The sequence below is a fragment of the Mesorhizobium sp. B2-8-3 genome (assembly GCF_006440815.1).
GTDB lineage: Bacteria > Pseudomonadota > Alphaproteobacteria > Rhizobiales > Rhizobiaceae > Mesorhizobium.
Genome location: NZ_VFTW01000006.1, coordinates 222205 through 277630 on the forward strand (window position 1 = coordinate 222205; position 55426 = coordinate 277630).

At 64.9% G+C, this 55426-nt stretch carries 55 protein-coding genes, 1 tRNA gene and 1 pseudogene (2 of these 57 running past the window's edge); 43 read left to right on the plus strand and 14 right to left on the minus strand.

Features of this window, described 5'->3' with window-relative positions; all coding sequences use genetic code 11:
- The 3 genes from FJ418_RS12725 to FJ418_RS12735 all read left to right on the plus strand — a co-directional run.
- Window positions 1-565: the 3' portion of a F0F1 ATP synthase subunit gamma gene (locus tag FJ418_RS12725; RefSeq protein WP_140865833.1), read on the plus strand. Its footprint begins 320 nt before the window's first position; only the last 565 of its 885 coding nucleotides appear in the window; its start codon lies off the left edge, out of view; the stop codon is at window positions 563-565.
- Between the two features lie 65 nt (window positions 566-630).
- Window positions 631-2211: a F0F1 ATP synthase subunit beta gene (gene atpD, locus FJ418_RS12730; RefSeq protein ID WP_140865835.1), complete on the plus strand. Its 1581-nt coding sequence runs from the start codon at window positions 631-633 to the stop codon at window positions 2209-2211.
- 109 nt (window positions 2212-2320) lie between these two features.
- Entirely contained in the window at window positions 2321-2728 is a 408-nt protein-coding gene (locus FJ418_RS12735; protein ID WP_095769727.1) for a F0F1 ATP synthase subunit epsilon, read from the plus strand.
- A gap of 186 nt (window positions 2729-2914) precedes the next feature.
- Here the strand turns inward: FJ418_RS12735 and FJ418_RS12740 are convergent, their stop codons facing one another.
- Entirely contained in the window at window positions 2915-4453 is a 1539-nt protein-coding gene (locus FJ418_RS12740) for a mannitol dehydrogenase family protein (protein ID WP_140865837.1), read from the minus strand.
- A 164-nt stretch (window positions 4454-4617) separates the two neighbouring features.
- Between FJ418_RS12740 and uxaC the strand changes: the two genes are divergently transcribed.
- From uxaC to FJ418_RS12780, 8 genes are read left to right on the plus strand one after another with little or no spacing between them, the layout of a single operon-like run.
- Window positions 4618-6021 (plus strand): glucuronate isomerase, encoded by a 1404-nt coding sequence (uxaC, locus tag FJ418_RS12745; protein ID WP_140865839.1) that lies wholly within the window; start codon window positions 4618-4620, stop codon window positions 6019-6021.
- A 37-nt stretch (window positions 6022-6058) separates the two neighbouring features.
- Window positions 6059-7036 (plus strand): TRAP transporter substrate-binding protein, encoded by a 978-nt coding sequence (locus FJ418_RS12750; protein WP_140865841.1) that lies wholly within the window; start codon window positions 6059-6061, stop codon window positions 7034-7036.
- 5 nt (window positions 7037-7041) lie between these two features.
- The gene (locus FJ418_RS12755; RefSeq protein ID WP_140865940.1) at window positions 7042-7623 is read left to right on the plus strand and encodes a TRAP transporter small permease; all 582 of its coding nucleotides are present in this window, start codon (window positions 7042-7044) and stop codon (window positions 7621-7623) included.
- Between the two features lie 3 nt (window positions 7624-7626).
- Entirely contained in the window at window positions 7627-8907 is a 1281-nt protein-coding gene (locus FJ418_RS12760) for a TRAP transporter large permease (protein ID WP_140646490.1), read from the plus strand.
- 11 nt (window positions 8908-8918) lie between these two features.
- Window positions 8919-9692 carry a FadR/GntR family transcriptional regulator gene (locus FJ418_RS12765; RefSeq protein WP_140658985.1) on the plus strand — a complete coding sequence of 258 codons (774 nt, stop codon included), beginning with the start codon at window positions 8919-8921 and terminating at the stop codon, window positions 9690-9692.
- Window positions 9693-9730: 38 nt separating this feature from the next.
- Complete coding sequence (kduI, locus tag FJ418_RS12770; RefSeq protein ID WP_140865843.1) at window positions 9731-10582, plus strand: 5-dehydro-4-deoxy-D-glucuronate isomerase; 852 nt, start codon at window positions 9731-9733, stop codon at window positions 10580-10582.
- Window positions 10579-11346 (plus strand): 2-dehydro-3-deoxy-D-gluconate 5-dehydrogenase KduD, encoded by a 768-nt coding sequence (kduD, locus tag FJ418_RS12775; RefSeq protein WP_140865845.1) that lies wholly within the window; start codon window positions 10579-10581, stop codon window positions 11344-11346. Before kduI ends, kduD begins: the two co-directional genes overlap by 4 nt.
- Window positions 11347-11380: 34 nt before the next feature.
- Window positions 11381-11713 carry a cupin domain-containing protein gene (locus tag FJ418_RS12780; protein ID WP_181166918.1) on the plus strand — a complete coding sequence of 111 codons (333 nt, stop codon included), beginning with the start codon at window positions 11381-11383 and terminating at the stop codon, window positions 11711-11713.
- 108 nt (window positions 11714-11821) lie between these two features.
- Here the strand turns inward: FJ418_RS12780 and FJ418_RS12785 are convergent, their stop codons facing one another.
- A complete protein-coding gene (locus tag FJ418_RS12785; protein ID WP_181166919.1) occupies window positions 11822-12910 on the minus strand; it encodes a glycosyltransferase family 9 protein in 1089 nt (362 codons plus the stop codon).
- Between the two features lie 254 nt (window positions 12911-13164).
- On the opposite strand from FJ418_RS12785, the gene FJ418_RS12790 reads away from it, so the two are divergent.
- Entirely contained in the window at window positions 13165-13911 is a 747-nt protein-coding gene (locus tag FJ418_RS12790; RefSeq protein WP_181166920.1) for a sulfotransferase, read from the plus strand.
- A 6-nt stretch (window positions 13912-13917) separates the two neighbouring features.
- On the opposite strand, the pseudogene FJ418_RS32700 reads toward FJ418_RS12790, so the two are convergent.
- Window positions 13918-14019 (minus strand): annotated as a pseudogene (locus FJ418_RS32700) (LysE family translocator); the annotation flags it as partial.
- Between the two features lie 240 nt (window positions 14020-14259).
- Between FJ418_RS32700 and FJ418_RS32365 the strand changes: the two are divergent.
- Window positions 14260-15906, plus strand: a complete 1647-nt coding sequence (locus tag FJ418_RS32365) for a sulfotransferase (RefSeq protein WP_246683031.1) — start codon at window positions 14260-14262, stop codon at window positions 15904-15906.
- Window positions 15906-17744, plus strand: a complete 1839-nt coding sequence (recQ, locus tag FJ418_RS12805; RefSeq protein ID WP_140865851.1) for a DNA helicase RecQ — start codon at window positions 15906-15908, stop codon at window positions 17742-17744. Before FJ418_RS32365 ends, recQ begins: the two co-directional genes overlap by 1 nt.
- A 41-nt stretch (window positions 17745-17785) precedes the next feature.
- Here the strand turns inward: recQ and FJ418_RS12810 are convergent, their stop codons facing one another.
- Window positions 17786-18358, minus strand: a complete 573-nt coding sequence (locus FJ418_RS12810) for a TetR/AcrR family transcriptional regulator (protein WP_140782936.1) — start codon at window positions 18356-18358, stop codon at window positions 17786-17788.
- Between the two features lie 142 nt (window positions 18359-18500).
- Between FJ418_RS12810 and FJ418_RS12815 the strand changes: the two genes are divergently transcribed.
- On the plus strand, window positions 18501-19256 hold the full coding sequence (locus FJ418_RS12815; protein WP_140865852.1) for an MBL fold metallo-hydrolase: 756 nt from the start codon (window positions 18501-18503) through the stop codon (window positions 19254-19256).
- A gap of 215 nt (window positions 19257-19471) precedes the next feature.
- Here the strand turns inward: FJ418_RS12815 and FJ418_RS12820 are convergent, their stop codons facing one another.
- Entirely contained in the window at window positions 19472-20476 is a 1005-nt protein-coding gene (locus FJ418_RS12820) for a DUF1186 domain-containing protein (RefSeq protein ID WP_140865854.1), read from the minus strand.
- Between the two features lie 564 nt (window positions 20477-21040).
- Window positions 21041-21496: a MarR family transcriptional regulator gene (locus FJ418_RS12825; protein WP_140865856.1), complete on the minus strand. Its 456-nt coding sequence runs from the start codon at window positions 21494-21496 to the stop codon at window positions 21041-21043.
- 152 nt (window positions 21497-21648) lie between these two features.
- On the opposite strand from FJ418_RS12825, the gene FJ418_RS12830 reads away from it, so the two are divergent.
- Genes FJ418_RS12830 through FJ418_RS12845 form a run of 4 tightly spaced genes read left to right on the plus strand, consistent with a single transcriptional unit; the run spans window position 21649 to window position 26220 of the window.
- The gene (locus tag FJ418_RS12830; protein ID WP_140865858.1) at window positions 21649-22995 is read left to right on the plus strand and encodes an MFS transporter; all 1347 of its coding nucleotides are present in this window, start codon (window positions 21649-21651) and stop codon (window positions 22993-22995) included.
- Window positions 22996-23043: 48 nt separating this feature from the next.
- Complete coding sequence (locus FJ418_RS12835; RefSeq protein ID WP_140865861.1) at window positions 23044-25089, plus strand: FUSC family protein; 2046 nt, start codon at window positions 23044-23046, stop codon at window positions 25087-25089.
- Window positions 25090-25093: 4 nt separating this feature from the next.
- Window positions 25094-25303 carry a DUF1656 domain-containing protein gene (locus FJ418_RS12840; protein WP_140865864.1) on the plus strand — a complete coding sequence of 70 codons (210 nt, stop codon included), beginning with the start codon at window positions 25094-25096 and terminating at the stop codon, window positions 25301-25303.
- Window positions 25300-26220 (plus strand): HlyD family secretion protein, encoded by a 921-nt coding sequence (locus FJ418_RS12845; protein ID WP_140865867.1) that lies wholly within the window; start codon window positions 25300-25302, stop codon window positions 26218-26220. Before FJ418_RS12840 ends, FJ418_RS12845 begins: the two co-directional genes overlap by 4 nt.
- A gap of 9 nt (window positions 26221-26229) precedes the next feature.
- Here the strand turns inward: FJ418_RS12845 and FJ418_RS12850 are convergent, their stop codons facing one another.
- Window positions 26230-26670, minus strand: coding sequence for a hypothetical protein (locus tag FJ418_RS12850; protein WP_140865869.1), 441 nt, complete (start codon window positions 26668-26670; stop codon window positions 26230-26232).
- A 263-nt stretch (window positions 26671-26933) separates the two neighbouring features.
- Window positions 26934-27023, minus strand: a tRNA-Ser gene (locus FJ418_RS12855).
- Between the two features lie 325 nt (window positions 27024-27348).
- Here FJ418_RS12855 and FJ418_RS12860 point away from each other — a divergent pair.
- The 3 genes from FJ418_RS12860 (at window position 27349) to FJ418_RS12870 (ending at window position 29150) form a co-directional block, all read left to right on the plus strand.
- Window positions 27349-28068, plus strand: coding sequence for a 50S ribosomal protein L21 (locus FJ418_RS12860; RefSeq protein ID WP_140865872.1), 720 nt, complete (start codon window positions 27349-27351; stop codon window positions 28066-28068).
- A 100-nt stretch (window positions 28069-28168) separates the two neighbouring features.
- On the plus strand, window positions 28169-28438 hold the full coding sequence (gene rpmA / locus FJ418_RS12865) for a 50S ribosomal protein L27 (protein WP_140646513.1): 270 nt from the start codon (window positions 28169-28171) through the stop codon (window positions 28436-28438).
- Window positions 28439-28562: 124 nt separating this feature from the next.
- On the plus strand, window positions 28563-29150 hold the full coding sequence (locus FJ418_RS12870) for a GNAT family protein (protein ID WP_140646514.1): 588 nt from the start codon (window positions 28563-28565) through the stop codon (window positions 29148-29150).
- 163 nt (window positions 29151-29313) lie between these two features.
- Here the strand turns inward: FJ418_RS12870 and FJ418_RS12875 are convergent, their stop codons facing one another.
- Window positions 29314-30177, minus strand: a complete 864-nt coding sequence (locus FJ418_RS12875; RefSeq protein WP_140782941.1) for an endonuclease/exonuclease/phosphatase family protein — start codon at window positions 30175-30177, stop codon at window positions 29314-29316.
- Window positions 30178-30329: 152 nt separating this feature from the next.
- Between FJ418_RS12875 and obgE the strand changes: the two genes are divergently transcribed.
- From obgE to FJ418_RS12910, 6 genes are all read left to right on the plus strand, one after another.
- The gene (gene obgE / locus FJ418_RS12880; protein ID WP_140659737.1) at window positions 30330-31358 is read left to right on the plus strand and encodes a GTPase ObgE; all 1029 of its coding nucleotides are present in this window, start codon (window positions 30330-30332) and stop codon (window positions 31356-31358) included.
- A 5-nt stretch (window positions 31359-31363) separates the two neighbouring features.
- Window positions 31364-32503 carry a glutamate 5-kinase gene (gene proB, locus FJ418_RS12885; RefSeq protein WP_140865875.1) on the plus strand — a complete coding sequence of 380 codons (1140 nt, stop codon included), beginning with the start codon at window positions 31364-31366 and terminating at the stop codon, window positions 32501-32503.
- Window positions 32504-32537: 34 nt separating this feature from the next.
- Window positions 32538-33824: a glutamate-5-semialdehyde dehydrogenase gene (locus FJ418_RS12890; RefSeq protein WP_140865878.1), complete on the plus strand. Its 1287-nt coding sequence runs from the start codon at window positions 32538-32540 to the stop codon at window positions 33822-33824.
- A 247-nt stretch (window positions 33825-34071) separates the two neighbouring features.
- Complete coding sequence (locus tag FJ418_RS12900; protein ID WP_140865946.1) at window positions 34072-34659, plus strand: nicotinate-nucleotide adenylyltransferase; 588 nt, start codon at window positions 34072-34074, stop codon at window positions 34657-34659.
- 94 nt (window positions 34660-34753) lie between these two features.
- The gene (locus FJ418_RS12905; protein ID WP_140865949.1) at window positions 34754-36046 is read left to right on the plus strand and encodes an MFS transporter; all 1293 of its coding nucleotides are present in this window, start codon (window positions 34754-34756) and stop codon (window positions 36044-36046) included.
- Window positions 36047-36097: 51 nt separating this feature from the next.
- The gene (locus FJ418_RS12910) at window positions 36098-36514 is read left to right on the plus strand and encodes a RidA family protein (protein WP_140865881.1); all 417 of its coding nucleotides are present in this window, start codon (window positions 36098-36100) and stop codon (window positions 36512-36514) included.
- A gap of 17 nt (window positions 36515-36531) precedes the next feature.
- Here FJ418_RS12910 and FJ418_RS12915 read toward each other — a convergent pair whose 3' ends face one another.
- Entirely contained in the window at window positions 36532-37383 is an 852-nt protein-coding gene (locus FJ418_RS12915; RefSeq protein WP_140659733.1) for a mechanosensitive ion channel domain-containing protein, read from the minus strand.
- A gap of 240 nt (window positions 37384-37623) precedes the next feature.
- On the opposite strand from FJ418_RS12915, the gene rsfS reads away from it, so the two are divergent.
- The 10 genes from rsfS (at window position 37624) to FJ418_RS12965 (ending at window position 47019) form a co-directional block, all read left to right on the plus strand.
- On the plus strand, window positions 37624-38001 hold the full coding sequence (gene rsfS, locus FJ418_RS12920) for a ribosome silencing factor (RefSeq protein WP_140646523.1): 378 nt from the start codon (window positions 37624-37626) through the stop codon (window positions 37999-38001).
- A 62-nt stretch (window positions 38002-38063) separates the two neighbouring features.
- On the plus strand, window positions 38064-38546 hold the full coding sequence (gene rlmH, locus FJ418_RS12925; protein ID WP_140865884.1) for a 23S rRNA (pseudouridine(1915)-N(3))-methyltransferase RlmH: 483 nt from the start codon (window positions 38064-38066) through the stop codon (window positions 38544-38546).
- A gap of 139 nt (window positions 38547-38685) precedes the next feature.
- A complete protein-coding gene (locus tag FJ418_RS12930) occupies window positions 38686-40020 on the plus strand; it encodes a murein hydrolase activator EnvC (protein WP_140782945.1) in 1335 nt (444 codons plus the stop codon).
- Window position 40021: 1 nt separating this feature from the next.
- Window positions 40022-41353 (plus strand): S41 family peptidase, encoded by a 1332-nt coding sequence (locus tag FJ418_RS12935; protein ID WP_181166921.1) that lies wholly within the window; start codon window positions 40022-40024, stop codon window positions 41351-41353.
- 184 nt (window positions 41354-41537) lie between these two features.
- Window positions 41538-42731, plus strand: a complete 1194-nt coding sequence (locus FJ418_RS12940) for a divergent polysaccharide deacetylase family protein (RefSeq protein ID WP_140782946.1) — start codon at window positions 41538-41540, stop codon at window positions 42729-42731.
- Between the two features lie 52 nt (window positions 42732-42783).
- Window positions 42784-43299, plus strand: coding sequence for an RNA pyrophosphohydrolase (locus FJ418_RS12945; RefSeq protein WP_140659729.1), 516 nt, complete (start codon window positions 42784-42786; stop codon window positions 43297-43299).
- 73 nt (window positions 43300-43372) lie between these two features.
- On the plus strand, window positions 43373-44524 hold the full coding sequence (alr, locus tag FJ418_RS12950) for an alanine racemase (protein ID WP_140865886.1): 1152 nt from the start codon (window positions 43373-43375) through the stop codon (window positions 44522-44524).
- Between the two features lie 269 nt (window positions 44525-44793).
- Window positions 44794-45201, plus strand: coding sequence for a nucleoside diphosphate kinase regulator (gene rnk / locus FJ418_RS12955; RefSeq protein ID WP_246683032.1), 408 nt, complete (start codon window positions 44794-44796; stop codon window positions 45199-45201).
- Window positions 45198-45734, plus strand: a complete 537-nt coding sequence (locus FJ418_RS12960; protein WP_140865891.1) for a nucleoside-diphosphate kinase — start codon at window positions 45198-45200, stop codon at window positions 45732-45734. The genes rnk and FJ418_RS12960 overlap by 4 nt, the downstream gene beginning before the upstream one ends.
- On the plus strand, window positions 45661-47019 hold the full coding sequence (locus FJ418_RS12965) for a D-amino acid dehydrogenase (RefSeq protein ID WP_348643104.1): 1359 nt from the start codon (window positions 45661-45663) through the stop codon (window positions 47017-47019). Before FJ418_RS12960 ends, FJ418_RS12965 begins: the two co-directional genes overlap by 74 nt.
- 32 nt (window positions 47020-47051) lie before the next feature.
- Here FJ418_RS12965 and FJ418_RS12970 read toward each other — a convergent pair whose 3' ends face one another.
- Window positions 47052-49211 (minus strand): phosphatidylserine/phosphatidylglycerophosphate/cardiolipin synthase family protein, encoded by a 2160-nt coding sequence (locus tag FJ418_RS12970; protein ID WP_140865894.1) that lies wholly within the window; start codon window positions 49209-49211, stop codon window positions 47052-47054.
- Window positions 49208-49648: a hypothetical protein gene (locus FJ418_RS12975; protein WP_140865897.1), complete on the minus strand. Its 441-nt coding sequence runs from the start codon at window positions 49646-49648 to the stop codon at window positions 49208-49210. The genes FJ418_RS12970 and FJ418_RS12975 overlap by 4 nt, the downstream gene beginning before the upstream one ends.
- 152 nt (window positions 49649-49800) lie before the next feature.
- Here FJ418_RS12975 and FJ418_RS12980 point away from each other — a divergent pair, with 152 nt between their 5' ends.
- Entirely contained in the window at window positions 49801-50376 is a 576-nt protein-coding gene (locus FJ418_RS12980; protein WP_140832845.1) for a hypothetical protein, read from the plus strand.
- Here the strand turns inward: FJ418_RS12980 and FJ418_RS12985 are convergent.
- On the minus strand, window positions 50373-51254 hold the full coding sequence (locus FJ418_RS12985) for a LysR family transcriptional regulator (protein ID WP_140865899.1): 882 nt from the start codon (window positions 51252-51254) through the stop codon (window positions 50373-50375). The two genes, FJ418_RS12980 and FJ418_RS12985, sit on opposite strands and share 4 nt — an antisense overlap.
- Window positions 51255-51412: 158 nt before the next feature.
- Between FJ418_RS12985 and FJ418_RS12990 the strand changes: the two genes are divergently transcribed.
- The 3 genes from FJ418_RS12990 (at window position 51413) to FJ418_RS13000 (ending at window position 54202) form a co-directional block, all read left to right on the plus strand.
- Complete coding sequence (locus tag FJ418_RS12990) at window positions 51413-52909, plus strand: CoA-acylating methylmalonate-semialdehyde dehydrogenase (RefSeq protein ID WP_140659720.1); 1497 nt, start codon at window positions 51413-51415, stop codon at window positions 52907-52909.
- A 423-nt stretch (window positions 52910-53332) separates the two neighbouring features.
- The gene (locus FJ418_RS12995; RefSeq protein ID WP_140646536.1) at window positions 53333-53635 is read left to right on the plus strand and encodes a hypothetical protein; all 303 of its coding nucleotides are present in this window, start codon (window positions 53333-53335) and stop codon (window positions 53633-53635) included.
- A gap of 249 nt (window positions 53636-53884) precedes the next feature.
- A complete protein-coding gene (locus FJ418_RS13000; RefSeq protein ID WP_140654806.1) occupies window positions 53885-54202 on the plus strand; it encodes a hypothetical protein in 318 nt (105 codons plus the stop codon).
- 28 nt (window positions 54203-54230) lie between these two features.
- Here FJ418_RS13000 and FJ418_RS13005 read toward each other — a convergent pair whose 3' ends face one another.
- Window positions 54231-54935: a GntR family transcriptional regulator gene (locus tag FJ418_RS13005; RefSeq protein WP_226892092.1), complete on the minus strand. Its 705-nt coding sequence runs from the start codon at window positions 54933-54935 to the stop codon at window positions 54231-54233.
- A 70-nt stretch (window positions 54936-55005) separates the two neighbouring features.
- Between FJ418_RS13005 and FJ418_RS13010 the strand changes: the two genes are divergently transcribed.
- A protein-coding gene (locus FJ418_RS13010) for a dihydrodipicolinate synthase family protein (RefSeq protein ID WP_140865902.1) crosses the window boundary here: on the plus strand, window positions 55006-55426 show its 5' end (the start). It continues 515 nt past the right edge of the window; only the first 421 of its 936 coding nucleotides appear in the window; it begins with the start codon at window positions 55006-55008; its stop codon lies beyond the right edge, outside the window.

Consider the following 55426-nt stretch of genomic DNA (forward strand, 5'->3'; position numbering starts at 1 on the left):
CCGGCTGCTGGCCGACGGCAAGCAGGTGAAGATCATCTGCGTCGGCAAAAAGGGCTATGACATCCTGCGGCGCGACTACGCTTCGATGATCCTCGAACGCGTCGACCTGCGCGAGGTCAAGACGCTCGGCTTCGTCAATGCCGATGCGATCGCGCGCAAGATCATCCACCTCTTCAACGAGGGCGGCTTCGACATCTGCACGCTGTTCTATTCGCAGTTCAAATCGGTGATCAGCCAGATCCCGACGGCGCAGCAGATCATCCCGGCGGCACAGGCTTCAGCCGTCGCCGAAACGGACAACGGCGCCACCGCTGTCTACGAATACGAGCCGGAGCCGGGCGAGATCCTCTCCGACCTCATCCCGCGCAACATCGCCGTGCAGATCTTCCGCGCGCTTTTGGAAAACGCGGCCGGCGAGATGGGCGCCAAGATGAGCGCGATGGACAATGCGACGCGCAACGCCGGCGACATGATCAACAGGCTGTCGATCACCTACAACCGCCAGCGGCAGGCGCAGATCACCAAGGAACTGATCGAGATCATTTCGGGCGCCGAGGCGCTCTAATCACGCGCCGCGCGGGACACCCGGCGGACGACGTGAACAACGGATAGACGAAAAGGGCAAAGACGATGGCGAAAGCAGCTACCCCGAAGACCGCCGCCAAGGCGGCAGAGGCCCCCAAAGCGGCGGCGAAGGCCGCTCCGGCCAAGAAGGCGGCCGTTCCGGCCAAGGCAGCAGCCCCCGCCAAGGCGGCAGCGACCGCCAACGCGCCGGCCTTTGCGGCCAAGCGCGTCGGTGCCGCCGGCAAGGTCCGCCAGGTCATCGGCGCCGTCGTCGACGTGCAGTTCGAAGATCACCTGCCGGCCATTCTGAACGCGCTGGAAACCGACAATGTCGGCAATCGCCTGGTGCTCGAGGTTGCCCAGCATCTCGGCGAGAACACCGTGCGCTGCATCGCCATGGACTCGACCGAAGGCCTGGTCCGCGGCCAGGACGTCTTCGACACCGGCGCGCCGATCTCGGTCCCGGTCGGCCCGGGCATGCTCGGCCGCATCATTAACGTCATCGGCGAGCCGGTCGACGAGGAAGGCCCGGTCGACGGCGTCGAACTGCGCTCCATCCATCAGCCGGCTCCGGCCTATGTCGACCAGTCGACGGAAGCGCAGATCCTGGTCACCGGCATCAAGGTTCTCGACCTGCTGGCGCCTTACGCCCGCGGCGGCAAGATCGGCCTGTTCGGCGGCGCCGGCGTCGGCAAGACCGTGCTGATCCAGGAGCTGATCAACAACGTCGCCAAGGCGCATGGCGGCTTCTCGGTGTTCGCCGGCGTCGGCGAGCGCACCCGTGAAGGCAACGACCTCTATCACGAGTTCATCGAATCGGGCGTCAACAAGAAGGGCGGCGGCCAGGGCTCAAAGGCAGCACTTGTCTACGGCCAGATGAACGAGCCGCCGGGCGCGCGCGCCCGCGTCGGCCTGACCGGCCTCACCGTCGCCGAGTACTTCCGCGACCAGGGCCAGGACGTGCTGTTCTTCGTCGACAACATCTTCCGCTTCACCCAGGCTGGCTCGGAAGTGTCGGCGCTGCTTGGCCGTATTCCTTCCGCTGTGGGTTATCAGCCGACGCTGGCCACCGACATGGGCGCGCTGCAGGAACGCATCACGACGACGACCAAGGGCTCGATCACCTCGGTGCAGGCCATCTACGTTCCGGCTGACGACTTGACCGACCCGGCGCCGGCCACCTCCTTCGCCCACTTGGACGCCACCACCGTGCTCAACCGCGCGATCTCGGAAAAGGGCATCTATCCGGCCGTCGATCCGCTGGATTCCACCTCGCGCATGCTCGACCCGATGGTCGTCGGCGAGGAGCACTACCAGGTCGCCCGCCAGGTGCAGTCGATCCTGCAGCGCTACAAGTCGCTGCAGGACATCATCGCCATCCTGGGCATGGACGAGCTGTCGGAAGAGGACAAGCAGACGGTTGCCCGCGCCCGCAAGATCGAGCGCTTCCTGTCGCAGCCGTTCTTCGTCGCCGAAGTGTTCACCGGTTCGCCGGGCAAGCTGGTCGACCTCGCCGACACCATCAAGGGCTTCAAGGGCCTTTGCGCCGGCGACTACGATCACCTGCCCGAAGCCGCCTTCTACATGGTCGGCGGCATCGATGAGGCGGTCGAGAAGGCACAGCGCCTCGCGGCTGAAGCGGCATAAGAAAGCGAATAGGGAGTAGTGAGTAGTGAGTAGAGAATAGCGGTGTGATCCGGGCGGTTGCGTCCCTTCACTACTGACTACTCACTATTCCCTACCTGCTAAGTTTTACATGGCTGAAGCTTTCAAGTTCGAACTGGTCTCGCCGGAGCGGCTGCTCGTTTCCGAGCAGGTGGAGTCCGTGGTCATTCCGGGCGCCGAAGGCGAGATGACCGTGATGGCGCAGCACGCGCCGGTCATGACCACGATCAAGCCTGGCGTCGTCACGATAAAGACCGCGGGCGGCAAGGAAGAACGCTTCGTCGTGTTCGGCGGTTTCGCCGACATCCTGCCTTCCGGCTGCACGCTGCTTGCCGAATCGGCGACGCATGTGAACGACATCGATCGCGCCGATCTGGCTCGCCGCATCCAGGAAGCCAAGGAAGACGCCGCCGACGCCAAGGACGACGAGAGCCGCAGCAAGGCCGAGCAGTTCCTCAGCCAGCTCACCACGCTGGAAGGCGCGCTGCTGCCGGCCTGAATTCGGCTGCCGACAAGCGATTGGGAAAGCGGGGCCTGCCCCGCTTTTTTGTTGCCCGTTTTTCGTTTGCGAAACAGTCCGAATGCGAACGGGGTCGACTATGCCCGCGCTGCAGGTAACGGGTAGGCCGGCAAACAAGTGTGAAGCCGTCCCGGCTCACCGTCCAGCCAATACCGGGCACAAACGCTATCCGGCCGTTCCGCTCTTGCCATTAATGCCGAGCGCAGCGAGAGCCAGCTTCGGGTTGCCGTGCTTGAAATGGACGAGATGCGTGGCGACAAATTCGATCAATTTCCGCCGTTCCGGATGACCCTTGGCAAAGCCAGCGAGATCGAACACCGCCGCCGCCATCTCCGCCGTCGGCAGATTGCGGCCGAACAGGTCGCCGAGGGCGGCATCGAGCGGATCGGTGAAATGGCTTTCCGGCAATGTCTTGCCGCGCGCGGCGCAGGCGGCGATCCAGGCGGCGACAACCAGCGACAAATGTTCCGGCAACAGACCCGCTTCCAGCCGGGCAAGGGCCGAGGCGACGATGCGTTGCGGCAGCTTCTGGCTGCCGTCATTGGCGATCTGCGCGGTGCGGTGGGCGAGCGCGGTGTTGGAAAAGCGTTCGGCAAGCTCGGCCGTGTAGGGAATTGGGTCGAGCCCGGCCTTCTGCGGCAGGGTTGGAATGGCCTCGGCCCAGAGCCAGTCCACGAACTGCCGGATCGACGGATCGGCAAAGGCGCGGTCGACGGTGGCGTGGCCGCTGAGCAGGCCGAGATAGGCGATGCCCGAATGCGCGCCGTTGAGCAGCCTCAGCTTCATGTCCTCGAACGGGCCGACATCCTCGACCATGGCGACGCCGAACTTCTCCCAGGCCGGCCGCCCGGCCGGAAAGTTGTCCTCGATCACCCATTGCCGGAACGGCTCGGTCATCACGGGCCACGCGTCCTCAAGGCCAAGTTGTTGCGCAACACGCGCCCGGTCGGCGTCCGTCGTCGCCGGCACGATGCGGTCGACCATGCTTGACGGGAAGGCCACGTCGTCGGCGACATGGCGCGCGAGGTCGGCATCGCGCTGACGGGCGGCCTCGGCATCGCCCTGACGGGCGAGCCGTAGATCCCGGAGCTTCACATATTCGATCAACAGCCGGTGCAGCGTGGCGCCGTTGGCCGGCAGGTTGTCGCAGCAGAGCACGGTGAAGGGGGGTATGCCGGCGGCGCGCCTGCGCGCGAGCGACTCGGCGAGAAAACCATGCGCCGTCTTCGGCGATCCGGGGTTGGCGAGGTCGTGGACAATATCGGGATGCGCGCTGTCGAGCGTGCCGTCAGCCGCCCTGAGATAGGCCTTTTCGGTGATGGTGAGCGTGACGATGCGGGTGCGCGGATCGGTCAGCGCGGCGAGCACCGCGCCTGGGTCTTCCGGGGCGACGAGCAAGGACTGGAGCGAGCCGACGACCTGCAGCCGTTCGCCGGCGCTGTCCCTGATTGCCAGCGTGTAGAGCCCGTCCTGCGGCTTGAGCGCATCGCGCGTGTCGGGACTGCGCAGCGAGACGCCGATGATGCCCCAATCGCTCTCGCCATGCGCCAGGCAGGCATCGACATAGGCGGCCTGGTGGGCACGATGAAAAGCGCCGACGCCAAGATGGACGATGCCGGGCGCGACGGACTTGCGGTCGTAGCGAGGCACCAGAACTTCGGCCGGCAGCTCCGCAAAGGTAGCGTTTGACAGGCGGCCGCTCATGGAAGCCAGTCTCCGATCGGAAAACGACGGCAGCGACGTAACACCCGCTGTCACCATACACAATGGCCGTACTCATTTGGAAAGTCATCATACAACTGCATAATATTTGTATGTTGACATTATCTCTGACCGATCTACCAATAGCGAAGCCTGGGAGGAGCCGCGTGGCCGCATTGACCGATCCGGACCTGCTGTTCGCGCCGGAAACGCGATCATTGGCGCGCGACCTTTACGCCGGTGTGAAGGACCTGCCGATCGTCAGTCCGCACGGCCACACCGACCCGCGCTGGTACGCGCTCAACGAACCGTTTCCCGATCCGGCGCAGCTCTTGATCGTGCCGGACCATTACATTTTCCGCATGCTGTTCAGCCAAGGCGTGCGGCTGGAGGAACTCAGCGTGCCGACGCTCGACGGTTCGCCGGTCGAGACCGACGGCCGGGCGATCTGGCGGCGGTTCGCCGAACATTATTATCTCTTCCGCGGCACGCCGACACGGCTCTGGCTCGACCATGTGTTCGAACATCTGTTCGGCATCGAGGAGCCGCTCACCGCGACCAGCGCCGACCGCATCTACGATACGATAGCCACGCTGCTGCAGCGCGACGACTATCGGCCGCGCGCGCTGTTCGAACGCTTCAACATCGAGGTGATCGCGACGACCGAAGGCGCGCTCGACGATCTCAAATGGCACCGGATGATCCGCGACAGCGGCTGGAACGGCCGTGTCGTCACCGCCTACCGGCCGGACGCCGTGGTCGATCCCGATTTCGAAGGGTTTGCTTCCAATCTCGATCGCCTCGGCGAGATTACCGGATGCAACACCGGAAGGTGGTCCGGCTATCTCGATGCGCATCGAAAGCGCCGCGCCTATTTCAAGAAATTCGGCGCGACCTCGTCCGATCACGGCCATCCGACGGCCGAGACCGCCAATCTTTCCGACGCGGCGGCCGAAGATCTGTTCAACCGTATCCGGAGCGGCTCCGAGGATGAGCGCGAGCGAAAACTGTTCCGAGCCCAGATGCTGACCGAGATGGCCAAGATGAGCCGCGACGACGCCCTGGCGATGCAGATCCATCCTGGATCATGGCGCAATCATTCGCCTTCCGTTTTCCAGAGATTCGGCCGCGACAAGGGCTTCGATATCCCGACCCGGACCGATTATGTGACGGCGCTGAAGCCGCTGCTCGACTGCGTCGGGCTGGAGCGCGACCTCACAATCATCCTGTTCACGCTCGACGAGACGAGCTATGCGCGCGAGCTTGCGCCGCTCGCCGGCGTCTATCCGGCGCTCAAGCTCGGGCCGGCCTGGTGGTTCCACGACAGCCCGGAAGGCATGCGCCGCTTCCGCGAGATGACCACCGAGACGGCCGGCTTCTACAACACCGTCGGCTTCAACGACGACACGCGCGCCTTTCCGTCGATCCCGGCGCGCCACGACGTCGCGCGGCGTGTCGACTGCGCCTTTCTGGCGCGGCTGGTCGCAGAGCATCGCCTCCGGGAGGAGGAGGCGCATGAGCTGGCGCGGGAGCTTGCCTACTCGCTTGCCAAGAAAGCGTACCGGCTCTGAGCCAGGGCATCCGTGATTTTTGAAGGGAGGAAAGAACATGTTGCGTATTTCGAGATTGCTGGCGGCGACATTCGCCATCGGGTCCTTGATGATCGGCACCGCGCGGGCCGAAACCGTCCTGCGCTCTTCGGACACGCATCCGGACGGCTATCCGACAGTCGAGGCGGTCAAATATATGGGCGAGCTGATCAAGCAGCGCACCAACGGGCGCTATTCGATCGAGGTCTATCATTCGGCGCAACTCGGCGAGGAAAAGGACACGATCGAGCAGACCCAAGCCGGCGTCATCGACCTCGATCGCGTCTCCATGGGGCCGTTCAACGGCATCGTGCCGGAAACCGCCGTGCCGTCGTTGCCCTACATCTTCCGCTCGGTCGAGCATATGCGCCATGTCATGGACGGGCCGATCGGCGACGAGATCCTGAAGGCCTTCGAAGCGCATGACCTTGTCGGACTCGCCTTCTACGATTCAGGTGCGCGCTCCTTCTACAACACGAAGAAGGATGTCACCTCGATGGCAGACATGAAGGGCATGAAGTTCCGCGTCATCCAGTCGGACGTCTTTGTCGACATGGTGAACGCGCTTGGCGCCAACGCCACGCCGATGGCCTATGGCGAGGTCTATTCGGCGTTGCAGACCGGCGTCATCGACGGCGCCGAGAACAACTGGCCGAGCTTCGAATCCGCCAAGCATTACGAGGTCGCCAAGCACTACACGCTGGATCAGCACCAGATCGTGCCGGAGGTGCTGGTGATGTCGAAGGCAAGCTGGGACAAGCTCGCGCCGGAAGACCAGGCGATCGTGCGCCAGGCGGCCAAGGACAGCGTCGTCAAGATGCGCGAGCTGTGGGACGCGCAGGAAAAGAAGTCGCGCGACATCGTCGAGAAGGCCGGCGTCAAGGTCAGCGAGATCGACAAGCAGCCGCTGATCGACGCCATGAAGCCGGTCTACGACAAATATCTGTCGACGCCCGAGCTCAAGGACCTCGCCGCCCGTATCCAGGCGACGAAATGACCGGGATGGGCAACGGGCCCGGTGGCACGGAGGTTTCCGCGCTGCCATCCAGCCGGTCGGGTCCGAAAGGGTTCTGGCTGCGGGTGGAACGGACCCTTTCCGGGCTTGCGCGGTTGGCGTTATGGGTCAGCGGCACCGGGTTGACGCTGATGACCGTCATCATCTTCTGGCAGGTTTTCTCGCGCTACGTGCTGAACCGCTCGCCGAGTTGGACCGAATCCTCATCCGTGCTGCTGATGGGCTGGTTCATCTTTCTCGGCGCCGCCGTCGGCGTGCGCGAGCGCACGCATCTCGGCTTCGATGTGCTGCTCTATGTCTTGCCTGCCTCGGCCAAGGCGGTGCTGCGCAGCATTTCCGATCTCGTCGTGCTGGCCTTCGGCGCCGGCATGATCGTCTATGGCGTGCAGCTGGCCAGGCTGACCTGGAACACGGTGATGCCGTCGCTCGCCTTGCCTGGCGGCGTCAGCTTCCTGCCGGTCATCCTGGGGGGCGGGCTGGTCTGCCTGTTTTCACTCGAGCGGCTGGCGGGGCGCTTTGCCGGGCTGCCGGTCGATGCCGACATCTACGCAGCCGGCGAGGAGCTTTGAACCATGGCGCTGATCGTGCTTTTCGGCACTTTCGTCTTCCTGCTGGTTATCGGCACGCCGATCGCGTTCTGCCTCGGCGTCGCCAGCTTCGCGACGATCCTCACGATCGGCCTGCCACCCGTCGTGGTGTTCCAGCGGCTCAATTCCGGCGTCAGCGTCTTTTCGCTGATGGCCATCCCGTTCTTCATCTTCGCCGGCGACCTTATGGTTCGCGGCGGCATCGCCGCCCGCCTGGTGGCATTGGCCGGGTCCCTGGTCGGCCATCTGCGCGGCGGTCTGGGCCAAGTCAACATTGCCGCGTCGACCATGTTCGGCGGTATTTCCGGTTCGGCGGTGGCCGATGCCTCAGCCGTCGGCGGGCTGATGATCCCGCAGATGAAGGCGCGCGGCTACGGCGTCGACTATGCCGTCAACATCACCTCAGTCGGCGCCATCATTGCGCTGCTGATCCCGCCGTCGCACAACATGATCATCTATTCGATCTCGGCCGGCGGCCGCATCTCGATCGCGGATCTGTTCACCGCTGGCGTTCTGCCGGGGCTGTTGCTGGCCTTGTCACTGATGGTCACCGCGTATCTGGTGGCAAGCCGGCGCGGCTATCCGACGGAACCGTTTGCCGGTTTCGGCCGGGCCTTGCAGTTGCTTGTCGCCGCCATTCCCGGACTGATCCTGATCGGCATCATCTTTGGCGGCGTCCGCTCCGGTATCTTCACCGCCACCGAAAGCTCGTGCATTGCCATCGTCTATGCTTTCCTGGTGACGTTGATCATCTACCGGTCGATGAGCTGGAACGATTTCGTCACCGCGACCACCGCGGCGGTGCGCACGACAGCGATGGTGCTGATGATTATCGGCTGCGCCGCAGCCTTCGGCTGGCTGCTGGCCTATCTCCGGGTTCCGGCAGCGCTTGTCGCGTTTTTGCAGTCCGTGTCCGACAACAAGCTGGTCATACTGCTTCTGATCAATGTCGTCCTGCTCATCCTCGGCACATTCATGGATATGTCCCCGCTCATCATTATCACCACGCCCATCTTCCTGCCGGTGGTCATGGCCTATGGCGTCGATCCCGTGCATTTCGGCGTCATCCTGATCCTCAATCTCGGCATCGGCCTTTGCACGCCGCCGGTCGGCGCGGTGCTGTTCGTCAGTTGCGCCATCGGTCGCATTCCCATCTGGACGGCAATGCGCTCGATCTGGCCGTTCTATGGCGCGGCCTTCGCGGTGCTGATGCTTGTCACCTACATACCGGAAATCTCATTGTGGCTGCCGAGCCTGTTCCATTAGGAGGGCACCACGTGTCCCAAACAGTTGCCGACCTCAGGGTCGAACGCAAGCCGAAACTGTCGGAGACAGTGGTCGCGGCGATCCGCAAGCAGCTCTTGGCAGGCGAGGTTCCGCCCGGACAGAAGCTGCCAACCGAAGGCCAGCTGACGGAGACTTTCGGCGTCAGCCGCACGGTCATCCGCGAGGCGCTGGCCAAGCTTGCCGCCGATGGCTTGGTCGAAGCGCGGCAAGGCGCCGGCGTCTTCGTCAGCGAGCACATCTCGACGACCTTCGGCGTTTTGGCCGCCGACATGGGAGCCAAGGATTCGGTCGCGCTCAACGTGCTCGAGGTCCGCCTCGCGATCGAGATCGAATCGGCGGGCCTAGCCGCAATCCGACGCAACGCCGCCCAGGAGGCCGCGATCCAGGAGGCCTTCTTCGAGTTCGAGCGGCTGCTGCTCGCCAGTCAGCCGACCGGCCCGGCCGACCTCGCCTTCCACCGCACGATCGCCAGCGCCACCAACAACCCGTTCTATGTCGAGATGCTCGATGTGCTGGGACGCCGCGCCATTCCCTGCGACGTGACCTCGCCCTGGTCGACAGAGATCGTCCAGTCGGACGAGTACCAGCGCGGCCTGCAGCGCGAGCACCTCGTCATCCTCAATGCGATCTCGGCGGGCGATGCCGAGGCCGCGCGCGAGGCGATGCGCACGCATCTGACCCGCAGCCAGCAGCGCTACCGCGAGCGGCTGCAGGCCAGACAGGCCTATTATGCCAATTCGCTGAAAGCGGCATCGACCGAGTGACCGTCAGACAAGGCCTAGAAATGGACCAGAGCCTAGAAATGGACCAGACACACACCGAATTTTCCTCGCGCTTCGCCATCGATCCTATCGCCGCCGCGGCCATGGGGACCGACGAGCTGCGCCACCATTTCCACGTCGAGGGGCTTTTCCAGCCGGGCCTTGTCAGCCTGACCTACACGCATTACGACCGCATGATCGTCGGCGGCGCCATGCCGGTCGACAAAATCCTGCCGCTCGAGGCGATCAAGCCGACCGGAACCAAGGCTTTCCTCGACCGCCGCGAACTGATCGCCGTCAACATCGGCGGCGCCGGGACCGTCATGGCCGACGGCCTGCCTTACGAATTGGCGGCGCGCGACATGGTCTATCTCGGCATGGGCACTGAGCAGGTGTCGTTCGCCTCGGCGGAGCCCGACAAGCCGGCAAAATTCTACCTGCTGAGCGCGCCGGCGCATCGGACCTATCCCAGCCAGTTGATCCGCGTCGGCGACGCCAGGCGGCTCGACCTCGGCAGCCAGGCGACCAGCAACGAACGCTCGATCTTCCAGTTCATCCACGCCGACGGCGTCAAGACCTGCCAGCTCGTCGTCGGCATGACACAATTGGCGCCCGGATCGGTGTGGAACACCATGCCCTGCCATGTGCATGACCGGCGCATGGAAGCCTATCTCTATTTCGATCTGCCGGAAGGGCAGCGCGTCTTCCACTTCATGGGCGAACCGGACGAGACGCGCCACATCGTCATGCGCAGCGAGGAGGCGGTGCTGTCGCCGGGCTGGTCGATCCATTCGGGCGCCGGCACATCCAACTACGCCTTCATCTGGGCGATGGCCGGAGACAATGTCGACTATACCGACGTCGACCAGGTGACGATGGATCAATTGCGGTGAGCGATCCTTCCGCCTTCAGCCTCACGGGCAAGCGCATCCTGGTCACTGGCGCCAACACCGGCATCGGGCAAGGCATCGCCGTGTCGGTCGCGCGCGCCGGCGGCATGGTCGTCGGCGCAGGCCGCTCGGCGATGGACGAGACGGCCGGGAAGGTCGCGGCGGCGGGGGGCAGCTTCGAAGCGGTGAAAGTCGACCTCGGCGATCCAGCCGAGGCAGCCGCGATGCTCGACCGGGTCTGGGGCGAGAGTGGCCCGCTGGACGGCCTCGTCAACAATGCTGGCATCATCCGGCGCGCCGACGCGGTCGACCTCAGCGAAGCCGACTGGGACGAGGTGATGGACGTCAATTTGAAGACGGTCTTTCGCCTCTGCCAGGGTTTCGCGAGGCGCGTGCTTGCGGATCCGGGACGGCGCGGCAAGATCGTCAACATAGGCTCGGTGCTGAGCTTCCAGGGCGGCATCCGCGTTGCCTCCTACACGGCCTCGAAGCACGGCGTGCTCGGCCTCACAAGGCTGCTCGCCTGCGAATGGGCGGCAAAAGGCATCAACGTCAACGGCATCGCGCCGGGCTATATCGAGACCAACAACACCGAAGCCTTGCGCGCCGATCCCGACCGCAGCGCCGCGATCCTCGGGCGCATCCCGGCCGGACGCTGGGGCCAGCCCACGGATATCGGTGACGTGGCGGTGTTCCTGCTCGCACCGGCGTCGGACTACGTGCATGGCACGGTCATGCCTGTCGATGGCGGCTGGCTGGCGCGATGACAGTTTCCCGCCCATTTCGAACGGACGTTGAGTGATGACCGATATCTTTTCCCACGCGGGCGAAAAAGCCTGGGAGCCGACGGCGGACGGCAACAGGCGACGCGTGCTGGTGCACACCGATGAGTTGATGATGGTCGAGTTCGCCTTCGACAAGGGCGGCATCGGCGCGCTGCATTCGCATCCGCACGTCCAGGCAAGCTATGTCGCCGAGGGCCGCTTCGAGGTCACCATCGACGGCCGATCGGAGATCCTCGAAACAGGAGGCAGCTTCATCGTGCCGTCCAATCTCGTGCATGGCGTCAAGGCGCTGGAGGCCGGGCGGCTGGTCGACAGCTTCGCGCCCTGCCGAGCCGATTTCCTGGGCTAGATCGTGATGGCGTTTCGTTGAATCGCCATCACGATCTAACTCTTTGCTGGAGCATGATCTTTCTCTGAAACCCGGTTCCCACTTTTCGGGATCATGCTCTAGAGCGTTTCAGCGTTTCACGGAAACGCCGGACTGCACCGGAGCGGCTTCACGCCTTTCCGGCACCGGCGCGGCCGCCGCGTGGTCGCGGTAACCTGCCGCGAGCAGGCGATGCGCGGCATCGAGTATGGCCTCGACCGGCGTGTCGGCGACATTGGCCGAACGGCCTCGCCTTGGCGCCGTGACGACCTCGACCCTGCTCGAAAGCGGTCGCCAGCGCTCCATATTGGCGCCGTTGTTGACGATCACCGCCGGCGTCATGACGGCGGCCAGAAGATGCGCAAGTCCGCCCTCCATGCCGATATAGGCGACCGCCATCTCACCCAGCGCCAGCAGGAGATCGTCGAAGCCTGCGACGTCCGGCGCGAGTTCCGGGCCGGCCACCTGGAGGCGACTTTCCCTGGCGACGAGAGCCTGCGGCGTCGGTCCGCTGCCGGGCGTCGCCAGATAGAGCACCCGGTAGCCGGCATCGATGAGATTGCCGGCGACGGCCACCACTTGATCTTCGTTCATGCACTTCCTGGCCTGGGCATTGCCGCCAAGCAGGACGAGCGGACGGCCGCAACCGTCCCGCAACCGGCGCGCCCGCGCGCGGGCGGCGTCCGAAACATCGAGTCTGTGATCGAAAGGCAGATGCCGGCCCGCCAGGCGCTCGATGAGCCGGTGATAGCGCCAGGCATTGTGTTCGGGCCGCAGCGTCAATCGCGTGCCCCAGCGCAGCGACAGAAGATGGCCGGCAAAATTCGCTTCGTGGCGGATGCCCCGGCCCGCGAGTTGCAGAGCCGTGAGCATCAGGCCCGGCACGCCGGTCCGCAGATCGACGACGATGGCCCTCCGGCCGCGCGGCGCGAATTCGGCGAGGATGGCGGAAAGCGGCGTCTTCGTCCGGAAATCATCGACGAGATGCGCGACATGCTTGCGCAACGCCTGCGAGAGCGATGAACCGCGCATGGCGCCGTAGACGATATGGCTTTGGGGAAAAGCCGTTCTTGCCGCGCGCAGGGCCGGAACCCGCAGCAGGCCGTCGCCAAGCGCGTCGTTGCGGGCATAGAAGATCAGCACGGGCGCGGACGAATCCATCGTGACGGCGAATTCCATTGATGTGTGATGCCGCAGAAGCTGGATCGCAAGAATTCTTGCAAGAAAAATCAGCACCCGCCGGCTCAAATCCCGCAAGAACATGCCTGGTTTCTTGTATAAGAAAAAGCTTGGCTTTGTCATCCCGCCGGCGGGGACCGGGTTGGCGATGTCAGGCTCGACATGGCCCGGGGGGTTCCGGCTTCGAACAAGGCTATTTCGGCCAATGAACCGAGGGCGGCTGGGGCAAGTCGTTCCACGCGATGGGGGTGGATATGCCAAAACTCGGGGCGGCCGTCGGTTTTCTGATGGCCCGGTCAAGCAGGGAGCTTGATCGCCTTGTGACGGCCGTCAAAATTCGCTGGCGGTCGAGGCCGAATGCGTGGGCCGCGCGGGCCAACAAGATATTCATAGCCGGATGCGCGCGCAGCGGAACGACCTTGACGCAACGCGTCATGAAAAGCTTCGAGGATACTTTCGTCTGGCCGCCCGAGGCGCGGCACACGAAATTCTATCTGCTGGACCGCCGGGAAAACAATCTGGTCGTCAAGCGCGATTCCCGGGCCTTCGCCCACCTGGCAAAATTGCCTGCCGACATCGGTCTCGTCTATTGCGTTCGACATCCTTTGGATGTGCTCACCAGCGTGCATCCGCAGACCATGGGGGAACGTCGATTTCACACCACGGCGGACCGCTGGGTGCTGGAATACGATGCGCTGCTGAGCCTGAGAAAGGCGCAGCCGGCGCGCGATATTCTCTACGTGCGCTACGAAGACACGATCGCCGACCCGGACGCCGTGCAGCAGCGAATCGCAAATCGGTTCGGACTTCGCCCGAGAGTGCCGGTGACCGGGGACGGGCAGCGCCCGATCCACGCACGCTCGCTGCGCAAGTGGGAGCGCAGCGAAGACTATCGCGCCTATCTTCAAGGCCAGCTGTCACCGGCCGTTCTTGGGCCCATGGATGCCTTCTGTCGCGAATTCGGCTACGACATGCCTGCCTGGACCGGCGCTACCGGGTAAAGCATTTCAGCGCTGCTGCAGCGCCAGGCGTATGCCGAGCGCGCAATAGATGCCGCCGACCGCCTTGCCCTGCCATTTCAGCACTGCCGGATTGCGGCGCAGGCCCAGGCATTGGCTTCCGTTTTAACGCACGCCGTTGTATCGAAATGACAAGACCGAACGATGCCGGACCGGCCATCGCCAAGGCGCCTGCCGCGCGCGGCGGCGGCAGGATCAATCCTTGAAGGGGGCTGGCTTGGAAGAGCAAGCGACACGTGAGAGCCGGCGAAACCGGGCTGGAACGTGCAGGCTCCGCAACAGGCTGGCTGGCCGTCGGGATGGAACCGGCGACCGGAAGCAGCCCGCCGCATGATCGCGCAACCCGTTCTCACCGCAAAGCGGCATGGGCTCATCGTGACGCCGGACATGTTGCCCGGCGGCGATGGGATGAACATCAACGGACCGTCGCTGATCGGCATGCCCGACTGGGCGCCGGGGCGGCTCGGCGCCTATTATCTCTATTTCGCCGACCACAACGGCTCCTATATCCGCCTCGCTCACGCGGATTCGATCGAGGGCCCGTGGCGCATCCATCCCGGCGGGGTGCTGTCGCTCGATCAATGCCCCTTCATCGAAGGCCACATCGCGTCTCCCGACGTTCACGTCGATCGGCGCCAGCGTCGCTTCATCATGTATTTTCATGGACCGGCAAAAGGCGGGGAAGGCCAGATGACCTTTGCCGCGACATCCGGTGACGGCCTTCATTTCAATCCGCTTTCCGACCCGCTCGGGCCTTCCTATGCCCGGTTCTTCCACCACGGCCAATGGTGGTACGGTCTTCTCGGGACAGGGGCCGTCACCGTCTTCCGCTCCAGGACCGGCATCTCCGATTTCGAACGGGGCCCGGCCGTTCTTCACGGCATGAAGCGTCTCCCCGTCCCACGGCATCTGGCGCTGCAGAAATCCGGCCGCTGGCTGCGGGTCTATTACACGCGCAGGGGCGACGCGCCGGAACGGATCCTTCACGGCACGATCGATCTCGCCGAGGACTGGCGAAACTGGACGGTGCGGGGCGAGACCGAACTGCTGCGGCCGCGGATGGATTTCGAAGGGGCGGGCTTGCCGGTCCGTCGCAGCCGGGAAGGCCCGGCCAAGCGCAAGGAGAACGCGTTGCGCGACCCCGCCATTTTCGAAGAGGACGGGCGAACCTGGCTGCTCTACGCCGTCGCCGGAGAGAGCGGCATCGCCTTGGCCGAGATCTCGTCGAAGGACGTCCCTGCCAAAGCAGTCCGGACGCCGGCGACCACTCTGCGGCGTGGCGCAAGACGGCTGTTCTGGCGCTTGCGCAAGGCTGCGCCCTGGCTGCCCTCGGCAATGACGTCTCGCAAAAGAATCTTCATTGCCGGCTGCGCCCGCAGCGGAACCACGCTCAGCCGTCGCTTGATGGGGTGCTTCGACGATATCTATGTCCATGCGGACGAAGCGCCTTACCGCGCGCTGCTCGAACTGGATCGGCCCGAATTCAATCTGGTGGTCAAACGCACCTATGAGAGCCATAAGGACATCGAGCATCTGCCGGACTCGATCGGGTTGATCTATTGCGTGCGGCATCCTTTCGACGTGCTCACCAGCTCTCATCCGGAGACTGTGAACGAGCGGCGCTTTCATGTAACGACCGAGCGCTGGGAGGCGGAGTATGACGGATTGATGCGCCTTAGAAAGGCTCAGCCCGAAAGAGCCGTCTTCCATCTGCGCTATGAGGACTTGATCGCTGAACCCGATATCGTCCAGGGCAGGATCGCTCGGTCGTTCGGTCTTTCACCGGTCACGCTGTACAGCCGGGATGCGGACAATCCGATACGGCGGACGTCGCTGAAAAAATGGGAGCGCAATGAAGAATTCCGGACCTATCTGCATGGACTGCCGGCGACGTTCCTCGCCCGCGTGGAAAGCTTCTGCCGCGAATTCGGCTACGACATGCCGGCCGACGCCTTGAACGCGGGAACGGCGCGGTGATGCCGGCACAGGCAGCGGGCCTGCGGGCCGAGGACCACAAGCGGCGCGTCCTGAAGGATGTGTTCGGCTTCGACGATTTTCGCCCGGGGCAGGCGAGCGTGATCGAGGCGTTGCTCTCCGGACGGCATGTGCTGGCGGTCATGCCGACGGGCGCCGGCAAGTCGCTCTGCTATCAGGTTCCGGCGCTGGTCAAGGGCGGGCTCACCATCGTGGTGTCGCCGCTGGTGGCGCTGATGCAGGACCAGGTCGCCGCCTTGCGCCTTGCCGGGGTGGCCGCCGACACAATCAATTCCTCGCTCGACCGCGACGCCAATGTCGCGGCCTGGCGCCGCGTCGCGTCCGGGCAGACGCGGCTGCTCTATATGGCGCCGGAGCGGCTGATGACGGAGCGAATGCTCGAAGCCCTGTCCCGGCTCGATGTCGGCCTGATCGCCATCGACGAGGCGCATTGCATCTCGCAGTGGGGCCCGGCCTTCCGGCGTGAATATGAGGACCTGTCGCGGCTGAGCGGGCTGTTTCCGCAAGCGCCCATCATCGCGCTGACGGCGACGGCGGACGAGGCTACCCGCGCCGACATCGAAGCCCGGCTGTTTGCCGGGCGGGCCGAGACCCTGGTGCTGGGCTTCGACAGACCCAACATCAGGCTGGCGATAGAGCCCAAGCAGGACAGCAAGCGCCAGCTGCTCCGCTTCATCGAGCGCCACCAGGGCAAGAGCGGCATCATCTATTGCCTGTCGCGCCGCAAGACGGAGGAAATGGCGGCCTTCCTGGACAAGAACGGCGTGCGCGCGCTCGCCTACCATGCCGGCATGAGTAAGGACGCGCGGGAGGCGAACCAGAACGCGTTCATGAGCCTCTCCGGCGTCGTCATGGTGGCGACCATCGCTTTCGGCATGGGCATCGACAAGCCCGATGTCGCCTATGTCTTCCACACCGACCTGCCCGGCAGCCTGGAGGCGTATTACCAGGAGATCGGCCGTGCCGGACGCGATGGCCGAGCGGCGGAAGCGCACATGCTCTACGGCGCCGGCGATATCCGCACGCGCCGGATGTTCATCGACGACGAGGATACCTCGCCCGAGCACAAAAGACGGGCGCATCGCCGGCTCGACACGCTGATCGGCTATTGCGAGACGGCGCAGTGCCGGCGCCAGGTGCTGCTCGGCTATTTCGGCGAGGAGGCGCAGGCCTGCGGCAATTGCGACAACTGCCTCGACCAGGCGCCGCGCGCCGATGGCGGGACGGAGGCGCGGATCATCCTCGCGGCGGTCGCGCAGAGCGGCGAGCGCTTCGGCGCCGCCCATATCATCGACATCCTGCTCGGCCATGAGACCGAAAAGGTGTTGGCCAGGGGCCATCAGAAGCTCGCCAGCTTCAAGACCGGCATCATGCACAGGAAGCCGGTCTGGCTGTCGCTCATCCGGCAACTTATCGCCGGCGGCTTCCTGGTGCCGGATCCCGACGGCCATGGCGGCCTCGCCATCTCCGAAAGCGGCCGCGCGCTGGGCCGTGGCGAGGGTGCGTTCGAGTATCGTGTCGAGGGCCGGGACCGTCTTGCGCGCGGCAGGAAGCGTGCCGGGCAGGGTTCCGCCATGGGCGGCGAGGGCGTGGACACTTCCTTGCTGGCCGCGCTCAAGACGCTGCGGCTGCGGTTCGCCAAGGAACGCCAGGTGCCGGCCTATGTGGTGTTTTCCGACCGCACCCTGATCGACATGGCCGAGCGTCGTCCGCGCGACATCGACGATTTCGCCGAGGTGAATGGCGTCGGTGCAGCCAAGCTCAAGGAGTTCGGCGAGGCGTTCTTGAGTGCGATCGCGGCGCACCCGTCAGAAAGCTGACAAGACGTATATCTCAGCCTACTGCCGCCGGAGTCTGCCGCTCAACCCACGCCTTGGACGGCCTGAACCATGGCATTTGCGGCTTCAACGGGCTGGAGGCCAGCTTCGCGCACCAGCGTGCGCCAGGTGAAGAAGCTCAGCGCCACGCGCAGCATCGCTCGCTGGCTGCCGCCAAGGCCTTCGCCGAGCACTGCCTGGCAGGTCGCGAAATACGGGACGATGCTCGCCTCGACAGCCTCCCGGGTTGGCGGGTGATGTTCGGCGTCGCGCAACACGCTGGCCACCACGCTTTCATTGCGCCCGTACCATTCGTAGATCGCCAGCAGCGCGATCCTCATCCGTTCGCCTGGGTCGGCCACAACTCGCCACGGCTCCGGGCTCGGCAGCGGATGCGTCTCCATGTGCGTGCTCGAGCAGGCCTGCAGCAGGCTGCGCTCGTCGGGAAAGTGGGCGTAGAGCGTGTGTCGCTGAACGCCGGCACGCTCGGCGACCAAGCTGAAGGTCGTTGCTGCGGGACCAACGCTACCGTGCAGGTCGATCGCAGCTTCGACGATGCGCCGCCGGGTTTCCGCCTGCTGCTCGGCACGGCGTTTAAGGGTATATTTGCGGGTCATGTATTTAATGCACACGTATGTGCACCCATTGTTGACAGGGCTCTAATATTTCGCTACACACATATGTACTTCGATTTTGATCGAAGTCCAGCCCGGGATCAACCGGGAGAGGGAACGCAACCATTGTTTTGCAGGAGGTTCCATGGAAACGAAAATCGACGAAATCGCCGAGGGCATCTACCGCCTATCGACCTATGTATCGGACATCGCTCCGCCCGTCGGCTTCACCTTCAACCAGTTCCTGGTCATGGGCGATGAGCCGCTCATGTTCCACACCGGTCTGCGGAAGCTGTTCGCGCTCAACCGCGACGCGCTTGCCCGTATCATCCCGCCGGAGCGTCTTCGCTGGATTGGATTTGGCCATTTCGAATCCGACGAATGCGGCGCCATGAACGAGTGGCTCTCCGTTGCGCCGCAAGCAACGGCCGCGCACGGACAGACAGGCGTCTACGTGTCGCTCGACGATTTCGCGGATCGTGCGCCGCGGGTGCTGAAGGATGGCGAGGTGATGGACATCGGCGGCGGCAAGCGCGTGCGCTTCATCGATACACCGCACACGCCGCATGGCTGGGACGCCGGCGTCATGTACGAGGAATCGACCGGCACCCTGCTCTGCGGCGATCTGTTCACCCAACTCGGCAACGACCGCGCGCTGACCGAAGGCGATGTTGTCGGCCCGGCGATCGCCGCCGAGGATCTGTTCAAATACTCGGCACTCAATCCCGGCATGGGCACGACGATCCGCGAGCTTGCCAAGCTCGCGCCACGCACTCTGGCGCTCATGCACGGCCCGTCATTTTCCGGCGACGGGGCTGCGGCCCTGCGGGCGCTTGCCGACGACTACGACCGCCGTGTCTCGGCTCAGATGACCGAAGCCATGCAGAGGCTGGCAGCATGAGCGCGCTCGTAGAGGGTACAAAGACGGACTGCCGGATCACCGGCGTTTGCGGCCGGCAGGGGCGCACCTGCCCGAACGCCGGCTTCGTATGCTGCATCCTGCTTCGGGCTCAGGATGTCAGTCCTGCGAAGGGCACCGCGCGAATGCGTAGCTGAAATGAATGAGCGGCCTCCTTCGCCAAGGCTTCGGAGGCCATCTTCGCGAAGGATCGCCAATCAGCTGGCGAGGCAGCATTTCTTGAATTTCTTGCCGCTTCCGCAAGGGCACGGATCGTTGCGCCCGATGTCGCGCCAAGGGTTGGTGGCTGGTGTGACGCTGGAGAAGGCCCGGTCCAGCCATGAGGCTTGCCCATCCTCGTCCTCGTCAAGATCGAAATCGTCGTCGCCGAACTCGAAGTCGTCGTCGCCAAAATCGAAGTCGTCGTCATCGTCAAGGCCGCGGGTCCAATCCAGCGCCACAAGGACATCCTCGATGTAACTCAGACTGGCGCGATCGAACCGGCCGATGTCGCCGGGCTGCTGCTCGGCTTCCCGCCGGTCGCTTTCGAAATCACCGCGTTCAAGCGCATCTTCCGGGATACGGCCCTCGTCCCAAGCGCTGTAGACAAGCGGAACGAGGTCTCGCAGGTCAAGCATCGCGATGGCTTGCAGCCAGCCGACCCACGCGTAATCCCAGTCGTCGGCAAGCCTCTCCCTGTAGAACCGTTCCACGAAATCCCTTGTCCGGTCGCGCTCGATGCGACCTTCCCAGGTCAAAAAGGTCACCGCGCCAAACGCCGCGTCGCGAATGAATTCGTCGGCGGAGCGGTCGGCAACGATGCCGAACAGCGCTTCGGCGTCGCCGTCGAACACGCCTACGATGATGCGCGACAAGGTTTCGGTTATGGCGTCGCCAAGCAGCCGGTCGGCTTCCTTCCCAGGGCGGCGCAGCAGACGCAGCAAAGGTTGGCATGCCTGGGTGTCACGAGCGCCGCCGAGGATATACACGCCCCTGAAGAGCAGCATCTCTTCATCGTCCGACAAAGGCTGTCCGTTGGCGGCGCGTTCAAGGACGGCGCGCAGCGCAGGCGCTGATTCTTCTATCCTGATCGTGCAGACCGCGATTGCGAGATTCGGCACCTCGCGTTCGGTCGCCACGGTATGGAGATAGCGGTCTATCGGATACAGCTCGAAGTCGCTGCTGTCGTCGGAAAGCAGCTTTTCCAAATCTTCTTTTTTCATCGCGTCCAGTCGCGTCGATGGAGCCCCGGCTAGGCGGCGTGCTATCGATTCCCCAGCCGCACACTTGTGTCAATCATGAGAGCGACGATGAGCGAATACCAATATTATGAATTCCAGGCGATCGACCGTCCCCTTGGCAACACGGATCGCCTGGGGCGTTTCCTCGAACGTTTGACGTTGCCGGGATAGATGGCGCTTCCCTGAGAAAGACGAACGGTCATCAACGCTCTGGGACCCGCAGGACGCACGCCTGCACCGTCGGATTCAGGCTGGGTCACCGGGGGGTGTCCTCCCGGACAGCTGCACAGGCGCGAGCGGACTACCGGCGACGCCCCGAGGCGGGATACCCTTCGGAAGCGTCGTCCGTTCCGATGCCGTCGATATCATCAACAGGCGATTGTGCCGCTCCATGCCCAGACACGCCAGTCGCGCCCCCGATGGCCGGCAGTCTCACGAAAAACGCGGCTGGGGCAATGCGGATCGCTCGGCGGGCGATCGATGGCTGTGGCCTGCGAGCTGCCGTTCCGACGTCTCTGGCGAATAGCCCCGGTGCCCGCGGGCCGCTCAGCCCTCGCCGAGCTTGTTGGCGAGCTCCGTCTGGATCTGGCGCAACACGGCGGAGGCGGTCTCTAGCTCTTCGTCGCCGATCAGCGAGACCAGCTCGTGCCTGAGCTCGGCAAGCACCGCGTTGATGGTTTTCATCCTCGCCTCGCCTTCCTTGGTCAGCGACACGATCTTGGCCCGGCGGTCGCTTGGATCCTCCCGCCTCGCGACAAGGCCCTCCGCCACCAGGAGATCGATAAGACGGACCAGCGAAGGACCTTCGAGGCCGGCCTGTTCGGCAACCGCGCCCTGGCGGGCTTCGCCGCCCAATTGCCACAGCGCCAGAAGGGGCATGGCCATGGCGTGGGACAGGCCGCAGCGATCCAGCCGCTCGTTGGCGGTGCGGCGCCAGAGGCGCGCCACGTTGGTTATGATCTGGCCGATCGTTTCGCGGCTTCTGGACCGTTCATTTTCCATTGCCAATCGTTCGCATACAATCTATTAGGATGCAATCTATATCGGCGAGACAACACGATCGATCCGTTGTATCCGGACAGATCCGTTCTCACCAAGTCTCCGTTCTCAACACGGGGGACCGGCCTCGGCCCGTTCCCCCAAAGGTGTTTTCGATGTCCGTTGCCTTCGACGCAGTGCCAGCAGCTTCCCCCGCCAATCCCCGCTCCAGGGTGATCCTGGCGAGCCTCATAGGCACCACGATCGAGTTCTACGATTTCTATGTCTATGCCACGGCGGCGGTGCTCGTGTTCCCGCATCTGTTCTTCCCCGCCGGCAACGACACGACGGCGCTGCTCGCTTCCTTCGCGGTGTTCGGCGCGGCCATGATCGCGCGGCCGCTGGGCGCGATCTTCTTCGGCCATCTCGGCGACCGGCGCGGCCGCAAGATCACGCTGGTCGGCGCGCTGCTCACCATGGGGCTGGCGACATTCCTGATCGGCCTGCTCCCGACTTATGCGAGCGCCGGATGGCTGGCGCCGGCCCTGCTGGTGGTGCTGCGCCTCGCTCAGGGTTTTGCCCTCGGCGGAGAGTGGAGCGGCGCGGCGCTGGTCGCGACCGAGAACGCGCCGAAGGGCAAGCGCGCCGTCTACGGCACTTTTCCGCAATTGGGCGCGCCGATCGGCTTCATCATCGCCAACGGCCTGTTCCTGATCATCGCCGCCATGCTGCCCTCGGACGACCCCTCGCGGCCGTCCCTGGCCTTTCTGTCCTGGGGTTGGCGCATCCCGTTCCTGTTTTCGCTGATCATGGTGGCCATCGGCCTCTGGGTGCGGCTGAACCTGGTCGAAAGCGCCGCCTTCGACAACACCGTGCGCGCCGGCAAGGTCAGGAAGCTGCCGTTGGCCTCGGTCGTCAACACGCATTGGAAAGAGCTCGTCCTCGGCACGTTCTACATGCTCGCCACCTATGTGCTGTTCTACCTGATGACGACGTTTTCGCTGAGCTACGGCCGGGCCGCGCCCTCGGCCGCCGTGCCCGGCCTCGGCTATGGCTACACGACCTTCGTGCTGATGATGATCATCGGCGTGGTCTTCTTCGGCGTCTTCACCATGGTCTCGGGGCCCTGGGCCGATCGCTGGGGCCGGCGCCGCACGCTGATCTGGATCACCATCGCCATCGCGATCTTCGGGCTGTCATGGGTGCCGATGCTGCATGCCGGCACGGTCGGCGTCATGGCTTGGCTCATCATCGGCTTCAGCCTGATGGGCATGACCTTCGGCCCGATGGGAGCGCTGTTGCCTGAACTTTTCCCGGCCAATGTGCGCTACACCGGCTCGGGCATTTCCTACAACGTGTCGTCCATCCTCGGCGCCGCGGTCGCGCCTTTCATCGCCGTGGCGCTGTGGAGCACGGGCGGCGGGCCTCTCTGGGTCGGCGTCTATCTCTCGGCCATGGCGGTGCTCACGCTGGTCGCCCTGCTGATCGGGCGCGAGACCAAGGATGTTGACATCAACCGCTAGCCAACCGTGGCGCCCGCCAGTGAGCAGGCGGGCGCGAGAGCCAAACCCATGACGCTTCCCTCCTGGCAGGACTGGCTGTTTTCGATCAAGGCGTTCCTCGCCTCGATGCTGGCGCTCTATATAGCGCTTTCGTTCGATCTGCCGCGGCCATACTGGGCCATGGCCGCCGTCTATGTGGTGGCCAATCCGCTTGCCGGCGCGACCTCGTCCAAAGGGCTCTACCGCGCGCTCGGCACGCTGATCGGCGCGGCCGGGGCCGTCCTGCTGTTGCCGACCTTCGTCAATTCGCCGCTCTTGATGAGCATCGCCGTGGCGCTGTGGACAGGGGTTCTGCTCTACATCTCGATGCTCGACCGCACGCCGCGCAGCTATGTCTTCATGCTCGCCGGCTATTCGCTGCCGCTGATCGCGCTGCCGGCCGTCGATGCGCCGCAGACGATCTTCGACATCGCCTCGGCGCGCAGCCAGGAGATCATCCTCGGCATCGTCTGCGCCAGCTTGGTGGCGCAGCTGGTGTTCCCGATCGGGCTGTCTTCCCTGATGTCGTCGCGTATCTCCACTTGGCTGGGCGACGCCGCCCAGTGGGCCGGTGAAATCCTGCGCGGCGAGGGCGCTGCGCGGCCGGCGCCTCCGGTCCGGCAGAAGCTGGCATCCGACATTTCCGGCTTCGACATCCTCATCAGCCAACTCGGATACGATCACCAGACGCACGGGCTTACGCGGCAGGCGCGGCAATTGCGCGGGCGTCTCATGCTGCTGCTTCCCCTGCTTTCCTCGCTCGATGACCGGCTTCATGAACTGAGATCGCAGGACCGGGTGCTGCGCGACGATCTCATCGCCCTGCTCGACGATGTCGGGTGCTGGCTGCAGGCCGTGGCCGATCCGGATCGCGCCGTCGCGCTGCGTTCGCGCATCGCCGATCTGCGTCCGCCTGCCTATGCCGTCGACTGGAAGAGCCTGATCCTCGACAGCGCCTTAGCCAGGCTGCGCGAGATCGTCGATGCCTGGCACGATTGCCTCGTCTTGAAGAAGCAGATCGCGACCGGCGAATCCAGCGGTGAAAAGCTTGCTTTCCGCCGGCGCCGGACCTTCTCGCGCACCCGCCATCACGATTATGGAATGCTGTTCTTCTATGCCGCTTCGGTGATCGTCGCCGTCCTGATTGCCTTCGCCCTGTGGATCTACTCGGGCTGGGCCGAAGGCTCCGGATTCGTGCTGATGGTGGCGGTCGCCTGCTCGTTCTTCGCGGCGACCGACCGGCCCGCGCCGCTTCTCCTGTCGATGTTCATCTGGTGCACGGCGAGCCTTGTGGTCACCGCGGCCTATCAGTTCGCCATCCTGCCCTCGATCCAGAGCTTTCCGTTGCTGGTTCTCGTGCTGGCGCCGCCGTTCCTTGTGCTCGGCACTATCATTCCAAGGCCTCAGCTCAACATGCTGGCGATGCTGCTCACCGTGAACACGGCGTCGTTCATCGCGCTCAGCGACAGGTTTTCCGCCGATTTCACCTCCTTCGCGGGCGGCGGGCTTGCCGCGCTCGCTGGCGTTGGTTTCGCGCTTGTGTGGACGCTGGTGGTCCGGCCTTTCGGCGGCGAGATCGCCGCCCGGCGACTGGTGCATGCCGGCTGGTCCGACCTTGCCCAGCTTGCCGCGGGCGAGCGCGCCGAGGACCAGCGCAGGCTCGCGGGGCGCATGCTCGATCGCCTCGGGCAACTCGTTCCCCGGCTCGCATCCATGGAAAACAAGGAGCTGTCGACGATCGACGGCTATGCGGAAATCAGGCTGGGGCTGAACATCGTGGAGTTGCAGCGGCTGCGCAACCGGCTCACCTCGGACGAAAGGACAGCGGTCGGCGAGGTTCTGTCCGCCATTGCCGTGCTGTTCAAGGAGCGGCTCCGGCTCGGCGAGCCTGTTGCGGCGTCACCGGGGCTGCGCGAACGCATCGACGCCGCGCTTGCCATCGTCGCGGGCCGTCAGGCCGCGCCGGCTCGCCGATCCGTCGACGCGCTGGTCGGGCTGCGGCGCGCGCTGTTCCGAAACGCCGCGCCGCCCGTTCATTCGACAGTGCCGGAGCCGATGCTCCTGGTAGCGGAGTAGATACATGCAGAACGATATCGGCATTGGCGGCGTCTATCTGCCGGGGCTTCTGGTCACGATGCTGGCGGCCTTCATCGTGGCCCGGATCGTCTGGCAGGTGCTGTCGTGGACCGGCCTCTATTCGCTTGTCTGGCACCGGGCGCTTTTCAACCTCGCGCTGTACATCCTCATCCTCGGGGCAATGTCCTCGCTCTCAAATCGGCTGTTCTCATGAAATACCGTCTTCTTCGACTGACCGGCAGGGTCCTCGTCACGGTCGGCGTCGTCGCCGTCGCCTGCGTCGCCGCCTGGAAGCTGTGGGACGACAACATGAACGCGCCATGGACGCGCGACGCGCATGTGCGCGCCGATGTCGTCGGCGTCACGCCGGACGTCTCAGGTCTCGTGGCCGAGGTCCTGGTCAAGGACAACCAGGCGGTCAGGAAGGGCGACGTGCTGTTCCAGGTCGACCGCCAGCGCTTTGCCGTCGCCCTTGCGCAGGCGCAGGCGGTGGTGGAGGGCCGACAGGCGACGCTCGACCAGGCGAGGAGAAACCTGGAACGTCTGAAACGTCTGACAGCCTCGGCGGTCAGCGTCCAGCAGATCGAGGAGGCGCAATCGAGCGTGGCCGAGGCGGAGTCGGAAAGCCTGCAGGCAAGCGCTGCGCGTGACCTAGCGCAGCTCAACCTCGACCGCGCGGAAGTCAGGGCGCCGGTCAACGGCATCATCACCAATCTCAGCCTTCGCCCTGGCGACTATGTCACGACGGGAGGGGCGACGATGGCGCTGGTCGATACCGACACGGTCCGCATCGACGGCTATTTCGAGGAGACGAAACTGCCGCGCATCGAGGTCGGCGCCAGGGCGTCGATCAGGCCGATGGGATGGAAGTCGTCGCTTTCGGGCCACGTCGCAAGCATAGCCGCCGGCATCGAGGACCGCGAGCGCACGTCCGGGACGCTGCTGGCGGACATCAACCCGACCTTCACCTGGGTGCGGCTGGCGCAACGCGTTCCGGTGCATATCGTGCTCGAGGGCGACGCCGCCACCAAGGCGAGGCTGGTCGTCGGAACCTCCGCGACGGTGACCATCGACCGGGCGGCCGCCGACCGAAGGCGAGAGGTCAAATCATCGAACGGATCGAGGGAATAAGGGAGGGGGCTAACGCCAAACGCAGACCTTGACCTCATTTCCAACATAGCAGGCGCCTTCGCGGTGAAGCTCTCCCCAATCTTTTCCGTCGCCGTGCGTGTCGCGAACATCCCCGTTCGCATAGCCTGCCCAGGAATCGCCGTCCTTGTAGACGACGGCCCAGTAATCCTTGGACATTTCGCCCGCCCCGCTATGCGTGTCGGGATAGTCGATGCCGGCAAAGACCTGATGAGGTCCCTGGATGTTGAAATCGCCGCCCTGCTCGATCTGATAGGAGCATTTTCCGGAGATGCGGGTCTGACCATGAACGACAAGCAGGCAGCGGCCCCATTTGTAACCGCTCGGTAGACGATGCTGTGCAGCGTGCGAAGGCGAAACGGAAAATGCAAGTGCCAGCGCAACCGCTATGGTTCGCCCAATCAACAGCCGATCCGAAGAGCGACCGGACACCGTTGGATTCCGCCCAGAGCGCATGTCGAACGATCCTTCGCAGGATGATCCCCTGAGATGATGCTACTATCGACCATGGTCGGATTTCTGTCACGCGACTGTGTGCTGCTTCACGACCCGGGTATGGATCGATCGAAACGCGTTGGTCTGGACTTGAGGCGTTCTTAAGTCGGGCGAGCCCTCCTTCGCTAAAGCTTCGGAGGGCATCCTGCTTCGCGCGGAAGACTGCGCTGATCCCGCGAAGCTCGGAGAGCGAAGCAGGATGGCGGAGAGGGAGGGATTCGAACCCCCGATACCCTTGCGAGTATGCCGCATTTCGAGTGCGGTGCATTCGACCACTCTGCCACCTCTCCGCGAGGTCATGGTCGGCCGTTGCCGGCGCGGCGCACTAGATAACGGCTGACTGCTGGAGTTACAAGGCCTTATTCGACCGATTTCCAGCTTCCGCGAAAAGCGGCGGAGAGGGGACGGGCCGATATTTGCCGGCAACGTCGCTCAATGTATCTCCAGGGGCGGCCCGCTTGCCTTGACTCCGGCGCAACCTTCGGTTAGGGACAGCCCGCATTCGGCGTGGAGGCTCTTCCGCGCCGCTTGTTTTTTGAACCCGCAGACTGACAAAAAGACGGCCGAACCGCCGACGCGGTTCATCGAGGCCGACCGAACAGCGAAAGGCAAAAAATGTTCGCAGTCATCAAAACGGGCGGCAAGCAGTATCGCGTCGCCGCCAACGATCTCCTGAAGATCGAGAAACTCGAAGCCAAGGTCGGCGATATCGTCGAGATCGGCAACGTGCTCGCGCATGGCGAGGGCGAGAATGTCACCTTCGGCGCACCGTTCGTCGATGGCGCTCTGGTCACGGCGGAAGTCGTCGAGCAGGGCAAGAACCGCACCGTCATCGCTTTCAAGAAGCGCCGCCGCCAGAATTCGCGCCGCAAGATCGGCCACCGCCAGCTTCTGACCACCGTCAGGATCGCCGAGATCCTGCTGGGCGGCGCCAAGCCGTCGAAGAAGGCCGCCGCCAAGCCGGAAGCCAAGGCCGAGGCAAAGGCCCCCGAAGCCAAGGCGGAAGTCGCCGCCGAGGCGAAGGCCGAAGCCGCTCCCAAGGAGAAGGCCAAGAAGGAACCCAAGGCAGAGGCCGCTCCGAAGGAGGAGGCTAAGGCCGAGACCGTCGCCGCGCCGCTGTTCAAGGCGCCGAAGGGCGAGCCGGACGACCTGACCGTGATCAAGGGCATCGGCCCGGTCGCGGCGAAGGACCTCGCCGAGCAGGGCATCGTCACCTTCGCGCAGCTCGCCAAGCTCACCGACAAGGATGTTGCCAAGATCGACGAGCACATGCCGTTCAGCGCCGACCAGATCAAGGACTGGCGCGAGCAGGCCAAGGAACTGGCGAAGAAGTAATTCTTCCGGCGACGATCGTCGCCGGTACGGGACTTGAAACGGAACGCGAACGCGTTCATAAGACCATTCAAGCGCCTCAGGGCGCATCGGAGTTAGTCAAATGGCACACAAGAAAGCTGGCGGTTCGTCGCGCAATGGTCGCGATTCGCACTCCAAGCGTCTGGGCGTGAAGAAGTTCGGCGGCGAAGCCGTCGTCGCCGGCAACATCATCATCCGCCAACGCGGCACGACCTGGCATCCGGGCACCAATGTTGGCATGGGCACGGACCACACCCTTTTTGCGCTCGACGCCGGCGCAGTCACCTTCAACAAAAAAGCCAACGGCCGAACCTACGTATCGGTGAACCCGATTACCAAAGCAGCGGAGTAGCCGGTTCCGCACCATAACACCGGCGCCCATCTCGGGAACCGGTGTCTGGCCAGGCCAGGAAAAGGATCAGGAGAGATGGGCTTGCCCTCTCTCTTTTTCATTTTTCTTTGCCCTGGAGGACTAAATGGTTGCCGAAGCGGAAGATACCGAAGACGAAAGTTATGCGATCGATTGCCCGGTGCTGGCCACCGAGCGGCTGGTCATGCGCGCCCCGCGCGAGAGCGATCTCGAGCAACTCGTCACGCTTGCCGACAACCGGCATGTCGCCGAAATGCTGGCCCGCATGCCGCATCCCTACGGCGAAGCCGAGGGCCGCACCTTCCTTGCCATGGCGGCGTCGCGCCGCGCCGGCATCGTCTATGCGCTCACCCTTGCCGGCACCGGCACCTTCGTCGGCTGCGCGGGCTTGAACACCACCGATCGCGGACTGGAGCTCGGCTACTGGATCGGCGAACCCTACTGGAAGCGCGGGTATGCGACGGAGGCCGCGCATGCGCTGGTCGACCTCGCGTTCCAGAACACTTCGATCCAGGTGCTGCATGCCTCGACCCGGGTGATCAATCCGGCCTCGCGCCGGGTCATCCACAAATGCGGCTTCCAGTATGCCGGCCAGGGCATGCTGAACTCGATCGTCGCCGGCCAGGTGCCGGTCGAGCGCTACCGGCTCGACAGGAAGACCTGGACCAGTCTGCGCAACTGGGTCCACTTCTAGGCATATTGAAATTCAGGTGAGGCCGGCCTGCAAATGCCGGCTTCCTGCGCTTCCGGTGCTCACGTACTTTACGTACGCTCCGCTCCGGTTCTCGGTAGCCATCATTTTCGGCTCGGCCTGACCTGAATAGCAACACGCCTAGGCGTCGGCGCTCGAAGGCGACTCAGCCCAGTTCGGCCCAGAGCGGCAAATGATCGGAGCCGACGGCTTCCCGGTCGGACCACAGGCGCTGCAGCGACTTGGCCAACGAGGCGCTGGTGAAGACATAGTCGATGCATTTGTGGCGGCTTTTGTCGCCGGGGCGGTCGGGGTCGACCCAGGTGACGAGGTCGGCGACGGCCAGGCGCTGGGCGACGTCGACGGCGAGATCGGCGGTCAGCGGCATGCCGAACTCATGGTCCGGCCGGCCGGCGAGTTCGATATATTCCGGCGAGCCCGGCAGCATGTTGAAGTCGCCCATGACGATGAAGGCTTCCGGATAGGGCAGGTCCGGCAGGCCGATCTCGGGAATGCCCGACAGGCCGCCGCCTTCCAGCGCATAGTTCAAGAGGCGCTGGCGCAGGAAACGGATCTGGCCCTGGCGCTCGACCGGGCTGCGGTGGTCGAGATGGGTGGAATAGAAACGGATGAAGCCGAGCGGCGTCTCGATCAGCGCCTCGAGCGCGCCGCGCTGGAAGTTCATGGTCTCGAGGCTGCGGCTGCGCGGCAAAAGGAGATTGCGCGACAGATGGATGGGCGTCTTCGACAGCACCATGTTGCCGAGCTGGAAGGACGTCGAGACGGCGCGGCCGTTCTCCAGGCGCGAGCCGATATTGACCTCGAAATTGCTGCCATAGGCGGCAAAATAATCGGGCAGCGCCTCGCCGATCTCGGCCACCATGTCGCGGTCGCCGTTGCGCGGATTGTTGCGGGTCACCTCCTGCAGCGCGATCACGTCGGCACCGCGTACCGCATCGGCGATGCGGCCAAGGTCGTATTTGCCGTCGAGGCCGATGCCGAACTGGATGTTGTAGGTGACGACCTTCATTCGAGCATTTCCCCAACCCTGGCTCGCGAACAGTGCTACTGCGTCCTTTGCAAAAGAGCATCAGGCGCTTTAGTCGCAAAACAGCCTCGCCCTTCGTCCCGCCTTGGTTTAGAGCAATCCCGCAAGGCCACCAGCAGAAACTTGAAACGCAGATGAAATTCCTCGACCAGGCAAAGGTTTACATCCGCTCCGGCGATGGCGGCGCCGGATCGGTGTCGTTCCGGCGTGAGAAATTCATCGAGTTCGGCGGACCGGACGGTGGCGACGGCGGCCGCGGCGGCGATGTCTGGATGGAAGCGGTCGACGGGCTGAACACGCTGATCGACTATCGCTACCAGCAGCATTTCAAGGCCAAGACCGGCATGCACGGCATGGGCCGCAACATGACGGGCGCCAAGGGCGCCGACGTGACGCTGAAAGTGCCGGCGGGCACGCAAGTCTTTGCGGAGGACAATGAAACGCTGATCTGCGACCTGACGATCGTCGGCCAGCGCTTCCTGCTCGCCAAGGGCGGCAATGGCGGCTTCGGCAACCAGCATTTCAAGACCTCGACCAACCAGGCGCCGCGGCGCGCCAATCCCGGCCTGCCCGGAGAGGAGCTGAGCATCTGGCTGCGGCTCAAGCTGATTGCCGACGCCGGCCTGGTGGGCATGCCCAATGCCGGCAAATCGACCTTCCTTGCCGCCGTCACCGCCGCCAAGCCGAAGATCGCCGACTATCCTTTCACCACGCTCTATCCCGGCCTCGGCGTCGCCCGCATCGACGGCCGCGAATTCGTGCTGGCTGATATTCCCGGGTTGATCGAGGGCGCGCATGAAGGGGTCGGCATCGGCGACCGTTTCCTCGGCCATGTCGAGCGCACGCGCGTATTGCTTCACCTGGTCTCGGCGCAGGAGGAAAATCCCGGCAAGGCCTACAAGACCGTGCGCGCGGAGCTCGATGCCTATGGCCATGGGCTGACCGACAAGGTCGAGATCGTCGCGCTCAGCCAGATCGATATCCTCGACGCGGATCAGCGCAAGAAGAAGGCCGCCTCGCTGAAGCGCGCCGCCGGCCGCGCGCCGCTGCTTGTCTCGGCCGTCACCGGCGAAGGCGTCGAGGCGGTGCTGCGCGCGCTGATGGCGGTGGTCGCCGAAGCGCGCGATGCCGTTCCGGCTCCTGTCGACACGCGCTGGCGATAAGACCCATGAAATCGCTGAAATCATACCGGCGCATCACCGTGAAGATCGGTTCGGCGCTGCTCGTCGACCGCGCGACGGGCCTGAAGCGCGACTGGCTGACCTCGCTTGCCGACGACATTGCGGCGCTTGCCAGTACCGGCGCGGAAGTGCTTGTCGTATCCTCAGGAGCCATCGCGCTTGGCCGCACCATTCTCGGCCTCGGTAAACGCGCGCTGAAGCTCGAGGAGAGTCAGGCCGCCGCCGCGGTCGGCCAGATCGCGCTTGCCGGCGCCTGGTCGGACGCGCTCGGCAACGACGGGCTGAAGTCGGGCCAGATCCTCTTGACGCTTGGCGACACTGAAGAACGCCGCCGCTACCTCAACGCGCGCGCGACGATCTCGACCCTGCTCAAGATGAAGGCGGTGCCGGTCATCAACGAGAACGACACGGTGGCGACGTCGGAAATCCGCTACGGCGACAACGACCGGCTGGCGGCCCGAGTGGCGACGATGATGGGCGCCGATCTCTTGGTGCTGCTTTCCGATATCGACGGACTCTACACGGCGCCGCCGGCTAAGGATCCGCAAGCGAAATTCATCCCCGTGGTCGACCGCATCACGCCGGACATCGAGGCGATGGCGGGCGTGGCCGCATCCGAGCTGTCGCGCGGCGGCATGCGCACGAAACTCGACGCCGGCAAGATCGCCAACGCCGCCGGCACCGCCATGATCATCACCTCGGGCACCAGGCTGTCGCCGCTGATGGCGATCGAGCGCGGCGAGCGCGCGACCTTCTTCAAGCCGAGCGCCAATCCGGTGAAGGGTTACAAGACCTGGATCGCCGGGCAGCTCGAGCCGGCAGGCCGGCTCACGGTCGATGCGGGCGCCATCGGCGCGCTCAAATCGGGCAAGTCGCTGCTGCCGGCGGGCGTTAAACTGGTCAGCGGCAACTTCTCGCGCGGCGACACGGTGGCGATCCTGTCGCCCGAGGGCCGCGAGATCGCGCGCGGCCTTGTTGCCTATGATGCCGCCGATGCCGTAAGGATCGCGGGCTTGAAGACGGCCGAGATCGAAAACGTGCTCGGCTACGAGGCGCGCTCGGCGATGATCCATCGCGACGACCTTGTGGTAAGCGTCGGCGGCGACCAAGTATTGGCCGACGACTAGAGCATCGGCCGACGACCGAGCGGAGGGATGAACCATGCTGAAGCTGCATGAAAAATCCGGCGAAGACACCGTGGCGCTGATGGCCGATATCGGCCGCCGCGCCCGCGCCGCCGTGCGACCGTTGGCCGTCGCTTCCACCAAGGCCAAGAATGCCGCGCTCGTCGCCATGGCCGATGCCATCCTGCGCAACGAGCAGGCGATCCTCGACGCCAACGCCATCGACATGTCGAATGGCGAGGAGGCCGGGCTGTCGGGCTCCTTCATGGACCGCCTGAAGCTCACCCCCTCGCGCATCAAGGCGATGGCCGACGGCATAAGCGAGATCGCCGCGCTCAAGGATCCGGTCGGCGACGTCATCGCCGAATGGGATCGGCCGAATGGCCTTCATATCGAGCGCGTGCGCACGCCGCTCGGCGTCATCGGCGTCATCTATGAAAGCCGCCCCAACGTGACGGCGGACGCCGGCGCGCTTTGCCTCAAGGCGGGCAATCCGGTGATCCTGCGCGGCGGCTCGGATTCGAACAATTCGTCGTCGGCGATCCATGCCTGCATGGTCGAAGGGCTGAAGGCTGCCGGCCTGCCGCAGGACGCCATCCAACTGGTGCCGACCACCGACCGCGCCGCCGTCGGCGAGATGCTCAAAGGTCTCGGCGGCAGTCTCGACGTCATCATCCCGCGCGGCGGCAAAAGCCTGGTCGGACGCGTGCAGAACGAGGCGCGGGTGCCGGTCTTCGCGCATCTGGAAGGCATCTGCCATCTTTATGTCGACCGCTCGGCCAAGCTCGACATGGCGGTCAAGATCGCCGTCAACGCCAAGATGCGGCGCACCGGCGTATGCGGCGCCGCCGAGACCTTGCTGGTCGACCGCGCGGTGGCCTCCACGCATCTGGTGCCGATCCTCGAAGCGCTGCGCGCCGCCGGCTGCGAGATCCACGCCGATGCCGAGGTGACGGAAGCGTTCGCCGACGCCAGCCCGGCGACCGATGCGGACTGGGTGACGGAATATCTCGACGCCATCATCGCGGTGAAGCTGGTCGACGATGTCGCCGGCGCGATCGAGCATATCGAGACCTTCTCGTCGCACCACACCGAGGCGATCGTCGCCGAGGATGCGCAGGCGGTCGAGAAATTCTTCAACGAGATCGACTCGGCGATCCTTCTGCACAACGCCTCGACGCAGTTCGCCGATGGCGGCGAGTTCGGCATGGGCGCCGAGATCGGCATCGCCACCGGCAAGATGCACGCGCGCGGGCCGGTCGGCGTCGAGCAGCTCACCTCATTCAAATACCGCGTGCGCGGGTCGGGACAGGTGAGGCCTTGACGCTTGCCGCTAGAGCTTGAGCCTTTGCGCCAAGGCCCCCCCCTCTGGCCTGCCGGCCATCTCCCCCTCAAGTGGGGAGATTGGCAGCTTCGGCGCCGGTGCTCGGCTTGCAACGCCGGCGATTGGCGAAAGCATAGGCAACATCTGATCTCCCCCCTTGAGGGGGAGATGGCCGGCAGGCCAGAGAGGGGGGCCTAGCACCATGCTTTCGTCCCTTCAGCCCATCGTCCCCGCCCGCTACCTCCGCATGCCGCACGCCGCCAAGGGGCTGACCGTCGGTCTGTTCGGCGGTTCGTTCAACCCGCCGCATGCCGGTCACGCGCTGGTCGCCGAGATCGCGCTGAGAAGGCTCGCGCTCGACCAGCTGTGGTGGATGGTGACGCCCGGCAATCCGCTGAAGAGCGCGCGGGAACTGGCGCCGCTCGCCGAGCGCGTCGAGCTGTCCGAAAAGATCGCCAGGAATCCGAGGATCAAGGTCACCGCGTTCGAGGCGGCGCAGCACGTGCGCTACACCGCCGACACGCTTGCGCTGGTCAAGGCGCGCAATCCGGGCGTCGATTTCGTCTGGATCATGGGCGCGGATAGCTTGCGCGACTTCCACCGCTGGCAGCGCTGGCGCGAGATCGTGCTGACCTTCCCGATCGCGGTCATCGATCGCCCGGGCGCCACGCTCTCCTTCCTGTCGTCGGTGGTCGCCAAGACCTTCGACTATGCCCGCGTCGACGAGGGCGACGCGCCGCTGCTTGCCCGCATGCCGGCGCCGGCCTGGACTTTCATCCACGGTCCGCGCTCCTTGCTGTCCTCCACCGCGATCCGCAAGGCGGCGAAGGGGTGAGCGCCCTCCTTCTCCTCCAAGGGGAGAAGGTAAGTCCGGCCATGTCGCTTTTGCGGCGGCTTTTTGCCTGTTCGTAGGCCAAGCTTGCGTGGACATGCTGAAGCAGAATCAATCCACAACCGATCCCAGCCGCGCCGCGCGATCGGCGCCGCTGATCGCCATTGCCAGCGTCATCGTGTCGATGGCGCTGATCGCGATCGGCAACGGGCTGATGTTCGCCTATATCCCGGTGCGGCTCGGCGCCGACGGTTTCGACCCGACCTGGGCCGGGCTGATCGTCACCGGGCTTTCGGCCGGCGGGCTTGCCGGCTGCATCCTGACCGGGCCGCTCGTCAAGCGAGTGGGCCACGCCCGCGCCTTCATGGTGCTTTCGGCGCTGATCGCGCTTTCCAATGCCGCGATCGGCGCCGGGCCGATCCCGTTGCTCTGGATCGCGGCCCGGGCGCTCTACGGCTTCGCCATTTGCGGGCTGTTCATCGTCGCCCAGAGCTGGCTGAACGACGCCTTGCCGAATTCGATCCGCGGCCGGATCATGGCGGTGTTCTACGTCGCCTATATTGGCGGATTGGGCGTTGGCTATGCGACGCTCGCCGCGATCGACATCCATACAGCCGCCGCCGCGCTGATCGGCATCACCTTCACCGCGCTCTCCATCCTGCCGGTCGGCATGACGCGGCTTGCCCAGCCGCCGGCGCCGCAGGCCGCGTCGGTGGCGCTTCGCCGCGCCTGGCGGATCTCCCCGGTCGGCGTCGCCGGCATGCTGGCGGTCGGCGGCTTGTCGATGATCGTTTCCGGTTTTGCGCCGATCCATGCCACCGCCAAGGGCTATAGCCAGGCCGACGTGGCGCTGCTGTTGTCGGCGATGCCGGTCGGCACGCTGATCCTGCAGATCCCGCTCGGCTGGATTTCCGACCGTACCGACCGCCGCTACGTGCTGGCGGGCGCGGCGGCGCTCGCGACCGTCGCCAGCGTGCTCGCCATTGTCTTCGACGGCGGCGCGCTGATGGCGCTGGTGGTGATCTATCTCATCTGGGATGGGGCGTCGGAATCGATCTACGCGCTCTCCAGCGCGCATGCCGCCGATCGCGCCGGCAAAGACGAGCTTCTGGCGCTGTCGAGCTCGATGCTGTTTGCCTGGTCGCTGGCCGGCTTCATCGTGCCGGGCATCGTGACGGCGCTTTCCGCCGTCTTCGGCACCGCGACCTTCATCTATGTCGGCATCGTCATCGCATCGGCCTTCTGCCTGTTCGTGCTGTGGCGCGTGATGGCCGGCCGGCCGACGCCCGCGGCCACAAGCGGCAGTTTCGCGCCGATGTCGGCGCAGACGCCCTTGCCGGTGGAGCTTGCCTTCGCGCCGGACGAACAGCAGCGACACGTCAAAGATTGACAAGCTGCGCATCTTCGCGACTTTTTGGCCCAAATTCGAGCAAGATCAGAGATGTCGAAGAGCTATAATCCCGCAGCGGTGTGGAAGCCTTTTGGCGCGTTCTCCATGGTGAAAATCCATGAGGGCGGGCAACTCGTTCACCTAAAAGGCCAAGTTTCGCTTGACCGTGAAGGGCAGATTGTCGGGAAGGGCGATATGCGGGCTCAGGTCCGGCAAACCCTCGAAAACATCAAGGCCGTGCTCGCGGCCATCGGTGGGGAGATGGCCGATATCGTATCGCTGACCCAGTATACGACCGACATCGAGCGGTTCATGGCGTCGGGAGACATCCGCAAGGAGTTCTTTTCAGAGCCCTATCCCGTAACGACAACCGTCGAGATCGTGCGACTTTATCATCCGGACTTGCAGATCGAAATCACGGCAATAGCCGAGATACCTCGAAATCGGTTCAGAATGCCGGCAGATTGAAAATCGCTGTTGCGAGGCTACTGCTTGCGCGCCTCCGGCGCCGGCATTTCCGGCGGCGGCAGCGGGATCGAGATGCCTTCGCTGTCGAAAGCCTGCTTGGCGCGCTTGGTCATGTCGGTCTGGGTCGAGAAATAGTCGGCGGCCGACGTCCAGTAGCGCAAGGTGAGCGAAACGGTGGTGTCGCCGAGATTTGCCACGAAGGCGATCGGCGCCGGTTCGCGCCGGATGCGCTTTTCGGCGCCGGCGATGGCAAGCAGCGTCTTTTGCGCGCGGTCGATGTCGTTCCAGGAGCCGATGCTCAAGCTCACGTCGGTGCGGCGCACGCCGTTGCGGGTGAAATTGCGCACCGGCTGGTTCCACAGCGTCGAGTTGGGTGCCAGCACATAGACGCCGTCGACGGAGCGCAGCTTGGTGGCGAAGAGGCCGATCTCCTCGATGGTGCCGGCAATCGAGCCGACCTCGACATATTCGCCGATGCGGAAGGGCCGGAGCGCCAGAAGCATGATGCCGGCGGCGATGTTCTGCAGCGTGCCTTGCAGAGCCAGCCCGATGGCCAGGCCGATGGCGCCTATTGCCGCGATGATGGAGGCGGTCTGCACCCCGAATTGGCCGAGCACCATGATGGTGACCAGGATCAGGATGGCGTAGCGGACGATCTTGGAGAAGAAATGACGCAAGGTCGCGTCGAAGCCGTGGATATGGCCGAGGCCGGCCGAGATCGAGCGCTCGGCGACACCAGCGACGAAATAGCCGACAACCAGCAGGATTATGGCGCCGATGGCCGAGAAGGAATAGGAAACGATCAGCGTGCTCAGCTGCGCAAGCCCGGCCTGGATGGTGATGAGGGCGCTTTGCGGGTCGGTTGGCATGGATGAAGTCCCCATTGGTCAGTGAGCCGATAACCTATGCAAAGCGCAAAGGGTTCCGATTTTTCGGAACGACGGAACCTGCCAAGCAGAGCCGCGTTGGCGCGGGCAGGGCGCGCCCGTCTTGAAACTGCAATGGAACTCTGCCTATCTATGTGGTGTCACCTTTTGCATGGTGATTTGGTTGTTCTTGTTGGGAAAGGAAACACACTGAGAACAGCACTGCGGAAGAAGGCTGACATCATGCCTTCGCCGGCAGGGATCAGCGGAAACGACGCCGCGTCCCTCGCCATCGACACAGTCCTTGCCAGTCTGGAAGACTCCAAGGCCGAAAACATCGTCTCAATCGACATCCAGGGAAAATCGAGCCTCGGCGACTACATGGTCATCGCCTCGGGCCGATCGCACCGTCATGTCTCGGCTGTCGCCGATCACCTCCTCAAGGCGCTGAAGGATGCCGGCCTCGGCACGGCGCGCGTCGAGGGGCTGGCCGGCGCCGACTGGGTCCTGATCGATTCGGGCGACATCATCGTCCATGTCTTCCGCCCCGAAGTCCGCGAATTCTACAATCTGGAAAAGATGTGGCAGGCGCCGGATCTCGAGGAAGAGACCCTGCACTGAGCCTTGATCCGTGTGCCGTGAACCGTCACGGTACGCGTTAGGACAAGCTCGCCGGGGCGAGGATGAAGATCACCGTTCATGCCGTGGGCCGGATGAAGACCGGCCCCGAGAGAGAACTCGCCGACCGCTATTTCGAGCGCTTTTCGAAGAGCGGGCCCGTGGTCGGGCTGGAATTTGCCGGCATTGTCGAGGTTCCCGAGAGCCGCGGACAGAGCGCCGACGAGCGCCGCCGCGAGGAAGCCCAGAGGCTGCAGGCCCAGTTGCAGCCGGGCACTGTTCTCATCCTGCTCGACGAACGCGGCAAGTCGCTCTCCTCGGAGGACCTGGCCGCCCGCATCGGCCAGTTGCGCGACGGCGGCCGCAAGGCGCTCGTCGTGGCCATCGGCGGCGCCGACGGCCACGACAGATCCTTGCGCGAGCAGGCGGATCTGGTGCTGTCGTTCGGCGCGCTGACCTGGCCGCACCAGCTGGTGCGCGTCATGCTGGGCGAGCAGCTCTACCGGATCGCCACGATCCTTTCCGGTCATCCGTATCATCGATCGTGAATAACGGCATCGGCCGAAAAGCTGGGGATTGCCGGCCTGCGCCGCGATTTCCGCCTCAATCGCGCGGCAACCGGGTTATTGGGCGCTTCCAACATGGTTGATGGTTCGTTAACGAAGCGGCGGATACAGTCGAGGCCTGATGTCTGAAGGCTGGAATTCCAGAACGCGCGCTTGGCGCAGCCGTTGCGGTTTGACCCTTGTCGCCGCCGTGGTCACGCTCGGGCCGGTCCGGGCGGCCGAAAATTCGCTCGACCTTGCGCCCGATCCGGATCAGAGCCGGGCCGAATACGAGCAGGTTTCCAAGGAGATCACCTTGTCGTCGGAGCGGCTGGGCAAGCTCGCCGCCGACATCGCCTCGGTGCGGAAGGACTATGCCTCGATCACCGCGGCGCTCATCCAGTCGGCGATGACGGAACAGAAGCTCGGCCAGGACATCGAGGATATCGGCGCCAAGCTCGAAGGGCTGAAGGCCGAGCAAGGAAAACTGCGCGCCTCGCTCATGGCGCGGCGCGACGTGCTGGCCGAGGTGTTGGGCGCCCTGCAGCGCATGGGGCTCAATCCGCCGCCGGCGATCCTGGTCAAGCCCGAAGATGCGCTGTCGTCGGTGCGCAGCGCCATCCTGCTCGGCGCCGTGGTGCCGGAATTGCGCCAGCAGACCGACAGGCTGATGGCCGACCTCAAGGAGCAGACCCGCGTCACGGCCTCGATCGAGGCAGAACGGGCGAGACTCACCACCGCCGTCACCGACCAGACGGCCGAGAAGAAGCGGCTCACCATGCTGCTCGAAGCCAAGAAGAAGCTGCAGGCCGATACCCAAACGGCGATGGCGGCCGAACAGCAGCACTCGCAGCAGCTGGCGGCGAAGGCGAGCAGCCTCAAGGACCTGATCGCCTCGCTCGAAGCCGACAAGGCGCGCAAGGGGCAGGACCAGGTCAAGGCGGGCGAGCGGAAATCGACGGACAACGACACGACGGCCTCGACCACCGAGCTCGCCGCGCTGCCGGTGCCGGAGGCCAATCGCCTCACCGGATCGGCGCCGTTCTCGGCATTGCAAGGCCAGATCGCGCTGCCTGTCATCGGCAAGATCAAACTGCGTTTCGGCGCCGACGACGGCAATGGCGAGGCGATGCAGGGCGACATGGTTGCGACACAATCGGGAGCCATCGTCACCGCGCCGGCGGATGGAAACGTGCTTTATGCGGGGCCGTTTCGCTCCTATGGTCAACTCTTGATCCTCAATGCGGGCGACGGTTATCATGTCGTCCTGGCGGGGATGAGCAGAATCAGCGTCGCGACCGGACAGTCGGTGCTCGCAGGAGAGCCGATCGGCGCGATGGGAGAGGCCCGGGTGGCAAGCACCTCGGCCTCGCGAAATGGAAATGCGGCGCTGGAACTCTATGTCGAGTTCCGCAAGGATGGAAAACCCGTCGATCCGGCCCCATGGTGGGCGGACCGATTTTCTGGAAGGACGTGAAATGATGCGGAAACTGTCGCTTCTGTTTGCCGGCGCGCTGATGGGCGCATCGGCAATGAGCCTGGTCTACGGCGCACCGGGTTCGGCGGCGAACGCTGCGGGTTCGGAAACCTACAAGCAGCTGGCGATCTTCGGCGACATCTTCGAGCGCGTGCGCGCCAATTACGTGACGCCGCCGGACGACAAGTCGCTCGTCGAGAACGCCATCAACGGCATGCTGGCCTCGCTCGACCCGCACTCCTCGTACATGAACGCCGAGCAGGCGCAGGACATGCGCGTGCAGACCAAGGGTGAGTTCGGCGGCCTCGGCATCGAGGTCACCATGGAGAACGACCTCGTCAAGGTCATCACGCCGATCGACGACACGCCGGCCGCCAAGGCGGGTGTGCTGTCGGGCGACTACATCGCCAAGATCGACGGCGAAGAGGTGCGCGGCCTCACCCTCAACGACGCGGTCGAGAAGATGCGCGGACCGGTCAACACGCCGATCAAGCTCACCATCCTGCGCCAGGGCGCCGACAAGCCGATCGAAATCACGGTGGTGCGCGACGTCATCAAGGTCAAGGCGGTGAAGTACCGGGTCGAGAACGACATCGGCTACATGAAGATCACCTCCTTCACCGAGAAGACCTATGACGATCTCGAGAACGCCATCGAGAACATCAAGAAGCAGGTGCCGAACGACAAGCTGAAGGGCTATGTGCTCGACCTGCGCCTCAATCCGGGCGGTCTGCTCGACCAAGCGGTCAGCGTGTCGGATGCCTTCCTCAAGCGCGGCGAGATCGTGTCGACCCGCGGCCGCGATCCGAAGGACGTCACCCGCTTCGACGCCAAGCCGAAGCAGGTCGACGACATCAACGGCAAGCCGATGATCGTGCTGGTCAATGGCGGCTCGGCGAGCGCCTCGGAAATCGTCGCCGGCGCGCTGCAGGACCTGCGCCGCGTCACGGTGGTCGGCACGCAGTCCTTCGGCAAGGGCTCGGTGCAGACCATCATCCCGCTCGGCGAGAATGGCGCGCTGCGGCTCACCACGGCGCTCTATTACACGCCGTCGGGCAAGTCGATCCAGGGCAAGGGCATCACGCCCGACATCAAGGTCGACCAGCCGCTGCCGCCGGATCTGCAGGGCCGCGACCTGACCCGCGGCGAATCCGATCTCAAGGGCCACATCAAGGGCGCCGACGAGAGCTCCACCGGTTCGGGCTCGGCTGCCTATGTGCCGCCGGATCCGAAGGACGACCTGCAGCTGATCTATGCCGAGCAGCTTCTGCGCGGCGAAAAGACCGATCCGTCGTTCCCGCCGAACCCGGACAAGGCCGTGCTGAACCAGTAGTGCGGTCCGGCTCTGGCCGGCTGCGCGAAGCAATGCAATGCTGCCGGGGCCGCGAGGTTCCGGCAGTTTGATTCGGGGACCGCGGTTGGGGCGCCACGCGTCTGGGGTATCGCGCCAGCGATTGCGAAGTTTACGCGAGATGTCACGAAAAAGTGACCCTGGCGGGCTTCCGGGGAAACACGACTTGGCTGAGATCGGCAAGGACATCGAACGCCCGCTCGGACAGACGCTCCGGCCTCAGCGCAAGGCCTCGCGCGGCATCGGCTCCGGCACGCTCGTCGCTGTGCTGGCCGTGCTTGGCGTGATCGGGGTTTCCGGCGCTATCGCGCTGCGTGAAAAGCCGTTCCGCAAGCCGGAAGAAGTGGCTGTTTCGACGCCGAAGGTCACCGCTGCGCCTGCCCCTGCGGCGGCAGCGGCGCCCGCGCCGGCTCCGGTAGCCGCGACGACACCACAAGCCAGCACGCCGATGAAGAGCGGCGGCCCGCAGATCATCCATGTCCAGACCGAGGAGGGCGACGGGCCGCCGAAGGCGGCGATCGTGATTCGCGATCCGTCGACGCTCGGCCAGAACCTCAAGGTCGCCCACATCCCGGACAGGGCGCTGATCGAGGCCAGCGACACCGGTCCGCTGCCGATGCGCTCCGCCGACGGCAGGCGGCCTTTCGACGTCTATGCGCGGCCTTGGTCGGGCGCGCGCGGGGCACGGGTGGCGATCGTCATCGGCGGACTCGCCGTCTCGCAGACCGGCACGCAAGCCGCGATCGCCAAGCTGCCGGCAGAAGTGACGCTGGCTTTCGCGCCGCAAGGCAACAGCATCGGCCGCTGGATGCAGGCGGCAAGGCAGAGCGGGCATGAGATCGTCATGCAGGTGCCGCTCGAGCCGTTCGACTATCCGAACGTCAATCCCGGCCGCAACACGCTGACGGTGTCGGCCAGCCCGGACGAGAACCTGAAGAGCCTGCACTGGGCGCTGTCGCGCACGACCAACTATACCGGGGTCATGAACTATATGGGCGCGCGCTTCTCGACCGACGCCTCGGCGATGGAACCGTTCATGGCCGAGCTCGGCAAGCGGGGGCTCGCCTATATCGACGACGGGTCGTCCGCCCGCAGCGTTGCGCCCGATCTTGCGCTCAAGGACGGCGTGCCGTTCGTTGCCGGCGACATGGCGATCGATGCCGTGCAGGACCGCGGCGAAATCCTCAAGAAGCTGGACAGCCTGGAAGCCACGGCGCGGGCCAAGGGCAGCGCCGTCGGCATCGGTTCGGCCTTCGATATCACCGTCGACACGGTGACGTCCTGGATTGCCGAAGCGAAGAAGCGCGGCATCGAGATCGTGCCGATCTCGGCGGTGGCGATCGATCCGCAAAAAGGCTAACCCTACCCGCCTCGCCGAAGTCAATCCTCAAAGACGGCTGGAACGCTGACCCATGGCCAAGAAGATCGATCCTGAAACGCTGCCTTACCGTCCGTGCGTCGGGCTGATGATCCTCAACGGAGCAGGCCTGGTCTGGGTCGGGCACCGCATCGCCGAACCGGACAGCGAGTTCGCCGGCACGACGCAACTCTGGCAGATGCCGCAAGGTGGCATCGACAAGGGCGAAGAGCCGATCGAGGCCGCGGGCCGCGAGCTCTACGAGGAAACCGGCATGCGCAGCGTGTCGCTGCTGGCCGAGGCGCCGCGCTGGATCAATTACGACCTGCCGGAGCATCTGGTCGGCGTCGCCTTCAAGGGCCGCTATCGCGGCCAGACGCAGAAATGGTTCGCCTATCGCTTCGAGGGCGACGAAAGCGAGATCGAGATCAATCCGCCGCCCGGCGGCCACACCGCCGAATTCGACGAATGGGCCTGGCGGCCGATGCGGGATCTGCCGGAGCTGATCGTGCCGTTCAAGCGCAAGGTCTACGAGCAGGTCGTCGCAGCATTCCAGCATCTCGTCCGCTGAGCGGTCATCCGCCCCGGTTGTCGCGCCGGCGCTGCGGCCGTATTGATTGCCGATGCAATGAGCGGGGGTCGCCATGAACGACGACACCGGACGCGTGTTTCCGGCACATGATGCAAGCAGCGGTTCGACGGTGAGCGAGGCGGCCGCCGGCGCGATCCTGACGATCGACCTCGGCGCCATCCGGGAAAACTACCGCCGGCTAAAGGTGCGACTCGACGGCGTTCGCTGCGCGGGCGTGCTCAAGGCCGACGGCTACGGGCTTGGCGCTGCGCAAGTGGCATCGGCGCTGGCGAAGGAGGGCTGCGACATCTTTTTCGTCGCGTTGCTCGGCGAGGGCATCGCGCTGCGCAAGGCGATCGGGCCCGGGCCCGACATCTTCGTGCTGAACGGGCTGCCTCCGGGTTCTGCACCGGAAGCCGCGGCGGCTCGGCTTTGGCCGGTCATCAACAGCGCCATGCAACTGAAGGCCTGGCGCGAGATCGCGCGAGGCATGGGCCAAAGCCTTGCCGCCGCGATCCAGGTCGACAGCGGCATGGCCCGGCTCGGCATGGCGCCGGCGGAAATCGAGGCGGTCGTGGGCGAGGCCGGCGCTTTCGACGGCGTCGACATCCGTTTCGTGATGAGCCATCTCGCCCGCGCCGACGAGCCGCAACAGGCGGCGAACGAGAAGCAGCGACGCGAATTCGAATTGCTGCGCAAGATGCTGCCCGCGGCGCCCGCCTCCCTGGCCAACTCGTCCGGCATCTTTCTCGGACCGGCCTACCACTACGACCTTGCCCGTCCGGGAGCCGCGCTCTACGGCGTCAACCCCACACCCAACGCACCCAACCCGATGCTGCCGGTGATAGGGCTGCAAGCCAAGGTGGCGCAGACGCGGCAGGTCGGCGCGGGCGCGGGCATCGGCTATGGCCACACCCATCAAGCCGAGGGGCCGCTCAGGCTGGCGACCATTTCGCTGGGCTATGGCGACGGCTGGCACCGGCGCGCCGCTTCGGCCGCCTGGTTCGAGGGCGTGCGGTTGCCGTTCATCGGGCGCGTGTCGATGGACTCGATCGTCCTCGACATTTCGGCGCTTCCGGCCGGCCGGCTCAGCGAAGGCGGGCTCGTCGAGCTCATCGGTCCCTCGCAAAGCGTCGACGACGCGGCCGGCCACGCCGGCACCATCGGCTACGAGATATTGACCAGCCTGGGTGCGCGCTTTCACCGCCGCTACCTAGGAGCTTGAGACAGGCGCCTTGCTTGACAAGCCGGGGCTTCTCGGCAAGGTTCGGGGCATGAGCAACCTCGCTTATACCAAAACCTGCTTCAGGGTTTGCCCCATCGCGGGAGCGTAGCCCCGACGTGGCCGCCAATGCCGGCGGCCGCGTGAACCGGGGCGTTTGAATTCCAGACATTTCATCGAGCCGGCGGCCTTTGCGGCCCGGCTTTGTTCGCCGCCTACGTGGCGGCTTGCGCGCATTCGCTTCGCCGATGCGCCCGCATATGAGGTATGCCATGCCCACAGCAACGCAATCGCGTTCCACCCTCCTTGTCAGCGCGGCGGATCACGACCGGCTGAGCAGTCTCGCCAGGGCCTTTCTCAACCGCACGCCCGATATGGCCGAGGACCTGCTTGCCGAAATGGACCGCGCCCGGGTCGCCACCGAGGCGGCAATGCCCGCCGACGTGGTGCGGATGGGCTCGACGGTGACGCTTCAGGATCCGGAAGGAAGCCTTCAGACGGTGACGCTGGTCTATCCGGCGGAGGCCGACATCGCCGAAAGACGCATATCGGTGCTGACGCCGCTTGGAACCGCGCTGATCGGCGCGCGCGCCGGCCGCACGGTCTCCTGGCGGAGCCGCGACAGCCGGGTTCTCTCGGCAACGATCGAAGTCGTCGAGCAAACGCGGAGGGCGCCATGACCAGGACCGTCTACCGGCTGACGGCCAAGGACTTCGCGGTGATCGAGGCGATGCTGATGCGCCGCCGCGCGTTTGCCGATCCGATCGCGCCGATGCTCGAACGCAAGCTTGCCGAAAGCCGCGTCATTGCGACGGGAGCCGTCGAGCCAGACCTGGCCACGCTCAACAGCCGGGTGATCTTCCGCGTTGGCGGCGGTTCACTTCAGACGCGGACGCTGGTGCAGGCCGAAGCATCCGCTCCCGTCGGCTCCGGCCTGCCGGTCGCCACGTGGCGCGGCCTTTGCCTGCTTGGCATGAAAGCGGGCCAATCGGCGCTGGCCGAGCGGCCCGACGGCCCTGCCGAGGAGATCCTTCTCGAGGATGTGGCCTATCAGCCGGAGGCCGCGCGGCGCGCAGCGCAGGATCGCGCCGCCGAGCGACCTCGCCACGGCCTCAAGCTGGTCCACAGCGCATCCGCCGGTGACTGGCCCCTTGGCGGGCGCGGCAAAATCCGGCAGACAGAAGGGGACGATCCGGGCCCTTCCGCGGCATGATCGGCCTTTGAGGGAGCATGGAATGAAAGTCATCGTGCTGGGCGGCGGCGTGATCGGAGTCACCACCGCCTACTTCCTCGCCGAGGCCGGTCATGAAGTGACCGTCTACGATCGCCAGCCGGGGCCGGCGCTCGAAACCAGCTTCGCCAATGCCGGCGAAGTATCGCCGGGCTATGCCTCGCCCTGGGCCGGGCCCGGCATCCCGGTCAAAGCCGTCAAATGGCTATTGATGAAATACGGACCGCTGGTGGTGCGGCCGGCGTTCGACCCGAATATGTGGACGTGGCTCCTCAAGATGCTGCGCAACTGCACGGCCGAGCGCTACGCGCTCAACAAGTCGCGCATGGTGCCGCTTGCCGAATACAGCCGCGACACGCTGAAAGCGCTGCGCGAGGCGACCGGCATCACTTACGACGAACGCAGCAAAGGCACGCTGCAGCTCTTTCGCAAACAGAAGCAGCTCGACGGCACCGGCGGCGACGTCGAGGTGCTGAAGAAATATGGCGTGCCCTATGAAATCCTCGATCGCGACGGCTGTACCGCGGCCGAGCCGGCCCTTGCGGCGGTGCGCGATAAATTCGTCGGCGGCCTCAGGCTTCCGGGTGACGAGACCGGCGACTGCAAGATGTTCACCGACAAGCTCGCAGAACTCTGCGTAGCGCGCGGCGTGACCTTCGAATACGGCTCGACCATCCGGCGCATCGTCAGGAACCGCAATCGCCTCACCAATGTGCTTACCGATCGCGGATGGAGATCCGCGGACGCCTTCGTGATGGCGATGGGCAGCTATTCGGCGCAGTTCATGCGCTCGCTGGGGCGCCCAATTCCGGTCTATCCGGTCAAGGGCTATTCGATCACCGTGCCGATCAGCAATGCCGAGGCAGCACCGGTGTCGACCGTCATGGACGAGACCTACAAGGTGGCGATCACCAGGCTCGGCGACCGCATCCGCGTCGGCGGCACGGCGGAGATTTCGGGCTATGATCTTCGCTTGCAGGAATCGCGCCGCCGCACGCTCGAACACTCGGTCGGCGATCTCTTTCCCGGCAGCGGCGACCTCAAGGCGGCGAGCTTCTGGTGCGGCTTGCGGCCGATGACGCCGGACGGACCGCCCTTGATCGGGCAAAGCGAGGTCGCCAACCTCTTTCTCAACACCGGCCATGGCACGCTCGGCTGGACCATGGCTTGCGGCTCGGCCAAGGTGCTGGCCGACATCATGTCGAACCGGGTGCCGGAGATCAACGCGCGCGACCTTAGCCCGGAACGCTACCTCAAACCTATCTGACGGGCTTTGCAGCTGCTTCGGCGGGGCTCGCGTCAGAATGCCTGCCGGACCCAGGTGTCGCTGAACAGCAGCCGGTAGGCCCAACCGATGGTGACATTGGTGGCGACCGGGCGCGAATGGGCGAGGTAGTCTTCATAGACCGGCTTCATGCGGCGGTAGAAAGCCGGATCGAGCACGACCATGCCGTTCTCCGAGTCATGGAAGAAGCTGCGGTTGTTGAGGTTGACCGAGGAGATGGCGACCAGCCTTTCGTCGATCATCATGATCTTGGAATGCAGCACGACATCCGGCGCCTTGAACTCGCGGATGTCGATGCGGTCGCCATATTTCTCGACGAACAGCTTGTTGAGCGCGGTGAGGAATCGCCCGCCGATGTCGCCCTTGAGGTCGATACGGCCGACGACGTCGATCTTCACGCCCCTGGCCAGCGCCCGGTCGAAGGCCCGGGCGATATCGGGCGTCAGGTTGAGATAGGGATTGACGATCTCGATGCGATGCTCGGCGGTGTCGATCAGTTCGACGAAATAGGCCTCCAGCGCGTGCCCGTCCTCGTAGGGAACGGAAATGAAATGCCGCGCCACGCCGCGCGGGCTTCCACCGGGAACCGGAATGGAAAACGGCCGCGACAGGTTGGTGTCAGCGTCGCGCAGCCAGATTGTCGACAGATGCGCGGCCAGCGTCTCGACGGTCGCCGGGTCGGCGATCTCGATGTCGAAATCGCTCCAGTTGGAATAGTAATTCAGCGAGAAGCCGTCGGTCTTGCCGTATTGCTCCAGGTCCGGATAGCGGGTCAGGTCGACGGGCTTGTGGAACAGGAAGCCGTCATGGATGTTGCGCCCGCCGATGATGACGCGCGAGCGACCGGGCTCTTCGGCCAGCGTCGCCAGCATCTTGATATGGTGAACCTTGTGCAGCTGCGAGATCTGCTCGTCGAACGGCGCGCCGTGGTCCGCCTGCCAGCGATATTCCTGTAATTGGACGTTGGGGAACTCAGCCGCCAGCCGGTGCAGCAGCGCGTCGTCCTTCTCACGCTCCAGCACGTCGGTCACCAGGATGCGCACCTTGGTGCCAAGTGCTGCGTGATGGCGGATCAGCCGCTCCATGATGCGGCCGGAGAAATCCGCCTTGAACTCCAGCGACGACAGATAGATCAGCCTGAGTTTCGGCGCGCTTGAGAAATCGAGCGGCAGTTCGGGGTCGGCCCTGTCGATGGCGCTGTCGGGCAGCGTCCGGCCGAGCAGGGCCTCGACCTTGGCGTTGAAGCCGTCGCGCGATTTGCGCAACAGGGTCGGCGACCCCAGCGCCAGCGCGCAGGTCTGCGACAGCCAGCGGCTGGCATAAAAGACGCGGTCGAGTTCCTCCATCCCCGCCGGGTCGGGCACCGGACAGCGGTCGTAGCGGCTGTCGAGCTTCGCGATCCAGGGATCGGCGGTCTCCTCGCGCAGCAAAGTCAGCGGCGCGCCGGCCGGCGCCAGGGTGGAGCGGACGCGTAGATCGCAGCGCGTCAGCGCCTCGTCCGGAGACAGGCTGACGGAGGTTTCGGCGACGGGCAGGCTCAGATGGAATGGAGAGGCAGCGGCGACGGTGATGGATCGCCCCGACGCGCGGATCGCGAGCGGGCCGTTGCAGGTGCCGCCGATGTCGACTTGCAGTTGCCCCGTCTGGCGCAGCACGATCTCGACCGAGCGCGCCTGCAGGCCGGAGAAGCTGAAGGTTTTGGGCGCCGAGGGCCGCGCGGCGGCATCGAGATAGAGCGTCTGGCGCGACATGCGCCAACGGCCGGTGAACTGGCCTTCGCCCGGCTTGCCTCGCGTCGGCGCCAGCTCGGTGTCGTCGAGCGGTTTGGCGAGCCGTTGCAGCGTCGGATAGGTCGTGTGGAAGCCGCTGTTCTGGACATCTCGCCAGTCGCGGCCGAAACGGCCGGTGCCGTTGGCGCGGTCGAGCGCATCGAGGCGGCTTTGGGCGAGCAGCGCCTGGAACTGCTTGTCATAGGCGCTGTTGCCGTCGCCTGCGAAGTAGTGGGCTCCGGCTATCTCGGCGCCGCTGCTGTCCGCCGAGACCGGCAGGCGGCCGCAGGCGCCGTCGCCCGGAAAGAAGGCGCAGGCCGAATGCCCAGGCACGCCGGCGCAACTGGCAAGCGCTGCCAGCGCCAGTCCCAGCAACGCCCTGGTTATGGCCGACCCGAGCCTCATCCAGTTGCCCCGTTCCTGGCCTTGAGCTGGGCCGGATCACGTGGCGGCATGAAACCTTGCGGAAAGATCCTGCAGACCGGAAACGCGAAGGTGGCGATCAGCAATTCTGCCTCGTTTCGCATTTTGCGCGGCGCCGTCCGGTCGGCGCGGATCTTCCTCGCGGAGGCGACGAGCGCGCCGTCGCAGTCGCAATGATTGTGCCGGGCAATGTAGCAGGCGTCGTGGACCTGGCAGGCGGCGTCGAGACGGTCGACCGGCTTTGCCGACAGATCGCCGGTGCGGGTGCCTGGGCCGCAATAATTGCCGATGACGAAAGGCGAGGGGCGCGCCATGGCATAGCGGACGGGCTTCGGCAGATCCGCTTCCGGAACCTTGGTCCAGGGGTTGGCGCAGTCCGACAGAAAAATCAGCGGCAAAATGGCAAGTACGGCTCGCATTTCTCCGCCGGCGTTCCGAAGATTGTCCCCCTTGCGCCCGGTCATGACATGGCCAGGCGCGCTGGTGCCACAGTCGCTGAATTTGTGGCGGAGGCAAGGCGGCAACGACCAACTGGCTGTGATAGGATCGGCCGCGGCGAGGGGACTTTGGGATGCGTGTTTTTCTTGTTGCGGCGGCGGCCTCATATCTGACCTGCACCCCGGTGGCGTTTGCCGCGGACAAGACCGTTCACGACAAGGAGCACGGCTTTTCGCTGACCTATCCCGAGGAATGGACGAGCGAAACCACCTTTGGCAATACCATGCGGCTCAAGGTCAAATCCGGCGAAGAAGGCCTAACCTGCAGGGTGTCGCAAAATCTCTACGACCCGACCGCCCCGGACAATCCGCCCGATCCCAGGGCATTCATCGAGAAGGACTGGTCGGCGGAAAACTGGCAGACCATGATCGGCGTCGCTTATCAGTCGGCCGGCTTCAGCCAGGACCGGCTGGCGCATTTTCCGGACGGCTATCCGGTGCGGGTCGCCGACATGGATTTCCACTACGCCGACGACAATGTCAGCTTCTACGGCCATTCCCGCATCGCGCTGACGCTGCGCAGCTCGCATTACGGCTTCGTCGATTGCGGGGTCACGGGCGACAGCGCCGACGAGGCGGCGCGCAAATGGGCGCCGCTTGCGGACGAAGCCGGGAAAGTGGTGAGTTCGTTCGTGCTCGACGCGGATTAGACAAAAAGACCGCGCTCGCGTTCCACCACTTTGGTGATGAAATTGGCGACGAGCTGGACGCGGCGCAGCGGCCTCACCGATTCATGATAGACCAGCCAGTAGGCGCGGCGGATGGGCGCGACGATGTCGACGGACACAAGCTCCGGCATCGAACGGGCGACGAAAGTGTGCAGGATGCCGATGCCGGCGCCGGAGCGCACCGCCTCGGCCTGGCCGAGCGCCGAGGAGATGGCGAAGCTGGTGCGCCATTCGGGGCTGAACTCGGCGGCATAGTCGAGCGACGGGCTGACGATGAGGTCCGGCACATAGCCGATCAGCGTGTGCCGGCCGAGTTCGGCCGGCACTTTCGGCAGACCGTTGGCTTCGGCATAGGCGCGGGAGGCGAAGAGGCCCAGCGTATAGTCGACCAGCTTGCCCGCCACCAGCCGCCCTTCGCTCGGCCGCTCGACGGTGATCGCAATATCGGCCTCGCGCCTGGACAGCGAGAAGGAGCGCGGCACCGGCACCAGCTGGATGGTGAGCTCGCGGTGCAGTGCAGTCATCTCGCCCAGCCGCTTTGCCAAGAAGGCGACGCCAAATCCGTCCGGCGCGCCGATGCGCACCGTGCCCGAAACATCGTCGCCCTCGCCGGCAATGGTCGAGCGCGCGGCGATCATGTCGCTCTCCATGCGCTCGGCTATGTCTAGGAAGCGCTCGCCGGCCGGCGTCAGCTCGCTGCCGGTGGTCAGGCGGCGGAAGAGTTTTGTGCGAAGCGCCTCTTCAAGCGCGGCGATGCGGCGCGAGACGGTGGCGTGGTTGAGCTCAAGGCGTTTCGCCGCACCGAGGATCTGGCCGGCGCGGGCGACTGCAAGGAAGATGCGGACGTCATCCCAGTTCATAGGAAATCCCCGACGACAGCGCACCCGTCATTTGCGACAATTAATGCACACTCCATTGTCGTTGTCTATTTTCCGCACAACGGTTGCGTTTTGGCTCGCGTTGCCATCGCCGCCGCAAAGGCGGACAATGCATCATCACCAAACAAGGGAGAGAAGGCATGATCGAATACGGTCATTTCATCGGCGGCAAGCGTGTCGCCGGCACCAGCGGCCGCAAGCAGGATGTGATGCAGCCGATGGACGGCACCGTGCGCGGCACGGTGGCGCTTGCCTCGCAGGCGGAACTGCGCGCCGCGGTCGAGAACGCCAAGGCGGCGCAGCCGAAATGGGCCGCCACCAACCCGCAGCGCCGCGTGCGCGTGCTGATGAAATTCCTCGAGCTGGTCGCCCGCGACTATGACGAATTGGCCGACATACTGGCGCGCGAGCACGGCAAGACGATCGCCGACGCGCGCGGCGATATCCAGCGCGGCCTCGAAGTGGTGGAGGTCTGCATCGGCGCTCCGCACATGATGAAGGGCGAGTTCACCGACGGCGCCGGTCCCGGCATCGACGTCTATTCGATGCGCCAGCCGCTCGGCGTCGTCGCCGGCATCACGCCGTTCAACTTCCCGGCCATGATCCCGCTGTGGAAGATCGCGCCGGCCATCGCCTGCGGCAACGCCTTCATCCTGAAGCCGTCGGAGCGCGATCCGGGCGTGCCGATCCGTATCGCCGAACTGTTCATCGAGGCCGGCCTGCCGGCCGGCATCCTCAACGTCGTCAACGGCGACAAGGAAGTGGTCGACGCCATCCTCGACGATCCGGACATCAAGGCGATCGGCTTTGTCGGCTCGACACCGATCGCGCACTACATCTATTCGCGCGGCACCGCGGCCGGCAAGCGCGTGCAGTGCTTCGGCGGCGCCAAGAACCACATGATCATCATGCCCGACGCCGACATGGACCAGACGGTCGATGCGCTGATCGGCGCCGGCTACGGCTCGGCCGGCGAGCGCTGCATGGCGATCTCGGTGGCGGTGCCTGTCGGCAACGACACCGCCAACCGGCTGATGGAGAAGCTGGTGCCGCGCGTGGAAAGCCTGAAGGTCGGTCCGTCGACCGATTCGGCGGCCGATTTTGGCCCGCTGGTGACGGCACAGGCGCTGGAGCGCGTGAAGGGCTATGTCGATATCGGCGTCAAGGAGGGCGCCAAGCTCGTCGTCGACGGCCGCGGCTTCAAGATGCAGGGCTATGAGAACGGATACTATATGGGCGGCTGCCTGTTCGACAACGTGACGGCCGACATGCGCATCTACAAGGAAGAAATCTTCGGGCCGGTGCTGTCGGTGGTGCGCGCGCCGCGCTACGAGGATGCCATCAAGCTCGCCAACGACCACGAGATGGGCAACGGCGTCGCCATCTTCACCCGCGACGGCGATGCCGCGCGCGACTTCGCCAGCCGCGTTCAGGTTGGCATGGTCGGCGTCAACGTGCCGATCCCGGTTCCGATCGCCTATTACACCTTCGGCGGCTGGAAGGCATCGTCCTTCGGCGACCTCAACCAGCACGGTCCGGACGCGTTCCGCTTCTACACCAAGACCAAGACGGTCACGTCGCGCTGGCCGTCCGGGATCAAGGACGGTGCGGAATTCGTCATTCCGACGATGAACTAGCCGGACGGTTTCCTGTTTGCACGTCCTCGCCTTCGGCTGCGGGCCTGCAGGCAGGCATCAAGGATGGCGCGGAATTCGTCATCCCGACGATGAACTGAGCCCGGACAGGTCGTCCAAGCCAACATTGGGGAGGCGCGGTGCAAGCCGCGCCTTCTTTTTGTGGATGCAGGTGGAATGCTGCGGCTTTCGTCCACCAGCCTTGCACTGTCCAGATCACGCCGCCAAAGGCGAAGCGCAACTTCAGGTGCATGAATTCTGATGCATCGCGCGAGGAGAGCATCCGCACCTTCTAATAATTCCATCGCCGTGTGATGGAACCAACAGACCACCCTCCGTCTTAGGCTGTATTCCTGCCATGCGTGCAGGCAAATCAAACAGCGCCGGTGGCAGCCGGGGTTCGCGTCTGGCGCGAGGAGGTGTCAGATGACACGATTTCTTATGGCGACAATGCTGGCGGCGGCGGTGGTCACCGGTGGATCGGCGTCGGCGAACGCGGCGGCGCAATGCGCTCCGCGCGCCGACATCATCAAGGCGCTCGGCGACAAGTTCCACGAAAGCGAGGCCGGGCGCGGTCTGATCAATCCTAACGTCGTGCTCGAGATCTTCGTGTCGGATCAGGGCAGTTGGACCGTGCTTGCCTCCGACACCAAGGGGCAAAGCTGCATCCTTTCCGTGGGCGAGGGCTGGGACAGCCCTACGATCGCGGCAGCCATGCCAGGCGCATGAGAAATTCGCCGTAGAGTGTCCGCTCCCGGGTTGGTTGCGGGCGGCTCAGGCGCTGTCAGCGCCCCCCGCTTGTTTACGGAGCGAAGCTTCACCATATCGAATCCAGGGAGTCATGATCTCCCTGGGACAGACCGGAAACCAGAAGGAGTGACGTGATGAAAACGTCGAATCCGGCCTGGAGCGCTCCGGCACACTGAGGCGGCCGAATGTGCCTCCCTTGCCGGAATGCGAAGGCGAAGGAGGTGCCCAATGGCACGCGATTTTTCGTTTCGATGGGTCAAGCTTGCAGTCGTTGGCGCCCTGATGGCGCTATCGGCTATCCCGGCGCGGGCGCAAGTCATCTGCGGCGGCCATGACTATCTGGTCGCGAGGCTGGCGGAAGCATTCGAGGAGAAGCGGCTGGGATATGGCGTGGCCGGTCAAGCCGCCATCTTCGAGGTGTACGTCTCGGCAAGCGGAACCTGGACCATCCTGATGACCGACGTCAAAGGCCAGAGTTGCATCCTGGCGGCGGGCGACGGATGGGAAGACACGCAGGCCACCGCGGTCGGGCAACCCGGCGGCTGAGGACGCCTCTGGCAGGCGCTGACCCCGCTCAGCGCGTGGCGGCCACCTCGGCATGACCGCGCAGCAGCGCCATCAGTTTCTTGGCGTCCTTGGCGGCGCCTTCCTCGTCGCCGTCGAGGATGGAACGGATCAGCGCCACGTGGTGCTCGGCTGATTCGGCCAGCCCGGTGTCGGCCTTGTAGCGATACCAGAAGCGGCGGCTGTGCGTCTGCAAGGGGGCGGCCACGCGCGCCGCGAAAGGGTTGTCGGCGGCGATTGCCAGCGCCTCGTCGAGCGCCTTGTCGGCCTGGATGAAGGCAAGCACGTTGCCGGAGATCACCGCCTTCTGCATGGCCAGGGCCGCCTCGTGGAACAGGTCGGCGGCCTCGCGCGTGACGAAGCGGGCGGCCGAGCGGGCGAGCACCACCTCGATGCCGCGCCGCGCATCCAGCACCCGCAGCCAGTCGCCGGCGTGAAGCGGCGCGACCGCGATGCCCGCGCGAGGCCTGATATCCAGCAGGCCTTCCCAGGCGAGCCTCTGGATCGCCTCGCGCACGGGGGTGCGTCCGAGACCCAGCCGCTCGATCAGCGCGCCTTCGGTGACGAAGCTCGACGGCGCCAGCTCAAGCGTGACGATCATATGCTCCAGCGCGCGGTAGGCCTTGGTCGCCGCCGGCTCGAAGGTCGCGTTCGTGTCAGCGGATATCAGAGGGGAGATCAATGGCAGGCTCCTGATATATTTTTCATATATCATAGTGGATTCAGCATTGACGAGCCAGCCCTTAATAGATATACGACTGATATATCAATCGGAGTAGCAAATCATGTGGACCGGAGTTTTCCCCGCCGTCACGACCAAATTCACCGCCGACGACCGACTCGACCATGCCGAGATGGAGCGCTGCTACGGACTGCAGATGGAGGCCGGCTGCGACGGCATCATCGTGTGCGGTTCGCTCGGCGAAGGGCCGATGCTGTCGCCGGACGAAAAGATCGAAGTGCTGAAGACGGCGCAGAAAGTCGCCGGCAAGAAGCCGGTGCTTTTGACCGTCAACGAGCCCGGCACGCGCGAGGCGGCGAGCATTGCGAAGCGCGCCGCCAAGGAAGGCGCCGACGGGCTGATGGTGGTGCCGAGCCCGATCTACCACACCGACCCGCAAGAGACGGTCGCCGCCCTTCGTGCAGTTGCGGAAGCCGGCGACCTGCCGGTGATGATCTATTCCAACCGGCTCGCCTATCGCGTCG

What these genes read in the sequence shown, in the direction of transcription:
- atpD (WP_140865835.1), top strand. Translation starts at nt 631, where the DNA reads ATGGCGAAAGCAGCTACCCCGAAGACCGCCGCCAAGGCGGCAGAGGCC.
- FJ418_RS12735 (WP_095769727.1), top strand. Translation starts at nt 2,321, where the DNA reads ATGGCTGAAGCTTTCAAGTTCGAACTGGTCTCGCCGGAGCGGCTGCTC.
- FJ418_RS12740 (WP_140865837.1), bottom strand. Translation starts at nt 4,453, where the DNA reads ATGAGCGGCCGCCTGTCAAACGCTACCTTTGCGGAGCTGCCGGCCGAA.
- FJ418_RS12750 (WP_140865841.1), top strand. Translation starts at nt 6,059, where the DNA reads ATGTTGCGTATTTCGAGATTGCTGGCGGCGACATTCGCCATCGGGTCC.
- FJ418_RS12755 (WP_140865940.1), top strand. Translation starts at nt 7,042, where the DNA reads ATGGGCAACGGGCCCGGTGGCACGGAGGTTTCCGCGCTGCCATCCAGC.
- FJ418_RS12760 (WP_140646490.1), top strand. Translation starts at nt 7,627, where the DNA reads ATGGCGCTGATCGTGCTTTTCGGCACTTTCGTCTTCCTGCTGGTTATC.
- kduI (WP_140865843.1), top strand. Translation starts at nt 9,731, where the DNA reads ATGGACCAGACACACACCGAATTTTCCTCGCGCTTCGCCATCGATCCT.
- FJ418_RS12780 (WP_181166918.1), top strand. Translation starts at nt 11,381, where the DNA reads ATGACCGATATCTTTTCCCACGCGGGCGAAAAAGCCTGGGAGCCGACG.
- FJ418_RS12785 (WP_181166919.1), bottom strand. Translation starts at nt 12,910, where the DNA reads ATGGAATTCGCCGTCACGATGGATTCGTCCGCGCCCGTGCTGATCTTC.
- FJ418_RS12790 (WP_181166920.1), top strand. Translation starts at nt 13,165, where the DNA reads ATGCCAAAACTCGGGGCGGCCGTCGGTTTTCTGATGGCCCGGTCAAGC.
- FJ418_RS32365 (WP_246683031.1), top strand. Translation starts at nt 14,260, where the DNA reads ATGATCGCGCAACCCGTTCTCACCGCAAAGCGGCATGGGCTCATCGTG.
- recQ (WP_140865851.1), top strand. Translation starts at nt 15,906, where the DNA reads ATGCCGGCACAGGCAGCGGGCCTGCGGGCCGAGGACCACAAGCGGCGC.
- FJ418_RS12810 (WP_140782936.1), bottom strand. Translation starts at nt 18,358, where the DNA reads ATGACCCGCAAATATACCCTTAAACGCCGTGCCGAGCAGCAGGCGGAA.
- FJ418_RS12815 (WP_140865852.1), top strand. Translation starts at nt 18,501, where the DNA reads ATGGAAACGAAAATCGACGAAATCGCCGAGGGCATCTACCGCCTATCG.
- FJ418_RS12820 (WP_140865854.1), bottom strand. Translation starts at nt 20,476, where the DNA reads ATGAAAAAAGAAGATTTGGAAAAGCTGCTTTCCGACGACAGCAGCGAC.
- FJ418_RS12825 (WP_140865856.1), bottom strand. Translation starts at nt 21,496, where the DNA reads ATGGAAAATGAACGGTCCAGAAGCCGCGAAACGATCGGCCAGATCATA.
- FJ418_RS12830 (WP_140865858.1), top strand. Translation starts at nt 21,649, where the DNA reads ATGTCCGTTGCCTTCGACGCAGTGCCAGCAGCTTCCCCCGCCAATCCC.
- FJ418_RS12835 (WP_140865861.1), top strand. Translation starts at nt 23,044, where the DNA reads ATGACGCTTCCCTCCTGGCAGGACTGGCTGTTTTCGATCAAGGCGTTC.
- FJ418_RS12840 (WP_140865864.1), top strand. Translation starts at nt 25,094, where the DNA reads ATGCAGAACGATATCGGCATTGGCGGCGTCTATCTGCCGGGGCTTCTG.
- FJ418_RS12845 (WP_140865867.1), top strand. Translation starts at nt 25,300, where the DNA reads ATGAAATACCGTCTTCTTCGACTGACCGGCAGGGTCCTCGTCACGGTC.
- FJ418_RS12860 (WP_140865872.1), top strand. Translation starts at nt 27,349, where the DNA reads ATGTTCGCAGTCATCAAAACGGGCGGCAAGCAGTATCGCGTCGCCGCC.
- rpmA (WP_140646513.1), top strand. Translation starts at nt 28,169, where the DNA reads ATGGCACACAAGAAAGCTGGCGGTTCGTCGCGCAATGGTCGCGATTCG.
- FJ418_RS12870 (WP_140646514.1), top strand. Translation starts at nt 28,563, where the DNA reads ATGGTTGCCGAAGCGGAAGATACCGAAGACGAAAGTTATGCGATCGAT.
- FJ418_RS12875 (WP_140782941.1), bottom strand. Translation starts at nt 30,177, where the DNA reads ATGAAGGTCGTCACCTACAACATCCAGTTCGGCATCGGCCTCGACGGC.
- obgE (WP_140659737.1), top strand. Translation starts at nt 30,330, where the DNA reads ATGAAATTCCTCGACCAGGCAAAGGTTTACATCCGCTCCGGCGATGGC.
- proB (WP_140865875.1), top strand. Translation starts at nt 31,364, where the DNA reads ATGAAATCGCTGAAATCATACCGGCGCATCACCGTGAAGATCGGTTCG.
- FJ418_RS12890 (WP_140865878.1), top strand. Translation starts at nt 32,538, where the DNA reads ATGCTGAAGCTGCATGAAAAATCCGGCGAAGACACCGTGGCGCTGATG.
- FJ418_RS12900 (WP_140865946.1), top strand. Translation starts at nt 34,072, where the DNA reads ATGCCGCACGCCGCCAAGGGGCTGACCGTCGGTCTGTTCGGCGGTTCG.
- FJ418_RS12905 (WP_140865949.1), top strand. Translation starts at nt 34,754, where the DNA reads ATGCTGAAGCAGAATCAATCCACAACCGATCCCAGCCGCGCCGCGCGA.
- FJ418_RS12910 (WP_140865881.1), top strand. Translation starts at nt 36,098, where the DNA reads ATGTCGAAGAGCTATAATCCCGCAGCGGTGTGGAAGCCTTTTGGCGCG.
- FJ418_RS12915 (WP_140659733.1), bottom strand. Translation starts at nt 37,383, where the DNA reads ATGCCAACCGACCCGCAAAGCGCCCTCATCACCATCCAGGCCGGGCTT.
- rsfS (WP_140646523.1), top strand. Translation starts at nt 37,624, where the DNA reads ATGCCTTCGCCGGCAGGGATCAGCGGAAACGACGCCGCGTCCCTCGCC.
- rlmH (WP_140865884.1), top strand. Translation starts at nt 38,064, where the DNA reads ATGAAGATCACCGTTCATGCCGTGGGCCGGATGAAGACCGGCCCCGAG.
- FJ418_RS12930 (WP_140782945.1), top strand. Translation starts at nt 38,686, where the DNA reads ATGTCTGAAGGCTGGAATTCCAGAACGCGCGCTTGGCGCAGCCGTTGC.
- FJ418_RS12935 (WP_181166921.1), top strand. Translation starts at nt 40,022, where the DNA reads ATGATGCGGAAACTGTCGCTTCTGTTTGCCGGCGCGCTGATGGGCGCA.
- FJ418_RS12945 (WP_140659729.1), top strand. Translation starts at nt 42,784, where the DNA reads ATGGCCAAGAAGATCGATCCTGAAACGCTGCCTTACCGTCCGTGCGTC.
- alr (WP_140865886.1), top strand. Translation starts at nt 43,373, where the DNA reads ATGAACGACGACACCGGACGCGTGTTTCCGGCACATGATGCAAGCAGC.
- rnk (WP_246683032.1), top strand. Translation starts at nt 44,794, where the DNA reads ATGCCCACAGCAACGCAATCGCGTTCCACCCTCCTTGTCAGCGCGGCG.
- FJ418_RS12960 (WP_140865891.1), top strand. Translation starts at nt 45,198, where the DNA reads ATGACCAGGACCGTCTACCGGCTGACGGCCAAGGACTTCGCGGTGATC.
- FJ418_RS12970 (WP_140865894.1), bottom strand. Translation starts at nt 49,211, where the DNA reads ATGAGGCTCGGGTCGGCCATAACCAGGGCGTTGCTGGGACTGGCGCTG.
- FJ418_RS12975 (WP_140865897.1), bottom strand. Translation starts at nt 49,648, where the DNA reads ATGCGAGCCGTACTTGCCATTTTGCCGCTGATTTTTCTGTCGGACTGC.
- FJ418_RS12980 (WP_140832845.1), top strand. Translation starts at nt 49,801, where the DNA reads ATGCGTGTTTTTCTTGTTGCGGCGGCGGCCTCATATCTGACCTGCACC.
- FJ418_RS12985 (WP_140865899.1), bottom strand. Translation starts at nt 51,254, where the DNA reads ATGAACTGGGATGACGTCCGCATCTTCCTTGCAGTCGCCCGCGCCGGC.
- FJ418_RS12990 (WP_140659720.1), top strand. Translation starts at nt 51,413, where the DNA reads ATGATCGAATACGGTCATTTCATCGGCGGCAAGCGTGTCGCCGGCACC.
- FJ418_RS12995 (WP_140646536.1), top strand. Translation starts at nt 53,333, where the DNA reads ATGACACGATTTCTTATGGCGACAATGCTGGCGGCGGCGGTGGTCACC.
- FJ418_RS13000 (WP_140654806.1), top strand. Translation starts at nt 53,885, where the DNA reads ATGGCACGCGATTTTTCGTTTCGATGGGTCAAGCTTGCAGTCGTTGGC.
- FJ418_RS13005 (WP_226892092.1), bottom strand. Translation starts at nt 54,935, where the DNA reads ATGATATATGAAAAATATATCAGGAGCCTGCCATTGATCTCCCCTCTG.